The sequence below is a fragment of the Sulfuritalea sp. genome (assembly GCF_031426875.1).
In the GTDB taxonomy this organism is placed as follows: Bacteria; Pseudomonadota; Gammaproteobacteria; order Burkholderiales; family Rhodocyclaceae; genus Sulfuritalea.
The window spans coordinates 111139-167428 of the sequence record NZ_JASJPC010000028.1 but is presented as its reverse complement, the minus strand read 5'-3'; the positions used below and the strand labels follow the sequence as shown (position 1 = coordinate 167428).

The window sequence follows — 56290 nt, the reverse complement described above, 5'->3', positions numbered from 1 at the left end:
GCTGCCGATGTGCTGGGCGACATCCTGTACGCTCTGCCCCTCGTCGAACAGCTGGGGCGGCTCCATGACGATCGAGCAGGAGCGCTTGCCGTAGAGCTCGCGGCGGAACGGACGGGCAAAGCGGTCGATCAGCGAACTCCGCGTGATCATCCCCAGCGGCGTGCCGTTGGCGACCACCGGCACGGTGTTGAGCGCCGGCTGGTGGGCGAAGATGGAATACACCGCGTCGTTGTCGGTATCCGGGGATACCGGCATCACTTCGTGCAGCAGCTGGTCGATACGCGGCATGCGGCGCTCGGCCTGGGGGCGCGAGGGCAGCACCAGGATGTTGTCGTTGGCCGCGACCGGATGGGCATTGCCTTGCGTGGTGGCGATGACGCGGTGCGGCCGGGCGATGCCGAAGCCCTGCAGGTAGGGAATGCCCAGATCGCGCAGCACTTCCAGTTGCTCCTTGGTTTCCACGCCTTCGGCAATCAGGGCGCTGCCGCAGGCGTCGGCGATCTCGTGCATGGCGCGCACGAAATGCAGCTTGAGCGGATCGGAATCGATGCCGGAGACGAAATGGCGGTCGATCTTGACGAATTCCGGCCGCACTTCCGACCACATGCGCAGATTGGAAAAGCCCTCGCCCATGTCGTCCATGGCGATCTGGATGCCGATGTGGCGGAAGTCCTGCAAGGTTTCCTGCAGGTCGGAGAAATCCGTCACCGACTGGTTTTCGGTCAGCTCGATGACGATCCGCGATGGCGGCACGCCCAGGCGCAGCAGATCCTGGCGGATAGCGCCCAGGCGCTGGCGGCTCGCGTGCAGGCAGCCGATGCTCATGTTCACGAACAGGCGTAGCGCGCAGCGCTGTTCCGCAAATTGCAGGATCGCGGTTTCCACCGCGAGCCATTCGAGTTCATGCGTGCACTGCGCCGCGGCGGCTGCCGCGAACAATGCGGCCGGCGTATGCAGCGCGGAATCCTCCGGGCCGCGGATCAGCGCCTCGCAGGCGAAATGGCGCCCCTGACGCAGATCGAGAATGGGTTGGTACACCGCATACAGTCCGCGGTTCTCCATCAATTGCCGCAGCGCGCGATCGTGCGGGTTTGCATCGGCGACGGCTCCGTCGCTGTGGATGTTCATGCTTTCCTGGCCTTTCTTGGGAAGTGGCTGCCGGTCGCTTCGGGTGTTCTAGCCGCGGCGCGGATGGCCGGGATCGTTCCAGCGCGAGCGCAGCAGGGCCAACAACTCGATGGCGCCCCAGAGCAGGGTGCTGCCCAGCGCCAGGGCGGGATGGGTGACGAAGCGGCGCATCGTGTTCTTTCCGGTTCGGTATTGGCAGGCGAAGGATAGTTCGTGCAAGGCTCAAAAGTCGTCGAGCAGCCAGATCACCACCCATTCGTGATCGAACAAGCGGTCGATGTCGCTGAAGAATCTGTCGAGCAGGGCTTGCATGGCGATACCCCCTTGTTTGATGTAGCCGGCTTGCCCACCTTAGCCGCCGTGTGTTGCAGCAAGTTTTCACCTGGATGACAAATTGCGCCAAAGCGCCGCAAGGCTGCAGGCCACGGAATAATTCGCGAAGCCTTGCGCTATCCTGCGGCGATGACCGACGCGGGCGCACACGAACTCGAAGAACTTGAGCAGATCATCGCCGCCGGCGGTTCCGCCATCGAGGCGCGGACCCTGTGCCAGATCGCTTGCGGCGCAAGGCGCCTGCCGCTCCATGCGATCAGTCTGGGCAATCCCGATCCTGCGGTGCCGGCGATCGGCATTTTCGGCGGCGTGCACGGCCTGGAAAGAATCGGCGCCCAGGTCGCGCTTGCCTTCCTGCACAGCGTCGTCAGCCGGCTGCGCTGGGATACCACGCTGCAGCGCCAGCTGGAACACCTGCGCCTGGTCTTCGTGCCGGTCGTCAATCCCGGTGGCATGTGGCGGCGCACGCGCGCCAATCCGCAGGGCGTGGACCTGATGCGCAATGCGCCGCTGGAGGCGCGCGAACGCACCCCCTTCCTCATCGGCGGACATCGCCTCGGCCCGCACCTGCCGTGGTATCGCGGGCCGCTTGCCGGGCCGCTGGAGGTGGAAACGGCGGCTGTATGCCGGTTGGTGGACGACGAACTGCTCAGTCACAGTTTCAGCATGGTCATCGATTGCCATTCCGGCTTCGGCCTCAGCGATCGAATCTGGTTTCCCTACGCCCATACCGTGTTGCCGATTCCCCACCTGGCGGAAATGCACGCGCTGCTGGAAATCCTCGACCAGACGCACAGCCACCACCGCTACGTGTTCGAGCCGCAAAGCCGCCAGTACCTGGCGCACGGCGACCTCTGGGACTACCTCTACCTGCGTGCGCTGGAGCGCAGCGATCGCGTGTTCCTGCCGCTGACGCTGGAGATGGGCTCCTGGCTGTGGGTCAAGAAGAACCCGCGGCAACTCTTTTCGCGGCACGGCATGTTCAATCCGCTGATCGAGCATCGTCGCCAGCGGGTATTGCGACGTCATCTGGCCTGGCTCGATTTCATGACCCGCGCCGCGAGCGGCAATGCACTCTGGCTGCCCCAGGGCGCGGCGCGCGAAGGGCACCGGAAGCTTGCCATGCAGCGCTGGTATGGCGGTTTGCCGGCGTGAGCCGCGCCGCCGCTCCCTGGGTGTTGCTGCGCGGATTGACGCGGGAGGCGCGCCACTGGGGTCGCTTCCCACGACAGTTGGGCGAGGTGTTTCCCGGCGCCGCGGTGATCTGTCTCGATCTTCCCGGCAACGGCAAACTCAACGGCATGGAGAGTCCGCCCAGCGTCGAGGCCATGGCGGACTGGTGTCACTCCGAAATCGCCAGGCTGGCCATCGCTGTGCCCTGCCGCGTGCTGGCGATGTCGCTGGGCGCCATGGTTGCCGTCGCCTGGGCGCAGCGCCATCCCGGCGACGTCGCCACGGCCGTGCTGGTCAACACCAGCCTGCGGCCCTTCAGTCCGTTCCATCAGCGCCTGCGGCCGGCGAACTATCCGCGTCTGTTGCGCCTGTTCGCCCTGCCCGCCAGCGATCGCGAAATAGAGAGTGCGCTTCTGCAGATGACGACACGGCGCGTGTCCGATCCCGACGCAGTAGTCGGGCAATGGCTGCAGTGGCGACACGAAAATCCCGTGTTGCGCCGCAATGCTCTGCGCCAGTTGCTGGCAGCAGCGCTTTACCGGGCGCCGCAGCAGAGCCCGCTGGAGCGCCTGCTGCTGCTGGCAAGCGCGCGCGATGCCCTGGTCGATACGCGCTGCTCCCTGCAACTGGCCGCGCGGTGGGAAGCCGACATCGCGGTTCATCCCGAGGCGGGGCACGACCTGCCGCAGGACGACGAGGCCTGGGTGCTGCAAAGCATCCAGGCCTGGATCAGGCTCGGTGAATGGGAAGGTCCAGGCGCTTGCGCGCATTCATGTAACGGAGTCGCAACGAAAGCGTAACAGGTGGCAAAGATAATTCGGCGGATTCTCAACCCAGCCTATCGGAGTTATCCATGCGCGTCGTCCTCGCCCTTGCTTCCATCCTGCTTCTTGCCGCCTGTGCCAGCCAGAGTGCACCGCCCGAAAAAGTCGCCGTTGCGTCCGCTGCAAGGCATGTGCCGCAATGCTATTCAGGCGACCACGGGCGCTTCTTCAACGTCGAGGAGACGACGACGATTTCCGGCGTTGCCGTGACCTGCAAGCCGACATCGGACGGCAAGGCGGCGTCGTGGATGGGCAGCAAGCACTGAGCGTTTGCGAAAATCTCAACGCATATCGACTCCCGCACTCGTCACCCCGGCGGTCTCGACACACCCGGGATTCCGCTTCGCGGCAGGCGAAGCCGGGGTCCAGTTCGCCCATCCAGAGGTGCGCGCTGGATTCCGGCGTGCGCCGGAATGACGAAAGGGAAGGCTGATGCCGCTCGATTCACAGCCTTTGAGCGGATCGCGCGGCTGGCCTGCGGCAGTTCCACGAGAGTCGGCGCTGATAGAGCAACTGCGCTACAAGGCGGTCGAGCAAAAAGCGCTCTGATGAAGCATCTGCGCAGCACGGCGGTCGAGCAAAGTACGCTCTCCTCGCCGCTGCGGATCCTCGCCGTAGCGGATGGTGATACGGCGGCGTTGCAACAAATATCCAACACGGCTGTCATCGCAGCGTCAAACGCCGCGCCCAGAGTGATGGGCTCGACCGGTCCCGGGGATTTCCAATGAATTTAAACCGTCCATCGTTCTTCGGCAAGTACCGGGCGTTGTTGCTCGCGATCGGCGTGTTTTTCGTCGTTACGGTAAGCGTCTTTTCCTTCAACTACGTCTTGTCCGTCCGGTTGGTCATCGACGGCGCCCGAGTCAAGAATGCCGGCGTCATACGCGGCCTGACTCAGCAGCATGCCAAGGCGATGCTTTCGCTGGCGCATGAGCTTGCCGCCGGCGACCCGATCCAGACCAGCCAGGCGCAGCTTTCGGAAAGCTCACTGGCGCTGGAGGCGGCACTGGCACGCTCGCTTGCCAGCGCGAAAATGGCAAACGTTACGGCAGAGCTGGAACTGCTGGCCAAGTTCGAGAAGTTCTGGCGACCGCTCGCCGACATCAGCAAATCGATTGATCGCCAGGAGCATCCTGAGCTCATCGATGTGCAGGCGGCCCTGATCAAGTCGAACGCCAACAATGTGCGCCTGATGCAGCTGGCCGAGGACTTGACGCAACTGATCGAGACTGCCGCCGCCGAACGCACCAGGAATCTCGGCACGATACAGACGGTGGCCATCGGGCTGGCGCTGGCCAGTTTCCTGTTCATCGTCTTCTACACGCTGCGCAGCTTGCGCCGCAGCGATCGCGTCGCCGAACTGGCGCGCGCCGAAACCGAGCAGATCATGACCACGGTGCGCGAGGGCCTGTTCCTGATCGATCGCAACGGAACCGTCGGCAGCCAGCATTCGAAGCATCTGGAGAAGCTGTTTCCGGGCGCCTTGCCTGCCGGCGCGGATTTCCTGCAGGTGCTCGGATCGCTGGTAGCCGCCGAGACGCTCAAATCGGCCAGGGAATACATCGGCTTGCTGTTCAACAAGCGGGTCAAGGTGGCACTGGTGAAGTCGCTGAATCCCCTGCACCGCGTCGAGATCGTGGCCGACGAGCAACTGGGCAAGCCGGCTGTCCATCTCAGCTTCGATTTCCACCCCGTGTTCGGCGAACGGGAGGATGGCGTCGCGGCGGTGCTGGTCAGCGCCGTCGATATCAGCCAGCAGGTTGCCCTGGAGCAGGAACTGGAACTGGCCGAGGAGCGCTCGCGAACAGGCATGGGCTTGCTGGCGAGCGTTCTGGAAAACGACCCTGCGGTGGTGGCGGCCTTTCTTGCCGGCGCGGAAGCCGGTCTGGGCGAGATCAACGAGGAATTGCGGCTGATCAAGCCGGGACCGGGCAACTACAATCTGCTGATCAACCGTATTTTCCGCATTGTGCATACGAGCAAGGGCGAGGCGGCGGCCCTTGGTCTGAATACGGTCACCCAGCAGGCGCACCGCTTCGAGGATGTGCTGAGCAGCCTGCGCAAGCGCCTGGACTTGCGCGGCGAGGACTTGATTGCCGTGGCGACCGGCACCGGCGAACTGCTCGGGGAACTGTCCAGGGTTCGCGGCATCGTCGACCGGCTGGGCTCCTATGCCGGCGGCAAGGGGGACGAATCCGCGGTCAGGGAAGAGGACGTGCATCACACTTTGCAGCGTATCCAGCGCCTGACGCTGGCCGTCGCCGCGGACCTCGGCAAGAAGGTGCGCGTGGAAACCTCGCTGGCGCCCCTCGATACGCTGCCGGCTGCCTTCCACCGCCTGCTCCGGGAGGGCTTGCCGCAACTGGTGCGCAATGCCGTGGCCCATGGCATCGAACCCGGCCACGAGCGCCTGCAATCGGGAAAGAAGGCCGAAGGCAGCATACGCATCGAAGTGCGTCAGGGCGAGGCCGGCATCCTGGAACTGGAAGTGGCCGACGACGGTCGCGGTATCGATGCCGGGGCTTTGCGGCGCAAGCTGGTGGAGAGCGGGCGCTACCAGGAACACGAAGTCGCCGCCATGGCGGTGCGCGACGTGATTGCGACGATCTTCCAGCCTGGCATGTCCACCTCGGATCACGTCGATGAACACGCGGGCCGGGGTGTCGGGCTCGACGTACTGCACGCCCTGGTCAAGGAAACCGGCGCCCGCATCAAGCTCGTCTCGACGCCATTGAGCTTCACCCGATTCATCCTGCAATGGAGCCCGGCAAGCTGATGTCCAAACTGCTGATCGTCGATGATTCCAGCATCATCCGCAACCATATCGCGCGTCTGATGGCGAATTCGCGACTGCCCAGGATCGATATCGTCGGCCTCGCCGGCGATGGCAGAAAGGCGGTCGAGATGGCGAAAACCGCGCGCCCCGACTACATCACGATGGATCTGACCATGCCGCATATGGACGGCGAAGCCTGCATCGGGGAAATTGCGCAACTGCTGCCCGATGCGCGGATCCTGGTGGTGTCGGCACTGTCGGACAAGGCCACCGCCCTGCGGGCGATTTCGCGGGGCGCGCACGGCTTCGTGCACAAGCCGTTTTCGGACGAAACCATGATTCAGTCACTGCTGGAGTTGATGAGTTGAACTACCGTGCCCTGAATCCGGAAGACATCCAGGTGTTTTCCGAAGCGATTTCGACCTTCTTCGAGCGCATGACGCAGCGTCCGGCCCGCGTGCGCACGGCCTACATGCTCGATCGGCCCGAAACGATCCTGTGGAACGACTTCAACGGCGTGATCCAGGTTTCGGGTGGATTTCGCGGCGCCATCAGTTTTTCGGCCCCGCAGGGACTGCTGACCGAAGTGCTTGCCGCCATGGGCGAGACGGAGCAGTCGCTCGAAAACGTCCTCGATGTGGCGGGCGAGATCGCCAACATCCTGTCGGGCCGCGCCAGGCGACACTTCGGCGAAGCGCTCGACATCGCGACGCCGATATCCTGCGTACGTGAGGGCGCGGTGATACCGAATCTGGCCGCGGGACCGGCCTACGCCATTCCGCACACCTGGGGGCCTTACGAAGCCCATCTGGTGGTGCATCTGGACCTGGTTCAGCGCCGCTGACTGCCCGCAGGAGCGGAGGCGTCCGCCCTGGACCGCTGGCCTCCCGCTTTCGCGGCTACCGCTGCCGGGCCGGCTCCAGGCCGTGTGTCCGATAGATCTGCGTGACGGTCTCGGTCGCAAGAAAATCGAGCAGCGCAGCGCCCCACGCGCCGCCATCGCCAACCAGCCCGCAGTCGGCGCGACCGATCTCCGTCCCGCCATCCTGAACCCAAGCCGCTGGTTGCACGAAATCGAACAGTTCAGGGAAGATGCGCCGGTAACGCAGCGCGAGATGATAGAAGACGACGGCGACGTCGGCTTGATCGTCGGCCAATGCCTGGGGCGCCTCGCGGTGGTGAATCGACTTGCCGTAGATCAACTTGCCGGGATCGGGCTGCCCAAGCGCGTGCACGAGAAAACCCAGCGTCACGCCCTCCACCGTCGCAAGACGGCGCAACGCCCCGAGATAGGTTTCGTAGCTGACTTTTTCGGTGATCGGATTGGACATGAACAGCCTGACATCGTCGCGCAGCAGGTCGGCTGCGCCGAGAACGCTCTTCGGGTTTCCCTTCTTCACCAGCAGAGCCGCACCGCGGCCGCGCATGAACGGACGATAGGCCGCCATGTGCCCGGCGGCCACCGCCTGGTCCAATACCGGCGGTGGGCTGATCATGACGTGAGGCTTGACCGAGAGCCGAAGATTGCCGATGTCGAGATGGCCGGCGCGCAGTAACTGCAGCGCCACGCGCGGCGGCGTGGTGGTGTAAAAGACGTCTTCCACGGCGGGGTTTTCCGCAAGAAAAGCCGCCAGTACTTCGCGCAAGGCCATGTGGTGATTGCCGTCGGACACCACCACCAGGCGCGCGCGCAGCGGGTCACCGTGAAAGTCCAGGCAAACATTCGATCCCGGCTGGACCAAGCGCAGTTCGCCGCCATCGATTGGGCCCGCGGTCTCGTCCGGCCAACTCAGGCTAGCCATTGAAGACGCTCGCGCTCAGGTGAAGGTGGGGAACAGGGCCGAGGTCCATACCTTCGCATCATCGATCTGCCGGCCAAATAAGTAGACCGGGCGATGGCCGTGCGGGCCGTTGTGCGGATCGATGTCGAGCGTGCCGCTGACCTCGCGTGGCGCCGGTGCATCGCTCATGCGCTCGAAAGCGAGGAACATCTCCACGCCCGGCAGGTCGCGCCTCATGCGCGCCGCTTCAAGCAGCTCGGCGCCGGTGATTTCCCACGCAAATGTCGGGCAATGCACGAAGGGATTTCCCTTCAGCGGATCGCCGACCTTCACGTAACCGTCGATGGTGCCTTCGACGCGAATCCTGGCGGTGGCCAGGTGCGACACGTCCAGCTCTATCGCATCGACGTCGCCGTAAGTGTCGCTCCTGAAACCGACCGTGGTGGCCGATTCGCGCCAGCAGGTCTCTTCAATGTGCTCGAAGCCGCGCCCGGCGAAGTCGTTGATGACGGCGTTGGTGATGGTGACCTTGCCCTTCCACGCGGCCCAGCGGTAACGGTCCTTGACCCGCGCGCCGCCCCAGCGGAAGCGGATCTTGCGGTCCGAGTAGCCGAGTTCCTGTTGCAAGTCGCGACGCCAGATTTCGCCCGTGTGGTCGAAGGCCACGATCTCGTCCCAGCCGACATCGCCGAGGAATCGGTAGTCGATGGTAGCCGGCCCCTGGTGCTCGAATTCGTCGCCCATGATGTGCTCGCCGACGCGAATCAGGCCATAGCTGCGTTCTCCGGTCGAAGCGAAGGTGTGGCGCGCCCGCAGCGCCTTGGCGATGGCTTTGCGCGACAACTCCGGCGCGATCACGCCGGACATGCCGCCCTTGGTGCCGAACACCGCCGTACCCGGCACGCCGCCGCCGCAGCGGCCCCGGTGCTCGTCGCCGGCCATCGAGGCGCCGATCTTGTAGCCGCGCACCATCGCTTCCTGATAGAGCCAGCCGAAGTGTCCCCAGCTGGAGCCAATCTCGATCAGTCGCTCCAGCTTGGGATAATGCCAATCGAGAATGCAGCGACGGCCACCCACATGCGGAATGAGCAAATGCCCCTCCGGATCATGGGCGTAGGCGGCCCACAGTTCTTCGAGTGGCCAGGCGCCCGGCTCGACGCCGCCGCCCTTCATCTCTTCGTTCCACTCCACCGAGCGCACGTGCTCGCCGGTCTTGAGATAAGGAAACTCCGGTTCGTCGTCGTGGAGGAAAACCACATTGTGGTCGCCGCCGGCGCAGCTCGACCCGCACCACTCGGTGCCGGGATAGGCGACGAAGCTGCCGTCCTTCGTAATTTCGCGTATCAGTTCGACCGTCTTCTTCCACTTCTCGGTGGTGATGTTGAAGTCGTTGTGGGCGAAGGCAAGGATGTCGAGGCCGGTCACGTCGCGGCCGTAGGTCAGGTTGTAGGTGGTCGAGTTGGTGCCGATGGTGTCCTCCGAATGAACGTGGAGGTCGCAGTAATAAATGCGCGGCATGGCGAGCGTCTGGTCGATGGTGACATAGAAGCTCTGCGCTTTGACCGATGGATGTTCCGGCAGGCTGGCGGTGACGATCAGTTCGCCGGCATTCTTGCTCGGCAGGTCTTCCAGCAGCAGCACCGCCCAGCCTTTTTCCGACAGACGCGTTTCCTTGTCATACACCGGCTTGCCATCCAGCGTGGCCTTGATGCTGACCCTGTCGCCACGGTTCCAGCAGGTGTTGCCCCATTGATCTTCGCTGCGCAGGCGCAGGGGAAACTTCTCGCCGGCGCGCACGATGCGGGAGCCGCCCCACATCAATTGCGCCGGCGCGCCGGCCTTGATGTCGATTACCAGGTCTTCGCCGATGGAGGCAAAGCGCGAGGTTCCGAGCGGATCGACATAGCAGCGGATGCGGAAGAATTCTTCGACAAACGTCTGTACGCGGGTGCCGGCGCCGCCGAAACGGCGGTCGCCGAGGCGGATGATGATGTGGTCGCCGGCCTTCAGATAGCCGTCATAGGTATCGACGATCACCGCCTTCTGGAAGGGCCGCTCATGGCCTTTCTGATCGAAACGCACGCTGAGCTTCTGCACCGTGGCGGGGCTTTGCCCGGGGACGGTCGGCGCGGCGTGATATTCAGCCGAGATATAGTTCGCCCCGGCCGGATCGGCGGTCTGGAACAGCGCCCAGTCGGAATAGAAACGAAAGGTCGCCTTGAACCAGGAGCCGTCGGCCATGCCCGACGCGCCCAGCTCATAGTCGATGATGATTTCCTGCCACGAGCCTGCTTCCATTTGCTCGATGTTGCAACTGACCTTGCCCAGGAAGGGCATGTCCTTGGTGATTTGATAGAGGCTGGGGGGGGCCGTGTAGTCGCCGAGCTTGGTTTGCAATTCGGCATTGGTCATTTTTTTCATGCTGTCTTTCCCGTTTTCAGTATTTCAGTCAAAAAGCAACTCCGAGCCGATCGTGGGATGGATCGGAGTGCATTGCGTCAAGCTTGCCTATGGTTATTTGAACGGCCACGGTGCTGCCGGATCCCATACCGGAATACCCATGAAGGCATACCACGGCGCCATGACGCAGATGCCGTAGGCGATGGCGATCAGTACCGATACCCAGCCGACCTTGGCGTAGTCCGCCATGCTGAAGGTGCCGCTGCTATAGGCGATCACCGCTGCCGTGATCTGCGTCGGCAGGATGTAGGCGAAGGTGTCGGTATCGGACACCAGCATGGTGAAGGCCACCGGGTGCAGGCCGAGCTTGGGTGCCAGCGCGAGGAGTATCGGCGCCAGCATGGTGATGGCCGCCACGTTGGAGAGCATGCCCAGGCGAATGACGTGGGTGCCCAGCATCAGGACCAGCAGGATCATCCACCAGGCATGGCCATGGGCCAGCGGATGAATGATGTCGGACAACCACTGCGCCAAGCCGGTGCTGCCCATGGCCGCGGACATGGACAGCGCACCGGCCAGCAACAGGAAAGTGCCCCAGATGGTGCGATCCTGCAGATCCTTCCACTTGAAGCCGAACAGGCCGGGTGCGAACAGGATCGCCATGCCGATCAGGGCCGCATTGTGCGACTTCACGCCGTGCCAGGACTCCGTCACCCACATCACGGCGATCAGCCCGAACACCGCGAGAATGAGCCATTCCGCCTGATTGGTCTTCGGCAGTTGCTCGTGTTGTTTCTCCACGGCCTCGAATCCGCCGTGGATGCCCACGCTGCGCGTACGGAAGTAGCGCTGTACCCACCACTGCGTAAGAACGAACATGCCGAGATAGGGCCACTGCAGCTTGAACCAGTCGATGTAGGAGAGATTCAGCGCCAGCTCGGTCTCGAACAGGCCCACCAGCACCAGGTTCGGCAAATGCGCGGTCATGATGCACATGCCGCTGATCATCGAACCATAGACCAGGGTCTGGATCACGATGGCCTTTTTGCCGGCGCGTTCTTCCGGCGTGTCGCCGAACATCTCGGTGATGCCGTTCACCACCGGCAGCAGCGTCGCCGCGCGTGCGTTGGCGGCGGGAATGATCAGCGACAACAGCAGGTTCGCCGCGAACATCGCCCAGATCACGCCGTTCACCGTCCTCACCTTGAGCTTGTGCAGCAGGCCGAGGGCGATGCGTCGATCGAGCCCGGCGGCCTGCATGACGGCAGCAAAGATGAATGCCGCCAGGCAGAGAAACACCACCGGCGTGGTGAAGCCGCTGGCCGCCTTGGGAAACTTGTCGATCGCACCGCTCATCACCAGCAGCATCGGGATCAGCAGGCCGGAAATGCCCACCGGAATCGCCTCGGTGATCCACATGATGCAGGCCCACACCACCACTGCCAATGCCGCCTTGCCTGCAACCGTGAGGCCGGCGGGAATCGGCATCAGCCACAGAATGGCGAAGAACGCGACCCACGCCACGACGAAGCCGCAGGCGCACTTGCCCGGCGTGCGGCCCGACTCGCGAATGTTGGTGCCCCAGTTGGTGAGGAAGCCGCTAAGGCTGTACGACATATCCTGGCTCATGAACCGGCCCCTATTTGAGGTTTGCGGCGGTGAGAGAAACCAGCAGCACGCCGATTACCGCGCCGCCATCCTTGACCGGCGCCGCGATCTGCACGGTGTCGATGTTGGTGCTCGGATCCGGCTTGGATTCCGCTTGGTGCCAGACCTTGCCGGCAAATGCCTCGTCGAAGTTCGGTTTGCCCTTGCCGATGTAGATTGCCGGCATCGAAGTGAATGCCACGCGCTGGCTCTTGTCGCCGGAAAGCACGATCTTGTTGATGCCTTTCGCATCGGCATTCATCCACTTGGTGAGCAGTTGGCCGGCAGGATTCGTCACCAGAGATTTGACTGCCGGATCGTCTTCCTTCAGCTCGCGCCACTTGGCATTGCCCATCCCGGCTATCGGTCCGCTGGCATTGGACTCCTTCACCGCCTTCAGGATTTGCGGATCCGCGGCCCATGCGACGGCCTGCTTTTTGTAGGTGTCGATCCGGGGCTGCATTTTTGCCGTTACGTCGCCCGCCCACGCCGCGCTTGCTGCTCCCAGCGCGAAACAACAGGCCGCCACTTGAATTGCCGACCGCGAAATCAATTGAGTCAATGTGCCATGCGCCATCGCTTCCTCCGTTTGTCCGATCCCGTTGTCCGGCAGTAACACGGTTCCTCGTCGCACCACCGTTTGGTCAAGGACGCTGTCTTGCGTTCCCTGGACCACGTGATTAGTGTTCGCGCCAGAGAAGACTGTGTCTGTCGGCCAGCCGACATTCGGCAAACGGGAATGTTTGAGTTTGCTTTAAACCAATGGAGACGGTGTGGAAGCGAATTACGGACAAGGCGACCGCCCATTGTGGCAGACGGATTTTGCGGCAGGCATGCGGCTCATTCGGTGAACATGCAGCACACGCCATCGAAGTTCCTGACCCGTCTCAACGGCGTCGACCGTGCCGCCCTGGCCGCGCTGGCGAAAGCCCGCCGCGTTCCTCGCGGCGAGGCAATATTCAGTGCCGGCGGCCCCGGCAAGCATGTCTATTTTCTGGAATCCGGCAAGATCAAGATATGCCAGCCATCGTCATCGGGCAACGAGATCATTCTGTGGTTCTGCCTGCCGGGCGAAATATTCGGCCTGGCCGAAGTGTCCCACGGCGGCGGGCGGGTGGTCAGCGCGATTGCCTGCGAGGAATCGCTGGTGCTCTCGCTCAGCCAGAAAGATTTCCTCGAATTTCTCACTGCGCATCCCGAGGCGGTCATGCTGTCGATGCAGGCGCTGTCGTCCCGGCTGCGGGTTCTCGGAGAAATGGTGGTCAACCTTGTCTCCGACGACGCCAACACCCGCATCGCCAAGCTGCTGCTGCGCTTGGCGGCGCGCTACGGCAAGCGCGAGGGCAGTATCGTCCATCTCGATGTGCCGCTCACCCATGAAGAAATCGCGAGCATGGTCGGAACCACGCGACAGACGGTCACCACGGCGATCGGCCAGTTCCGGCGGCAGGGCGTCCTCAGTATCGAGAACCGCCGTATTCAGATCGAAAGCGAAGATCTATTGACGGAGATTTCGCAGGCGGCCGCGCAACCGGCGAAACACCGATAAGTCAGGCCGCGGCTCAGGCCAGCCGCGGCAGTTTGAGGCCGCGGATGCGCTCCAGCTTGTTGGGGATGTCGTCGAGCAGGGCGGCGTGGCGCGGTCCGTGCCAACCGCCGATCAGGGTCACGGCTTCGCGCAGATGCGCGTTGCGACCGGCGCAGACCATCAGCAGGGTACCGGCGCTGGCCAGGTCGTTGAGCTGGCCCAGTTCGTCCTGGAGGCCGGCCAGGCGCTTGATGGCGGCGGCGCCGGTTTTCTCCGGCAGCATCGGCCCAAAAAACTCGATGGCATAGCGCAGGCGCTTGATGCCGATGCGCAGCTCGTGCAGCGAGGGCGGATAGTCGACGCGCGCGGCCGCGGCCAGGTCGAGGATATGCTTCAGCAGGCGGCGCAGACGGCGGTCGGCGAACTGCAGCAGGGTCGGCGCCGCAGCTTCATTCTCGGCTGTTTCGACGAAGGGCGCGCGCTGCAGCAGGCTGGCAGCGGTCAGCAGCAACTGGCCGTAGCCGGGTAGCCGCAGGCTGTGACGGATGGCGGCGCGCGCATCGTAAAGTCGGTTGGTGATGGCGCTGGCCAGGTCGGTCAGGCGCGGTTCGTCCGGCAAGGCGGCGGCAACCGGGGCGACGATCTCGGCCATCAGCACGTCAAGGTCGCGGGCCTGGCCCAGCGCGCGCATCAGTTCGCGCATCGGCGGCGCCAGCTGCGCGGCGAAGCCGGCCGGCAGTACCGGGCCGAACATGCGCAGCGCGGCGCGCAGGCGGCGCATCGCGACCCGCATCTGATGCACATACTCGGGGTCGTCGCCATGCACGGCGCCGGCGTGGTTGAGCTGCAGGTGCGACAGGCAATCCAGCGCGATCAGGCGGAAGGCTGCGAGCGGCGTGTCCCTTGCATCGAGCGGCACCGCGCCGGCCTTCACCGGCGCCGGCGGCGTATCGAGAAACAGCCGATAGCCGCGCTCGGCCTTGGACAAGAGTAGCGGCGGCAGCGCCAGATGTTGCGCCAGTTCGAGGGCCAGGGCGTACAGGCTGTCGACGCTGCCCGACAGCAGTTGCAGTTCGAGTTCGGAAATATTTTCGCGGCGGCCGCTGGAGGCAATCCAGCCGCGGTCGAGCTTGACCAAGATGCGGCTGCCGGGCTCCGGGTCGAGTTGCCAGACGGTGCGGCGCAGGTCGCTTTCGAATACGGCGGCAAGGCGGCCGGCGATCTTGTCGCGCTGCAGCCACTCGCGCAGTTCAGCGTCGTCGACGTGCGCGAAATCGAAGTGCTTGCGGTAGGGCGCCTGCCATTCCGGTCGCTGCGTCAGGCCGGCGTCGGACTCGTTCTGGCGCTTGACCGTCTGCTGCCACGCTGTGCCGTGCCGGCGCAAGCGCAGCAGGATGCCGGCGCGGCGCAGGGCCAGGCGCCCGGTGTCATAGTAGATGCTGACCAGATGGTGTTGCTCGCGGCTGCCCGCCCTGGCCAGGGCAGGATGCCGCTGCAGAACGCCGTGGCGATCTGCGGCGACTTCCAGCTTCAATGCGATTTGTTGAGCCATGGACTCGATGCCGGCGGGTAATTGCGTCCGAGTGTAGCTGCCGCAACGTTGAACAATCATTACAGCCGTATTGCGTTTCCGTTACAGGAGGCGGCCGCCTGCGTGAGTTCGTCGAGAGTTGGTGCTGGCGACACGGCGTGCGGCCGCCAGCATTTGGTCTTCATGATAAAAGTCCTTGTCTGCGACCCGGAATTGGCGTGCGGCATGGCTCGCATGGTGAGCCATGATCCGGGTAGACTTGCCATGTCAATTGGAACAGCCACCGCCGGAAGCGGAATGGAGTCGCAACGATGAACAACAAACAACTGCCTACGCTCGGCGCCAACTCGTTTGAGTCGATCAAGCAAACGAACGAGCATGGCGCCGAATACTGGAGCGCCCGCGATCTGCAATTCCTGCTGGGCTACAGCCAGTGGCGGCGCTTCGAGCAGGCAATTGAACGCGCCATAACATCTTGTCGGCAATCAGGAAATAAGCCCGCCTATCATTTTGCCGGCGTCGGCAAAATGATCGAACTCGGCAAGGGTGGCCAACGGGAGGTGGACGACTACCACCTCTCCCGCTTCGCCTGCTACCTCATCGCCCAGAACTGGATCAGCGCGATGCCGATGGGCTGCTGGGCGATGCCGGGGAGAACACAAATGACGATTGAAGTTCGGTAGATGGCGACTTCAAATATACGGGAATCGGTGGGTGAGCTTTGTCGGTGAGACAATGCGTAATCGACGAACAGAAAATCACGCATTCTCAGGGCACGAGTTGCTTCTCCAAAATTGAGGAACACGGGTAGGAAAATGACAAGTGCAGTCACCGGAATTCAGCCGACCGTTTTACGCTGGGCGCGCGAATCTCAAGGGTATTCCCTGGAGGATGTCGCACTCCATCTCAAGCGCGACATTGCCGAGATCGCTGCATGGGAATCCGGCGATGCCGCCCCCACGTATGCCCAGCTTGAGACTCTCGCCTACAGTCTCTACAAGCGGCCTTTGGCCGTCTTCTTCCTGCCCGCGCCGCCGCAGGAGATGAAGGTCAAGCAAGAGTTCCGTACCTTGCCCGACTTCGAGCTCGACCAACTGGCTGCCGATACCCGCTACCAGCTCCGTCTCGCCCATGCACACCAGATTTCGCTGAGGGAACTGAATGATGGCGTGAATCCGGCAACGCACAAGATATTCCGGGACATTCAGCTATCGGAAAAAGGCAATGTTCAAGAAGCGGCCGTCAGTATTCGTCAGTACCTCGGAATTTCGGTGGCGGCGCAAGCTGGCTGGAGTAACAGCGACGAAGCCCTGAAGGTTTGGCGCAACGCCGTGGAGGGCGTCGGAATTTTCATCTTCAAGCATTCCTTCAAGCAGAAATCCATCTCTGGCTTCTGCTTGGCCGAAGAAGAATTTCCGGTCATCTACCTGAACAATAGCACTGCCAAGACTCGCCAAATATTCAGTTTGTTCCATGAGTTGGCCCACCTCTTGTTGAAGGTCAATGCGATCTCGAAGTTCGACGACTCGTACATTCAGTACTTGCCACAGAACGAAAAGCGTATTGAGCAGTTTTGCAATGCACTGGCGGCGGAGTTTCTGATGCCATCGGCAGACTTCTCCGTTCAACTTGAGTCGCTGACCCAAATCAACGATTTGTCCATTCAGGCGTTGGCGCGGCGTTATCACGTCAGCCGCGAGGCCGTCTTGCGCCGGATTCTTGATCGCGGCCTGGTGCAGCAGAAGTACTACGAGGCCAAGGTTAAACAATGGGCAGATGAGTCCGAGAACGGAGGATCGGGTGGTGATTACTACGCTACTCAATCCACCTATCTGGGCGAGCGTTACCTGCAACTTGTCTTCAGCAAGCACTATCAGGGCAGACTGACCTTGGAGCAGGTCGCTGACTATCTGGGAGTCAGGACCAAGAGCGTGGCGGGTCTTGAAGCGATGATGCTGCGGAAGGCGGTGTCGGCATGAAATATGTGTTCGATACGGGCGCCTTCATCGTACTCAAGAACTATTACCCCACCACCTTTACCACCCTTTGGGGGCGTATTGACGCGCTGGCCGTGAATGGAACCATCGTTTCGGTCAGGGAAGTGTTCAACGAGCTGCATAACTACAACGATGTCGATTTCATTCAGGACTGGGCGAAGCAGCACAAGGCTATTTTTGCCAAGCCGTCCAATGACGAACTGCTGGTTGTACAGCAGATTCTTGCCATTCCCCATTTCCAGACATTGATAGGGAACAAGGCCATTTTGAAGGGTACGCCGGTAGCCGACCCATTTGTCGTTGCGGCAGGCAAGGTCATCAAGGATGCCACCGTGGTCACGCAGGAACGGTTGAAGCCCCAGGCGGCCAAGGTACCGAATGTCTGCAAGTACTTTGGCGTTCCTTGCATTGACCTCGAAACATTCATGGAACATCAGGGCTGGACGTTCTAGCATCGAAGAACTCACGAGGATTGGCAGGGATGTGCGGCCGAAGATTGATCCGTGTATTTTCTGGAAATCTTGGCGTGGAGCTATTACGCGAAGCAACAAGTTTGCATTGGCACGGCGATTCGACGTCGGCACTTGAGGCTGCCGAATGGCGGTGGGCAGACAGGCTGATCCAGCCGTTGCTACAGCCGCACGGTTTCCGCGCCGCAGATAATGCCGGTCTGCGGCAGTTCGTCGAGAGTTGGCGCTGGCGACACGGCGTGCGGCTGGGTTTCGGCCGGCAACGCGGCGGCGACGGGCTGCCAGGCGCGCACCAGTTCCAGGCGGCCGTCGTGGTGCTCGACGATGGCGGTGCAGCTATCGACCCAGTCGCCGCAATTGACATAGACCGTGCCGTCGACCGGACGGATCGCCGCGCTGTGGATGTGGCCGCAGATCACGCCGTCCAGGCCGCGCTCGCGCACGGCGTGGATCAGCGCATCCTCGAAGTCGAAGATGAAGGAAACGGCACGCTTGACGCGGGCCTTGGCGTAGCCGGCCAGCGACCAGTAGCCGGGGCGGCGCAACAGGCGGCGCAGCCGCGAGAGCCAGGCGTTGATGCGCACCAGCAGGTTGTAGCCGACGTCGCCGAGCACCGCCAGCCAGCGGTGGTAGCGCGTCACCTGGTCGAATTCGTCGCCGTGCAACAGCAGGTAGCGGCGGCCGTCGGCGGCAAGGTGGATGTGTTCGCAGCGCACCAGGATGTCGCCGAAGGACACGCCATCGTATTCGCGCATGGCTTCGTCGTGGTTGCCGGGAATCAGCATCACCTGCTCGCCGTGGCGGGCGCGGCGCAGGATTTTCTGTACCACGGTGTTCTGCGCCGGGGTCCAGTGGATGCCGCGGTTCATGGCCCAGAAGTCGATGATGTCGCCGATCAGGAACAGGTTCTCGCTCTCGTAGTCGCGCAGGAAGTCGAGCAGGCGTTCGGCCTGGCAGCCGCGGGTGCCGAGATGGACGTCGGAGATGAAAATGGAGCGGACCTTCATGGTTCGGCGATGAAGCGGTAGGCCGCTTCCCTGGCCGGCGGCGACACCGGCCGAGCGATGGCTTCGCGCAGCACGGCCAGCAGTTGTTCGTGGATGCGCTCCCAGTCGAGTGCGACGACGCTGCGGGGCGCCGCCAAGGCGGCACGGTGGCGGGCGCCGGGGCGCGTCACGAGGTCGAGCGCGGCGCGCACGAACTGGTCGCTGGCGCCGGGTTCGGCCAGCATGCCGTTGTCGCCGTGGCGTATCAGTTCGGCGGCGGCCGCCATGCGGTAGGCCACCACCGGCAGGCCGCTGGCCAGCGCTTCGAGGGTGACGTTGCCCCAGGTGTCGGTCATGCTCGGAAACAGGAACAGGTCGGCCGAGGCATAGTGCGCGGCGAGGTCTTCGCCGTGGCGCATGCCGGCATGGATGTAATCGGGATGGTCCCGCAGCAGCCGTGCCCGCGCCGGGCCGTCGCCGACCAGCAGCAGGCGCGACGTCGGGGCGTGGCGGCGGATTGCGGCGAAGCTGCTGAGCACCAGCGGCAGATTCTTTTCCGGCGCCAGGCGACCGACATGGGCCACCACCAGATCCTGGTCGCCGACCTGCCAGGCGGCGCGCAGGGCGGCGCTGCGGCGCGCCGGATTGAACAGGGCGGTATCGACGCCGCGGGCGACCACGCGGAGGTTGCGATAGCCGCGGCGCTGCAGATCGAGGCCGAGCCGGCGCGAGGGCACCAGGGTCATGCGGCTGCGATTGTGCAGGCGCTGCAGATGCTCGGCGATCAGGTCTTCCAGCCAGGCCAGGCCGTAATGCCGGCTGTAGCTGTGGAAGTTGGTGTGGAATTCCGAGACCACCGGGATGCCGAGTTCGCGCGCCGCGGCGATCGCCGAGCTGCCCAGCGGACCTTCGGTGACGACCTGGACCACGTCCGGCGGGTCGGCGCGCCACTGCCGGCGCAGCAGGCGCGGCGCCGGCAGGCCGAACTTGAGGCCGGCGTAACCGGGAATCGGCAGGCCGCGCACCAGCGTCGTGGTCAGCCCCGGGGCGACTGGCGGCGCGTCGCCGGCGTGCTGGCGCGGTCGCGTCAGGCTGACGCGATGGCCGCGCGCCAGCAGGCCCTGCACCATGCGGCCCAGCGTCATGGCCACGCCATTGACCTCGGGCGGGTAGGTTTCCGTGACCACGGCAACGTGGAGCGGGTCTGTCACTGGACTACCCTCCCCCCAGCCCCCTCGCCAAGCGAGGGGGTGACTATGGTTCGCCGCAGTGCGGCTCCGTGTGATGGCTGGCGCCCCTTCGGGCGGCCGTGCGGGGCGCTCACGCCAGCAGCACCAGCGACCACGTCGTCACCACGTTGATCAGCGCGATCAGCACGGCCGCGCTGCCGATGTCCTTGGCGCGCTTGGAGAGCCGGTGCCGATCCAGCGAAATGCGGTCGATGGCGGCTTCGACCGCCGAGTTGAGCAGCTCGACGATGAGCACCAGCAGGACGCTGCCGATCATCAGCGCCTTGCCGAAGCCGGGCACCGACATGAACAGTGCGAGCGGGATCAGCAGCGTCGCCAGCAGGCTTTCCTGGCGGAAGGCATCTTCGTTGCGATAAGCCGCGCGCAGCCCCGACAGCGAGTAGCTGAAGGCGTTCCAGATGCGGCGCAGCCCGGTCTGGCCCTTGAACGGGCTCTCTTCAATGGCGGGTTCTGTATTCATCGGCCGGTGGACACGGGCTGCTGGCAGTCGACGGCGCGCGGCGTGCGCAGCAGTTGGCGATACAGCGTGGCGAGCCGGGCGCCTTGCGCCGTGGCATCCCACTCGCGGGCGAAGGCGATGCCCTCGCCACTCATCGCGGCCAGTTGGGCCGGACGTCCGAGCAGGTCGACCAGTTGTGCGGCAAAGGCCTCGGGCGTGTCGGCGGCGGCGATCGCGCCGCGCCGGGGCAGGATGATTTCGGCGGCGCCCAGGGCCGCAATGGCCAGTACCGGCAGGCCGGCCGCCATGGCTTCGAGCAGCACCAGGCCCTGGGTTTCGGTGTGCGAGGCGAAGGTGAATACGTCGGCGGCGGCGTAGCAGTCGCGCAGGCCGCCCTCGCGCGGCAGGTAGCCGACGAAACGCACATGGTCCGCGATCCCCAGCGCCGCGGCCTGGCGACGCAAGGCCGGCAATGCCGGTCCTTCGCCGGCGATCACCAGCATCAGTGCGGGCCGCTGGCGGCGTGCGACGGCCAGCATTTCAAGCAGGAAGCCGATGTTCTTCTCATGCGCGGCGCGACCGACGAAGAGCGCAATCTCGCATTCCGGCCCTATGCCCCAGGTCTGGCGAAAGCGTTTGCCATCGCCGCGCAGGAACTGGGATTCCGGCAAGCCGGTGGGAATCACATGCAGCGGCGCGGCAACGCCATAGTCGCGCAGGGTGGCGGCCATCGGTTGCGAGGGCACGACGATGGCATCGAGCGCATTGCACTGATGGCGAGCCAGGCAGCGCGCCGCGTAACGCAGCGCGCTGCGCGGCAGGAAGCGGATGTAATGGAACAGATATTCCTCGAAGTGCGTGTGATAGGTCGCGATGCATGGAATACCCCGCGCCCGGGCCAGGCGCAGTCCGGCGTAGTGCGCGGCGAAGGGCGTCTGCACATGCACCAGATCGACGTCGCAAGAGTAGGCGTTGGCGAGACGGCGATCGAGTTGCGCGAGGTGGCTCCAGCGCATGAGGCGGTCTTCCGGATCCAGCGGCACGGCGCGCGACGGCAGGCGCTGAATGTCCTCATCGGCATCGGCTTCGCTATTCGTCCCCGGGTAGTCGGGCGCCACGATGGTGACCCGCACGCCGAGGCGCGCCAGAGTGGTACGGAAGGTCTGGATCGAGGTCGAGACCCCGTTGATGCGCGGAAAATAGACGTCGCTGATCATCAACACATGCATGCGGCGGCTTTCGCGCGCTGCTGCGAAAATCCCGCCCAGACTCATTGACCTTCCCCCCATCCCCCTTCCCAGGGAAGGGGGTGACTCAGGTTCATCCCGCAACAGGCGCCGGGATTCCACATTGTTGGCTGCGCCCGCCTTGGGGCGGCCCGGCGGCGGGCGTTCATGCCGCCGGCTTGACGAAGTGGCGCATGTAACGCGGGTTCATGCGCGACATCGGCAACAACAGGAGCAGGTCGGCGGTGTTGAAGTCGGGATCCCAGGCCGGCTCACCGCAGACCCAGGCGCCGAGGCGCAGGTAACCCTTGATCAGCGGCGGTACCAGGGCCGGCTGGCCATTCCAGAGCCGTTCGAAGGGCAGCCCGTGCTGGGGAAACACGCGGTATTCCGCCGGCGCCATGTAGTCGGGTGCGATCTGCATGAACAGGTTGGCGGCATTGTGTCCGCCGTCGGCCATGCCGATCGAGGCGCAGCCGATCAGGTAGTCGTAGTTGTTGCTCACCATGTAGTTGGCCAGACCGGCCCAGAGCAGGGTGATCGCCGCGCCGCTGCGATGCTCGGGGTGGATGCAGGAACGGCCGACTTCCACCATGCGGCCGCGCAGGTTCTGCAGCCGGTTGATGTAGAACTCGTTCTCCGAGTAGTAGTTGCCGATCCGGCGCGCGGCCGTCGGCGACAGGATGCGGTAGGTACCGACGATGCGGTCGGCCTGGCTTTCGCGCACGATCAGGTGTTCGCAGAACGGGTCGTAGTGATCGATGTCGTGGTGGGGCAGGCGCGAGTGGATGCGGGCGCCGAGTTCCTCGACGAATACTTTGTAGCGCAGGCGCTGCGCCTCGCGGACTTCCTCTTCGCTGTGCGCCAGCGCAACCGTGTAAGCGGGGTGCTGGCCGGCTGCGGTGCCGGTTTCGATGCCTTGTTTTTGCATGGCGTTCTCCTGTTTTTGTTTCGGGGTCGCCAGCATTGTCGGGAGCCTGGGTTACCGCTTGATTGCCGCTTCGTTACGCGGGGATTGCACGGCATTCGCGGTGCCGGGGCGCGCCAGCGCAGCCGCCACCGCCTGGTGGGCGCGGTGCGCGAGATGGCGGCGATCGGCCAGCGGCGGGGCGAAGCTGGCCGCCAGCGCGACATGCACGACCAGGCCGCCGGCCTCAAGCACGCTGATCAGGCAGCTCATCAGGCTGATGTCGTCGATGTAGGCCGGCGCCGCGGAGCGCAGGCCATCGGCCCCGTGGTAGCTGAGCGCGAGCACGTGCAGCGGCACGGCGGCGTCGATCGCGCTTTGGAACAGGGCGGCGTGGAAGGGCAGCAGGCGCTCGCCGGCAGTGGTGGTGCCTTCCGGAAAGACCACCAGGCGCGTGCCGGCGCTCAATGCCGCTTGCATGTTGCGCCGGGTGTCGTGCGCCGCCTTGCGGCTGCCGCGTTCGATGAACACCGTGTCGTTGCGGCGGCTGAGCCAGCCGATCAGCGGCCATTGCGCGATATCGCTCTTGGCGACGAAGCCCGACGGCAGCAGGGCGTTGAGGACGAAGATATCGATGAAGGAAACGTGGTTGCAGACCAGCAGGCCGTTCTCGATGCGGTCCAGGCCGCCGCCAGCCGCTTCGATGCGGATGCCAAGCAGCGCCAGCAGTTGCCGCGACCAGGCGCGTTTCAGGCGCTGCCGCACGGCGCTGCCGGCCAAGGGAAACAGCAGGCCGACCTGGAGCGCGGCGGAGACCAGGTGAAGTCCGATCAGCAGCAGGCGCAGGCTTGGAAACAGGGGAAAGGGCCGCATCGGTCGAGGATAGGATGGCCCGGTTACAGGGGCATGACTTCCAGGCGCAGGGAAACAATTTCCCTTCAGGCTGAAACGATTTCACGGCGCTGTAACATTCGCTGCCTAGACTGCGGGCTTCCATTTCGCAAGCACAAAGGAGTCTATTAATGAAATCCCTGAAAATTGCTGCCGTCGTCGCCGGTGTCTTCGCCACCGCTGCCGTTCATGCCCAGGCGCTGATCAAGATCGACGGCTCCTCGACCGTGTTTCCCGTTACCGAGGCGGTGGCCGAGGATTTCCAGAAGGCCAAGAAGGGCAGCGTCCGCGTTACCGTCGGCATTTCCGGCACGGGCGGCGGCTTCAAGAAGTTCTGCCGCGGCGAGACCGACATCTCCGACGCTTCGCGCCCGATCCTGAAGAAGGAAATGGAAGACTGCGCCAAGGCCGGCATCAAGTACATCGAATTGCCGGTGGCCTTCGACGCGTTGACCGTCGTGGTGAATCCGAAGAACACCTTCATCAGCCAGCTCACGGTCGCCGAACTCAAGAAGATGTGGGAGCCGGCCGCCCAGGGCAAGGTCCTGAAGTGGAAGGACGTCAACCCGGCCTGGCCCGATGCCCCGCTCAAGCTCTTCGGCCCCGGCGCCGATTCCGGCACCTTCGACTACTTCACCGAAGCCATCAACGGCAAGTCGAAGTCCAGCCGCGGCGACTTCACCGCCTCGGAAGACGACAACGTGCTGGTGCAGGGCGTCTCGCGCGACAACAATGCGCTGGGCTTCTTCGGCTTCGCCTACTACGACGAAAACAAGGGCAAGCTGAAGGCGGTGCAGATCGTCAATCCCAAGGGCAAGGCCGTCACGCCCTCGCTGGAGGCCGTGATGGCCGGCGAATACGAGCCGCTGGCGCGCCCGATTTTCATCTATGTCAGCGCCAAGTCCATGGATCGCCCCGAGATCAAGGAATTCGTCGAGTTCTACCTCAAGCATGGCGCCAAACTGGCCAAGGAAGTCAAGTACGTGCCGCTGGGCGCTGCCGATTACAAGCATGCGCTGGACAACTTCAGCAAGAAGAAGACCGGCACCGGGTTCGGCGGCGAGGCCGAGGTCGGGGTCAAGGTGGCCGACCTGTTGAAGCGCAATCCCAAGGAGTAAGCTTCCGCGACCGGTCTGGGCGGACGTTGCCGGCAAGGCGGCGTCCGCCTTGATCGATGCGCGCCTTTATAATCGCGCACAGCCCTGAATCGAACCCTCCCGGAATCCAGTAATGACCGCCAGCGCAGTCCTGCCTTCTCACCACGGGGCGCCGTCCACGTCGATCGGGAACGGCGTCAGCGACCGGCTGCGCAAGAAGGCCTCGCGTCACGTCAAGGAACGCATCATCGAGGCCCTGCTGTTCAGCGCCGCGGCTTTCTCGGTGTTCGTCACGGTGGCCATCGTGTACGTGCTGGTCAAGGAATCCTGGGTGTTCTTTCAGACCGTGCCGCTGTCGGATTTTCTCTTCGACACGCAATGGACGCCGCTGTTCGACGACGCCCACTACGGCATCATGGTGCTGCTCTCGGGCACCCTGACCAGTTCCGGCGTGGCCCTGCTGGTGGCGATTCCGCTGGGCACCATCATTGCGATCTACCTGTCCGAGTTCGCCGGCTTCAAGCTGCGCGAGATCGCCAAGCCTTTCCTCGAACTGCTGGGCGGCGTACCGACCATCGTCTATGGCTACTTCGCGCTGACCTTCCTGACGCCGATCCTGCAAAAGATCTACCCCGACCTGCCGGGTTTCAACCTGCTGTCGGCCGGCCTCGTCATGGGCATCATGATCATTCCCTACGTCGCCTCGCTGTCGGAAGACGCCATGCGCGCGGTGCCGATGGCGCTGCGCGAAGGCTCCTACGCCATGGGCGCGACGCGGCTGCAGACCGCGCTCTGGGTGGTGACGCCGGCGGCGACCTCGGGCATCGCCTCGGCCTACATCCTCGGCATTTCGCGTGCGGTCGGCGAAACCATGATCCTCGCCGTGGCGGCCGGCATGCAACCGAACCTGACCTTCAACCCTACCGAGCCGGGTGCGACCATCACCTCCTACATCGTGCAGGTGGCGTTGGGCGACCTGCCGCACGGTTCGATCGGCTACCAGACCATCTTCGCCGCCGGCCTCACCCTGCTGCTGATGACGCTGGCCTTCAACCTGCTCGGCTACTGGCTGCGCAAGCGTTTCCGCGAGGTGTATTGAGATGGTCAATGCCGCCGATCCCAACGCCATTCGCGCCGTTCGCGTCATCATCGCGCGGGCCAAGCGCTGGGATATGTTCTTCGCCATGCTCGGCATACTTTCCCTGATGGTGGGCGTGCTGACCTTCAGCGTGCTGTTCCTCGACATGGCGATCCAGGGCGTGCCGCGCCTGGATCTGGAATTCTTCACCTCCTTTCCCTCGCGCCGCGCGGCCAATGCCGGCATCCTCTCGGCCTGGGTCGGCACCGTGCTGGTGATGCTGGTGACGGCGCTGGCCGCCGTGCCGCTGGGCGTCGCGGCTGGCGTCTATCTGGAGGAATACGCGCCGAAGAACTGGATCACCGACATCATCGAAATCAACATCAGCAACCTGGCCGGCATTCCTTCCATCGTCTATGGCCTGCTGGCCCTGGGGCTGTTCGTGTATTACTTCGGCTTCGGCCAGAGCATCCTCTCCGCCGGCCTGACGCTGGCGCTGTTGATCCTGCCGGTGATCATCGTCGCCACGCGCGAAGCCATCCGCGCCATTCCGCAATCGATCCACGAAGGGTCCTACGCCTGCGGCGCGACCACCTGGCAAACGGTGCGCGACCACATCCTGCCGTATTCCTCGGCCGGGATACTCACCGGCGTGATCATCGGCATGGCGCGCGCCATCGGCGAGACGGCGCCCATCATCACCATCGGCGCGCTGACCTTCATCGCCTTCCTGCCCACGGCGCCCTTCACCGGCGAGCCGCCAGCCGGCCTGTTCGACTGGATCTTCGCGCCCTTCACGGTGATGCCGATCCAGATGTTCAACTGGACCTCGCGGCCCGAGGCGGCCTTCACGGTCAATGCCGCGGCGGCCGGCTTCGTCCTCGTCTTCATGACCCTGGCCATGAACGGCCTGGCGATCTACGTGCGCTATCGTCTGCGCAAGAACATCAAGTGGTAAATACCATGCAAATACCCGTTGGACTCGAAGCCGGTGTCGAGGGCGCCGTGCTCAAGGCGGATGTCCGCGAACTGGACTTCTATTACGGCGCCTTCCATGCGCTGAAACGGGTCTCGATGCCGATCCACGACCATATGGTCACCTCGCTGATCGGCCCCTCCGGTTGCGGCAAGTCGACGCTGCTGCGCTGCTTCAATCGCATGCACGACCTGTATCCGGGCAACCGCTATGCCGGCGGCGGCATCGTGCTGTATCCGGACAACACCAACCTGCTGGCGCCCGAGGTCGATCCGATCGAAGTGCGCATGCGCATCAGCATGGTGTTCCAGAAGCCGAACCCCTTCCCCAAGTCGATCTACGAGAACGTCGCCTACAGCCTGCGCGTGCGCGGCATGCGCAACAAGAACGAACTCGACGACCGCGTCGAATCGGCGCTGAAGGGCGCTGCGCTGTGGAACGAAGTCAGCAACCGGCTCAAGGAACTCGGCGCCAACCTCTCCGGCGGCCAGCAGCAGCGCCTGTGCATCGCGCGCGCCCTGGCCTCCGACCCCGAGATCATCCTGTTCGACGAACCGACCTCGGCCCTCGATCCGATCGCCACCGCGAGCATCGAGGAGCTGATCATCGAACTGAAGGAAAAGGTCACCATCCTCATCGTCACCCACAACATGCAGCAGGCCGCGCGCATCTCCGATTTCACCGCCTACATGTATCTAGGCGAGATGGTCGAATTCGGCGTCACCGACCAGTTGTTCATCAAGCCGCAGAAGAAGGCGACCGAGGACTACATCACGGGAAGGTTCGGCTGAAGCTTCCCGCGATGTAGCGGCGCAGGCTAACGCGAGCGTAGCGAGGGTTACGGCGCGAAACGCCGGCCGGAGCCACTACCGGGAAGGCAGGTTCGGCTAGCCCTGTGCTGGCGAAATAGCCGTTCCCTTTTGGGGCAGGGTGGGCGGCCTGTAGGGCGGACCGTAGGGCGGACTTCAGTCCGCCATCCACTCCGGCTGGCTGAAGCCAGCCCCACAGTGTTGCGAAGCAAACCACCAAGAGTTGGCGCTGGCGGTACGGCGGATATTCGGCCGCGGCAGCCGTGGGTGATGTGTGGGATGGCCTGCCGTTTTGTGCCCGAATGAGACTGATGACATGTTCATGGGCGATGGCGGCTTACCAGCCATCAAACGGCCGCTCACCACAATCTTGCTTTCAGCGGGAGTTTGGCCTTTGCCGCCGGCGGCACTCGACTTTCCCTACGTCAGCAACACGACAGTGAGTTGACTTTGATCAAATCAGCAAGTCGAGCGTCAGTTTCCCTGGGCAACGAACGCGTACTCGTGACCCGGAGCAGTCACGCACCAATTGGGAATCGACATCTGCATTCGCCCATGCATCAGACCCGCATGCTGGTTTGATGCCTCACTGCAAAACAATATGCCGCATCAGCGGCGAGTCCCTCTGGCAACGGCTTTGATTCCAGTGTTTACGGCGCCCATATACATGGAGTGATTTTGTCCAGCCTTTATCACATATAACTTTCGGTCAATAGACAGTTCTATCGCAATACTTCATCATAGTCATATTGGGCGGCCCCGTGTCTCTGTGATTATTGCGCGCGATCCGTTGTTCCCATAACCAGAGGGGGATGGTGATATGGCGGTAATTGAAGCCACTGTCGATCAACGTATCGAGACGGTGAAACAGGACACTTCGCCGTTCATATCGACTGTGCGTCCCAGCCGTCACGAAAAGCGCCTGGCATACGTCATCGTGCTGGGATCGATGCTGGCCTTTCTTGGCACCGCGCCGTTTGCCCAAGTGCCGCTCACGCCGATTCCGGCCTTCCTTCCCATCTATCAGTCCGCGATAATCATCGGGGACGTCATTACGTTCATCCTTCTGCTGGGACAGTACGACATCCTGCGCTCGCGAGGACTGTTGGTCATTGCCTGCGGCTATCTTTTCAATGCTGCGATGGCCATCTTCCATGCGTTGAGTTTTCCTGGATTGTTTGCACCATCCGGTCTTCTGAACTCAGGACCGCAAACTACTGCCTGGCTGTATTTCCTCTGGCATGGCTCTTTTCCGCTATTCGTCATCGCCTATGCGGTCCTGAAAGGCAAAGCGGTGACGCCGATCGAGCGACGCATTCCACTGGCTTGGGCGATGTGGATCGCGGTGATCATCGCATCGGCCCTTGCCTCGGCGTTCATGCTGCTCGCCACGAGCGGCGCCTGGCTGCTCCCGCAAATCATGAGCGGCAACATGGATGCCAGCGCGAAAATATTCGTCGCCATCGCCGTCTGGGTGCTCAGCCTTGCGGCATTGGCGCTGCTCTGGCGGCGCAAGCCGCATTCGCTGCTCGACATGTGGCTGATGGTCATCATGCTCATCTGGATACTCGACGTCGCGCTGGCCGCGGTACTTAACCACGGTCGTTACGACGTTGGCTGGTATATGGGGCGCGTCTATGGCTTGATGGCCGCGAGCTGCGTGCTGATCGCGTTGCTGCTGGAAAACGGCAAGCTCTACGTGCAGCTCGCATCTGCCAGCGCCAGGGAAAGAGCCTATATGAGCAATCTTCACGATCCGGTCGTGACGATTGACGCTCAGGGCATGGTCTGTAACAGCAACCCGGCCGTCGAGCGCGTGCTCGGCTATTCAGCCGCGGAGTTGCTTGGGCGCAATGTATCCGTGCTGATGCCGGAGCCGCAGCGGAGCGAGCACGATGGCTACATTCAGCGCTACATGCAAACCGGGAGGGCGCGCATCATCGGCACATCCCGCGAAGTGACGGGGCAACACAAGAACGGGGATCTCGTTCCACTGGAACTCTCGATCAGCGAGTTCTCGCACGATGGGGAAAGACTTTTCATCGGCACCTTGCATGATCTCCGCGACCGCAAACGCCAAATCGACGAGCTAACGAAGGCGCGCGCCGACGCCGAGCAGGCAAACCAGGCAAAGTCCGCCTTCCTCGCCACCATGAGCCACGAGATTCGCACCCCGCTTACAGGCATGCTCGGGATGCTGGAATTGCTCTCCCTGACGCAACTCGATCAGGAGCAGCACAAAACCCTGGACGCCGCCTGGGATTCCGGCCGGGGGCTGCTGCGTATCGTCAGCGACATCCTCGATTGGTCGAAGATCGAAGAAGGCAAACTCGAAATCTCGCCCCGTCCCACCTCGATCCCCTACTTGCTGCAGGATGTAGTCAACACCTATTCGCGCGTGGCCAGCGCAAAGTCCCTGACGCTTTGGCAGCACGTCGATGCGCGGCTGACTGCGGCCTATATCGTCGATCCGCTGCGCCTGTCGCAGGTGCTGAACAATTTCGTCAGCAATGCGATCAAGTTCACGCAACAGGGAGAGATAGAGCTGCGCGCGGAACTGCTGGATCACCTCGACAGCGGCGATCGCGTACGCTTCTCGGTCAAGGACACGGGAATGGGCATCGCCGCGGATGTCCAGGAACGACTGTTTCAGCGTTACCGGCAGGAAAGCGCCGATACCGCCCGCATGTATGGCGGCACCGGCCTGGGTCTGGCAATCTGCCGGCGCCTGGCGGAATTGCTGGACGGACAGATCGAATTGCAAAGCGAGCACGGGCGCGGCTCGGTATTCAGCATCACGCTGATCCTGCCGATTTCCGGTGCGCCGGGCGAACTGGTGGAAGGCATGCACCCGGAAGTGAAGCAGCGCGAGGTCAAGCCGCTGATCATCGGCGACAGCGCGGCACCGCTGGTGCTGGCGGTGGACGACCATCCAATCAATCGCGACCTGCTGGCGCGGCAAATCAGGCTGCTCGGCCTGCGCGCCGAAACCGCGGAGAACGGCGAGGCCGCCTTGTCGATGTGGCGGGAGGGGCGCTTTGCGCTGGTCATCACCGATTGCCACATGCCGGAAATGGATGGTTACGAGTTCTCCCGGAAAGTCCGCCGGATCGAAGCCGAGGAGTCGCGTCCGCGCACGCCCATCGTCGCCTGGACGGCGAATGCGCTCGCCGAGGAAGCGGGGCGTTGCGAAGCGGCCGGCATGGACGCCCTCCTGGTCAAGCCGGCCACTCTGGCGCATCTCAGAACGACATTGGCGAAATGGCTGTCCATCACCGCGGCTGACGAGGAATTGTCCGCGATTTCGCCGGCAGAGGGCAGCGCGCCTATCGATCATGCGGTGCTGAACAAGGTCGTTGCGGACAGCGCCGCGCATCCCCAGGTGTTGAAAGATTTTCTGTCGCATATACGTGCCGACCACTTGAAGCTGTCGGCAATGCTTGCACAAGGTGACCGGGCCGGTCTGGAGAGCACCGCACATCGCATGAAGGGGGCCGGCCGAATGGTCGGCGCAAAGTCCCTGGCGGCAAGCTGCGAAGCGATCGAGCATGCGGCACGGAATGACGATATGGCCAAGGCAAGGTCCGCCAAGGCAGCATTGGATGAAGCGCTCGACGAGCTGGCGACCTATCTCGCGGCCGCAAACAAGCCAGGAGGCAAGCGATGAAGATCACCGATCTGAACGTGATGGTTCTGGAAGACGACGACTTCCAGCGCGATATGCTCGTCGGCATGCTGGGCTCGCTGGGCGTCACCTCGATCCTCAGCGCAAGCAATGGAAAACAGGCGCTCGAAATCATTCACGGCCCGAAATCCGAATCGATCGACGTGGCGCTTTGCGACTTGAACATGCCGGAAATGGATGGCATGGAATTCCTCCGCCATCTGGGCGCAGGGAGTCGGAACATTGCCGTCATTCTGATCAGTGCGCTGGACGCCAAGCTGCTCGCTTCGGTCGGCCGCATGACCCGGCTGTACGGCGTGCACCTGCTGGGCGTGATCGAAAAGCCCGTGCTGCCGGAAGTCCTCAGGGAACATCTGCTGAACTACCGTCTGACGACCCGCAAAGTACAGCAAGCCCCCGCACGCAGTTTTGCGCTGGACGAGATCCTGGAGGGAATACGCGCCGACCAGTTCGTGCCTTTCTTCCAGCCCAAGGTGGATATGAAAACCGGGCGGCTGACGGGGGCGGAGGCACTGGCGCGCTGGATGCATCCGGATCATGGCGTGATCGGCCCCTATGCTTTCATCCCCGCGCTGGAGCAGGCCGGAAACATCGACGATCTGACTTTCCGCATGCTCGGAAAGTCCGCCGCGGCGCTGCGCAGCTTCCACGACAAAGGCCACCGGTTCACGGTCTCGGTCAATCTGTCGCTGGTTTCCCTCGACGACACTACGCTGGCCGACAGGATCACCCAGGTGGTATGCGGGCTCGGTGTGGACCCGAAATTCATGGTGCTGGAGATCACCGAGTCCGCCGCCATGACCAATGTCGCGGCGGCACTGGAAAATCTGGCGCGTCTGTGCATGAACGGCTTCGCGCTGTCGATCGACGATTACGGCACCGGCTCGTCCAACATCCAGCAACTGACGCGCATCGCATTCAGCGAGCTGAAGATCGACCAGTCCTTCGTCAAGGATTTTGCCGACAACAAGGCATTGCGCATCGTGGTCGAGTCGAGCATCGACATGGCGCGCAAGTTGCTGGTCAGGAGCGTGGCGGAGGGCGTGGAAACGCAGCGGGACTGGGACGGGTTGAAGGTCATTGGATGCGACACGGTGCAGGGCTACTTCGTCGCCCGGCCGATGGACGCGATGGCGTTCCAGAAGTTTGTTGCTGACTTTGCGCCAATCTGAAACCATCTCTATCCGGTTCCAGAGCCTATCTGGAATCCCGGCTGCGACCGGAATGGCAGGGATTCGTCACCGCTACTTGCGCCTTCGATATGGCGTGAAAGGCGCTGCCGGATATTTTCGGCTATGTCTGCTCATACGCTGATAACACTCACTCAATACCTCGGTATTTGTTTTTGCCGAATGGCATTTCCTGTTAAGGAAATCCTCGACCGCCTGCTCCGACCGAACAACAGCCGTGCCGCCAGCGCCAACTCTTGCATCGGTCCGAGCAAGGACTTCCGCGCCTGATACCGCGCGCGGCTTTCCGCCCCAGTAGTCAGTCAACAAGGAAAAGGCGCAAGGAAAAGGCGCATTCCCTGTAGGAGCGAGCTTGCTCGCGATAAGCCGTTGTCGCGAGCAAGCTCGCTCCTACATCCATCGGTTCCAACATGTCTTCGTCCTAGCCGATTTCCCAGCGCACCCTGGCCGTCAGCACGTAGCCCGCGCCGTACACGGTCTTGATCAGACGCGGCGACTGGGTGTCGTCGTCGAGGCGCTTGCGCAGGCGCGAGACGCGGACGTCGATGCTGCGGTCGAGCGGCGACAGGTCGGAGTTGCCGGCCAGTTGTTCGCGGCTCAGCACGCGGTTGGGCTTTTCGAGGAAGCATTGCAGCAGGCGCGCTTCCGCCGCGCCGAGGATTTCCTCGGCGCCGTCGGCGGCAGCCAGGGTTAGGCTGGCCGGGTCGTAGCGCCAGGTGTCGAACCTGGCCAGGCGCCGGTCCTTGCCGGTCGCGGCGGACGGGCCGCGGCGGCGCAGGATGCTGCGGATGCGCGCGACCAGTTCGCGCGGCTCGAAGGGCTTGACCACGTAGTCGTCGGCGCCGAGTTCGAGGCCCAGCACGCGCTCGGAAAGGATGTCGCGCCCGGTCAGGATCAGCACGCCGCAATCGGCGCTCTGGCGCAGTTCGCGCACCACGTCCATGCCGTCGCGATCGGGCAGGCCGAGATCGACGATGGCCAGTTGCGGCGGCTGGCGCGCCACGGCGGCCAGCAGTTCGCCGGCGGTGCGGAACCAGCGCGTGGCGTAGCCGTATTCCTCCAGCACGCGGGCGACGGTGGCGGCGACCAGCGGGTCGTCTTCGAGGATGTGGATTTCGTCGCGGGTGCTCACTGGACAACCCTCCCCCCAGCCCCCTCGCCAAGCGAGGGGGTGACTATGGTTCGCCGCTGCGCGGCTCCGTGTGATGACTGGCGCCCCTTCGGGCGGCCGTGCGGAGCGCTCATGGACTACCCTCTTCCCTGCCTCCTCCCCGCGGGAGGAGGTGACCACAGTTCGCCGCTGCGCGGCTCCGGGTGGTGGCTTGCACCGCCTTCGGGCGGCCGTGCGGGGTGCTCATGGCCGGCAGGATTCCAGCGCCGCCGCCAGCTCGCGGCTGGAGAAGGGCTTGGCCAGCAGCGGCACGTCTCCTGTTGCAACGTCGGGGCCGCCGGCATAGCCGCTCATCAGCAGGACGCCGACGCCCGGCCGGCGCGCGCGCACTTCGCGCGCCAGGCTCAGGCCGTCCACGCCGCCGGGCATCACCACGTCGGAGAGCACCAGCGCGATCTGCTCGATCTGTTCGAGCAGCGCCAGCGCCTCGGCGCCGTTGGCCGCTTCGATCACCGGATAGCCGAGCCCGGTGAGCTGCATGCGCACCACGCGCCGCACCTCGGCGTCGTCTTCGACCAGCAGCACCAGGTCGTGCCCTGCGGCGGCGGCCAGCATGCCGATGCCGTCGGGCTCGGGCTGCGGGGCCGGCGCACAGCGCGGCAGGTGCAGGCGCGCGGCCGTGCCGGCGCCCGGCGCGCTGGCCAGATGCAGGCCGCCGCCCGACTGTTTGGCGAAGCCATAGACCATCGACAGCCCCAGGCCGCTGCCGGCGGCATAGCCCTTGGTGGTGAAGAAGGGCTCCAGCGCGCGCGCCAGCACCGCCGCGCTCATGCCCTGGCCGCTGTCCTGCACGGCGATTTCGATGTAGTCGCCGGGCGCCAGGTCGAGGTCGGCGGCCGCCGTGCCGGCCAGCGCGCGGGCGCCGACGGCGATGTCGAGCCGGCCGCCGCCGGGCATGGCGTCGCGGGCGTTGAAGGCGAGATTGAGCAGCGCGTTTTCGAGCTGGTGCGGATCGGTCATGGCGAACAGCGCGGCCTCGGGCAGATCGGTGTCGACGACGATGCTCTCCGGCAGCGAGCGGCGCAGCAGCGGCAGCAGTTCGCCGAGCAGGCGGGCGACATCCACCGGACGCGGTTCCAGCGATTGCTGGCGGGCAAACGACAACAGGCGGCGGATCAGATCCACGCCGCGGCGCGCCGCGGTCAGCGCCGGGTCGAGGCAATCGGCCAGCGCCGCGTCGTCGGGGCGGCGCTCCTTCAACGCGGCGAGGTTGCCGATCACCACCGTCAGCATGTTGTTGAAGTCGTGCGCGAGACCGCCCGCCAACTGGCCGACGGCTTCCATCTTGCGCGCCTGAAGCAGGGCGGCCTGGGTGTTCTTCTGCTCGGTGACGTCGGCCGACAGCACGTAGGCGCCGCGCACTTCGCCGCCGGGGCCGAACTCGGGCACCAGGGTGCTGCTGGCGTGGCGCAGGCTGCCGTCGCCGCGCCGCAGCGCGTATTCGTAGCTGACGCCGCGGCCTTCCAGCACGGCGTCGAGATGCGGCCGCAGTTCCGCCGCGAGCCGGCTGCCGATGACTTCCTCGATGTCGCGGCCGGGCACGTCCTCCTTGCGCCGGCCAAACCATTCGGCATAGCCGCGGTTGGCGAAACGATAGACGCGGTTGCAATCGAAGTAGGCGATCAGCGCCGGGATCGCGTCGGTGATCAGGCGCAACCGCTCCTCGCTGCGGCTCAGCGCCTCGGTGCGTTCGGCGACGCGGCGCTCCAGCTCGTTGTTCTGCTCGCGGATCAGGCGCTCGCTGTTGCGCTGTTCGGTGATGTCGGTGTATAGCGTGACGAAGCCGCGGCCCGGCACCGGTTCGCCGCTGATGGCGATGATGCGGCCGTTGGGGCGCACGCGCTCGAAGTAGTGCGGGGCGAAGGCGCGTGCCGCATTGACCCGTTCCGCGACCAGCTCCTCGACCGGGCCCGGTCCGTATTCGCCGCGCTCGGCGTTGTAGCGCATGAAGGTTTCGAAGGGCGTGCCGAAGCGGCCGAATTCGGGCGGGAACTCCAGCATTTCAATGAAGCTGCGGTTCCAGGCCACCAGCCGCAGATTTGAATCGATGATGGTGAAGCCCTGGTTCACCATGTCCAGCCCGGCCTGCATCAGGTCGAGGCGGGCGGCGGTGTCGGTGGCGGCTATGGGCGGAAACAGGGGCCGGGGCATGGCGGGATTGTAGGCCCGCGGCGCGGGCGTTTCGCCGCCGATACGATTCGATACATTCGGCCAACAGTGGCGCAAACATCGCCGCGCATGATCGCTTCCCGAGGAGAAGTAACCATGACGACCTGCCCCCCAGCCCCTATCCCACGGTCGGCTCTGCATAGCCGACCGGCTACGGCAGCGCGGAGCAGTGCTCCACGAAACCCTGCCTTCGCCCCGAGGAAGGGGGTGATTGTTGATCGCTTTGCTCACAAATTCATGGCCGTTTCCCCTCGGGGCGGCCCTGCGGAGAAACCATGAGCAATCCCTACACAACCGGACTGGCCCGCAACCCGGCCAACTACGTGCCGCTGTCGCCGCTGAGTTTCATCGAGCGCACGGCGCTGGTCTATCCGCAGCGCGCCAGCGTGATCCACGGCGCGCGCCGCTTCACCTGGGGCGAGACCTATGCGCGCTGCCGCCGCCTGGCCTCCGCCCTGGCGGCACTGAAAGTTGGCGCTGGCGACACGGTGGCGGTGATGCTGCCCAACGTGCCGGCGATGGTCGAGGCGCATTTCGGCGTGCCCATGTGCGGCGCCGTGCTCAACACGCTGAACACCCGGCTCGACGCCGAGGCCATCGCCTTCATGCTCGGCCACGGCGAGGCCAAGGTGCTGCTCACCGATCCCGAATTCTCGCCCGTGGTCGAGCAGGCGCTGGCCCTGCTCGACGGCGAGCGGCCGATCGTCATCGATGTACTCGATGCGCTCTACGAGGGCGGGCGGCGGCTTGGCGCGATCGAGTACGAGGACTTGCTGACCGGCGGCGACGCGGACTACGCCTGGGCCCTGCCGGCCGACGAGTGGGACGCGATCTGCCTCAACTACACCTCGGGCACCACCGGCAACCCCAAGGGCGTCGTCTATCACCATCGCGGCGCCTACCTCAATGCCGCCAGCAACATCATTTCCTGGCCGATGCCGGCGCATGCCGTGTATCTGTGGACGCTGCCGATGTTCCACTGCAACGGCTGGTGTTTTCCGTGGACCGTGGCGGCCAATGCCGGCACCCACGTCTGCCTGCGCCGGGTCGAGCCGCAGGCGATCTTCGAACTGGTCCGCCGCCATGCGGTGACCCATCTGTGCGGCGCGCCCATCGTCTATGGCGCGCTGATCAACGCCCCGGCGGCGCTGCGCGAGGGCATCGCCTGGAAGCTGCACGGCCTGATCGCCGGCGCCGCGCCGCCTCTGGCCATCATCGAAGGCGCCGAGAAGATCGGCATCGAGCTGACCCACGTCTATGGCCTGACCGAGGTCTATGGCCCGGCCGCGGTCTGCGCCAAGCAGGAGGGCTGGGACAGCCTGCCGCTGGAGGAGCGGGCGCGGCTCAACGGTCGCCAGGGCGTGCCTTACCACATGCAGCAGGCGATCGCCGTGCTCGATCCGGACACGCTGCTGCCGGTTCCGTGGGACGGCGAAACCATGGGCGAGATCTTCTTTCGCGGCAACATCACCATGAAGGGCTACCTGAAGAACCCGCTGGCGACCGAGCAGGCCTTCGCCGGCGGCTGGTTCCACACCGGCGACCTGGCGGTGATGCAGGCTGACGGCTACGTCAAGATCAAGGACCGCAGCAAGGACATCATCATTTCCGGCGGCGAGAACATTTCCTCGGTGGAAGTCGAGGACGTGCTCTACAAGCACCCGGCGGTGCTCACCGCGGCGGTGGTGGCGCGGCCCGACGCCAAGTGGGGCGAAGTGCCCTGCGCCTTCGTCGAACTCAAGGACGGCGCCAGCGCCAGCGAAGCGGAAATCGTCGACTGGTGCCGCGGCCACATGGCGCGCTTCAAGGTGCCCAAGCAAGTGGTGTTCGGCACCGTGCCGAAGACTTCGACCGGCAAGATCCAGAAGTTCGTCCTGCGCCAGCAGATGAAGTCGGCGGCGGCGATCGAATGAGCGCTCAGTTGCCAGACTACATCCTCGAAACCGCCGGCCTGGTCAAGGAGTTCAAAGGCTTCGTCGCCGTCAATGGCGTGGACCTCAAGGTTCGCCGCGGCGAGATCCATGCCCTGATCGGCCCCAACGGCGCCGGCAAGACCACCTGCTTCAACCTGCTGACCAAGTTTCTCGAACCGACGCGCGGCAGCATCCATTTCAATGGCATCGACATCACCGGCGAGGCGCCGCAGAAGATCGCCCGCCGCGGCATCGTGCGCTCCTTCCAGATCAGTGCGGTGTTTCCCCACCTGACGGTGCAGGACAACATCCGCATCGCGCTGCAGCGCAATCTCGGCACCAGCTTCCATTTCTGGAAGTCCGAGCGCAGCCTGAACCGGCTCAACGACCGCGCCATGGAACTATTGACCGCCGTCGGGCTGGAGGCCTATGCCGCCATGGTCACCGTGGAAATGCCCTACGGCCGCAAGCGTGCGCTGGAAATCGCCACCACGCTGGCGCTCGACCCTGAACTGATGCTGCTCGACGAACCGACCCAGGGCATGGGACACGAGGACGTCGACCGCGTGATGCAACTGATCAAGCAGGTCTCGGCCAATCGCACCATCCTGATGGTCGAGCACAACATGAAAGTGGTCGCCGGCATCTCCGACAGCATCACCGTGCTGGCGCGCGGCGCGGTACTGGCCGCGGGCGATTACGCGACGGTCGCGGCCGATCCCCAAGTCATTGAAGCCTACATGGGAACTGAAGCCAGTGGCCTGGCTTCAATTCCCGATATTGACGACCATCCCCCCGACCCCCTTCCCGGGGAAGGGGGTGACCGCGGCTCGCTGCGCTCGAAAGCGGGAGCCGCAGTATGACTGCCGGCACCGAATACCTGCGCGTCTCCGACCTGCACAGCTTCTACGGCGAATCGCACATCCTGCACGGCATGGACTTCACGGTGCGGCGCGGCGAATGCATCAGCCTGCTCGGCCGGAACGGCGCCGGGCGCAGCACCACGCTGCGCGCGATCATGGGCCTGACCGGAAAACGCAGCGGCTCGATCATGGTGAACGGCCGTGAGGTGATCGGCATGGCGCCGCACCGCATCGCCCGGCTCGGCGTCGGCTACTGTCCCGAGGAACGCGGCATCTACGCCAGCCTGAGTTGCGAGGAGAACCTGCTGCTGCCGCCGCAGGCGGGCAGCAGCGGCATGAGCGTGGACGAGTTGTACGCGATGTTTCCCAATCTCGCGGAACGCCGGCACAGCCAGGGCACGCGGCTTTCCGGCGGCGAACAGCAGATGCTGGCGCTGGCGCGCGTGCTGCGCACGGGGGCGCGACTGCTGCTGCTCGACGAAATCTCGGAAGGCCTGGCACCGGTGATCGTGCAGCAACTGGGCGAGATCATCCGCCAGCTCAAAGAACGCGACTACACCATCGTCCTGGTCGAGCAGAACTTCCGCTTCGCCGCGCCGCTGGCCGACCGCATGTTCGTCGTCGAGCACGGCCAGGTCGCCGGCGAGGTCAGGCAACACGAATTGAACGACAAGCTCGGCTATCTGCAGGAAATGCTGGGCGTTTGATTTTTCACAGGAGGAACCACCATGAAGCTCAGATGCATTGCACTCGCCGCCAGTGTCACCTTGGCCGCCATTCCGGCCCTGTCCCAGGCCCAGGTTTCCGATAACGCCGTGAAAATCGGCGTGCTCACTGACATGTCGGGCGCCTATTCCGACCTTTCCGGCGCGGGCGCCGTGGAAGCCGCGAAGATGGCCATCGAGGATTTCAAGGCCAGGGAAAAGCCCGCCTTCGCCGTCGAGATCGTCGCCGCCGACCACCAGAACAAGGCCGACCTGTCGTCCAACAAGGCGCGCGAATGGTTCGACCGCGACAAGGTCGACGTCATCACCGAGCTGGTCACCACCTCGACGGCGCTGGCGGTGATGAAGGTCGCCAAGGAAAAGAACAAGCTGGCGCTGATTTCCGGCGCGGCCTCGACCCGCATCACCAACGAGGACTGCAACGACGTCACGGTGCACTGGACTTACGATACCTACGCGGTGGCCAACGGCACGGCCAAGGCCGTGGTGCAGCAGGGCGGCAAGTCCTGGTACTTCATCACCGCCGACTACGCCTTCGGCCATTCGCTGGAGAAGGATTCCTCCGGCGTGGTGCAGGCCAACGGCGGCAAGGTGCTGGGCGCCGTGCGCCATCCCTTCCCCGGCAGCGATTTCTCGTCCTTCCTGCTCAAGGCGCAGAGCTCGGGCGCACAGGTGATCGGCCTGGCCAATGCCGGCACCGACACCATGAACTCGATCAAGCAGGCGGCCGAATTCGGCATCACGCCGAAGCAGTCGCTGGCGGGCCTCCTGATGTTCATCACCGACATTCACGCACTGGGGCTCAAGGCCACGCAGAACATGTACCTGACCGAGGGCTTCTACTGGGATTTCAACGCCGAGACGCGGGCCTGGTCGAAGCGCTATTTCGACCGCATGAAGAAGATGCCGACCATGATCCAGGCCGGCATGTACTCGGCGGTGAGCCACTACCTGAAGGCGGTCAAGGCGATCAACTCGGACGATACGCAGAAAGTCATGGCGCAGATGAAGAAGACGCCGATCAACGACTTCTTCGCCAGGAACGGCAAGATCCGCGACGACGGCCGCATGGTCCATGACATGTACCTGATGCACGTGAAGAAGCCCGAGGAATCGAAGTACGCCTGGGACTACTACACGGTGAAGCAGACCATCCCGGCGGCCGAGGCCTTCCAGCCGCTGTCGGCCTCGCGCTGCCCGCTGATCGGGAAGACCGCCTCGTAGTACGCAGACATGTTGAAACCGATGGATGTAGGAGCGAGCTTGCTCGTGACAACGGCTTATCGCGAGCAAGCTCGCTCCTACAGCGAATGCGCCTTTTCCTTGTTGACTGACTACTACGGCGCGTTGCCCCTCGCGGCGGAACGGGCTGCGGCCTGTTCCGCCCATTTTTCGGACAGGAATCCATGACTGACTTTTTCGGCATTCCGCTGCCTGCGCTCTTCGGCCAACTGGTGCTGGGCCTGGTCAACGGCTGCTTCTATGCCGTGCTGAGCCTGGGGCTTGCCGTGATCTTCGGCATGCTGAACATCATCAATTTCGCTCACGGCGCCCTCTACATGGTCGGCGCCATGCTGGCCTGGATGATTCTCGAATACCTGGGGCTGGGCTACTGGTGGGCGCTGATCCTTGCGCCGCTGGCGGTTGGCCTGGCCGGCATCATTATCGAGCGCCTGCTGCTGCGCCGGCTCTACCGGCTCGACCATCTTTACGGCTTGCTGCTGACCTTCGGCCTGGCGTTGATGATCGAGGGCCTGTTCCGCGATCTGTACGGGGTGGCGGGCCAGCCGTATTCGATTCCGGATGAATTGTCAGGCGCCTTCAACCTCGGCTTCATGTTCCTGCCGAAGTACCGCGCCTGGGTGATCGTCGCTTCGCTGGCGGTGTGTCTGCTGACCTGGTACATGATCGAGAAGACGCGGCTTGGGGCCTACCTGCGCGCCGCCACGGAAAATCCAAAGCTGACGCAAGCCTTCGGCATCAACGTGCCGCTGATGGTGATGCTGACCTACGGCTTCGGCGTCGGCCTCGCCGGATTTGCCGGCGTGCTGGCGGCACCGACATCGCAAGTGGGAGCGCTGATGGGTTCCAACCTGATCATCACGGTGTTCGCCGTCGTCGTGATCGGCGGCATGGGCTCGATCCTCGGCTCGGTGCTGACCGGCCTCGGGCTGGGCCTGATCGAGGGACTGACCAAGCTCATCTACCCGGAGGCCAGCGCGACCGTGGTCTTTATGGTCATGGCCATCGTCCTCATGGTTCGGCCGGCCGGCTTGTTCGGAAGGGAGAAATAATGAAATTCGGATTTTCCGCCGGCGCGCTCGGCAATCTTGCCGGCCTTGTCCTGCTGCTGCTGGCGCCGATGTTCATCTATCCGATCCTGGTCATGAAGGTGTTGTGCTTCGCGCTGTTCGCCTGCGCCTTCAACCTGCTGCTGGGCTATACCGGCCTGTTGTCCTTCGGCCACGCGGTGTTTCTCGGTAGCGCGGGTTATGTCACGGGCCATGCGCTGAAGGTCTGGGAACTGCCGACCCTGGTGGGCCTCTTGGCCGGCACGGTCGCCGCGGCGGGACTGGGCTGGGTGATCGGCAGCCTGGCCATCCGCCGCCAGGGCATCTACTTCGCCATGGTGACGCTGGCGCTGGCGCAGATGGTGTTCTTCTTCTTCCTCCAGGCGCCCTTCACCGGCGGCGAGGACGGCCTGCAGGGCGTGCCGCGCGGCACGCTGTTCGGCCTCGACCTGGCCGACGACATCAACCTCTACTACCTCGTCGTGGCAATCTTCGCCGGCTCCTTCTGGCTGATCCAGCGCACCATCCATTCGCCCTTCGGCCAGATCCTCAAGGCCATCCGCGAAAACGAACCGCGCGCGATCTCCCTGGGCTATGACGTTGCCAAATACAAGCTGCTGGCCTTCGTGCTCTCGGCCGGGTTGGCCGGACTGGCCGGTGCCACCAAGACCCTGGTGTTCAAGTTCGCCACGCTGACCGATGCCCACTGGCACACCTCGGGCGAGGTGGTGCTGATGACGCTCCTGGGCGGCATGGGCACGGTATTCGGCCCGGTGGTCGGGGCGACGGTGATCGTCACCTTGCAGAACGAACTGGCCGACAAGGTCGGTTCGCTGGTCACGGTGATCATGGGCGCGATCTTCGTGATCTGCGTGCTGGCCTTTCGCCGCGGCATCGTCGGCGAATCGCTGGCGCTGTATCGGCGTGTGATCGGGCCAAAGGCAGGCTAAAAGTTTCACACAACGCGGCGCGCCGACCGGAATCGCCGTGCCGCCATCCGCAGCGGCGAGGATCCGCAGCGGCGAGGAGAGCGTATTTTGCTCGACCGCCTTGCTGCGCAGGGGCTTCATCAGCGCCGACTTGCTTTGAGGCAAGCCGCAAAGATGCGGCTGTGTGCGGTCGGTTCCTTTCAGATTTGCTTCTGTCGTCTTCCTGCGGAAAATTGCCGGAGGCGAACAGCCGCCTGCCGTTTCAAGACAGCCCCGCAGGACCATTCATCTTAGAGTTTGTCCCGCCTGTGTGACGTCATGGGCGCCGCAATGCAGGTTGAATCGATTGCGCCCGCTACGAGGAGACAAGAGATGAACCACGACAAATTCAAGAAGGCGGCCGATCAGGCTTTGCTGCAGACGGTGAATCGGCATGGCGGCGTGCCCGGCGTGGTGGCCATGGCGACCGACCGCCAGGGCAATTTCTACGAAGGCGCGGTGGGTAGCCGCGAACTGGGCAAGGATGCGCCGATGACCACCGATTCGGTGTTCGCCATTTTTTCCACCACCAAGGCGCTGACCGCGACCTGCCTGATGCAGTTGGTCGAGGAGGGCCGCATCAGCCTCTCCGATCCAGCCAGGAAATATGCCCCCGAGATTGGCGAACTGCAAGTGCTCGAAGGCTTCGACGCCGCCGGCCAGCCGCGGACCCGGCCGCCCAAGCGCGACATCACGATCAACGACCTGATGCTGCACATCTCAGGCCTGTGCTACGAGTTTTTCAGCGACGACGACCTCAAGTACCGCACGGCCAAGGGTATTCCGACCGTGGTTTCGTGCGCCTTCGACTCGATCCGCACCGTGCTGCTGCATGATCCCGGCGAGCGCTGGACCTACGGCGTCAACCTCGACTGGATCGGCCGCATCGTCGAGAAGCTGCGCGGCCAGCGGCTGGGCGAGGTGATGCGGGAGCGCATCTTCGCGCCGCTGGAGATGCATGACACTGGATTCACGATGTCCGATTCGATGCGGGCGCGCCGCGTCACCATCCACGATCGCGCCGCCGACGGCCGGCTCACGCCGGTGCCCGATCTGGTCCTGCCGCAGCCGCCGGAAATGGATTGCGGTGGCCACGGCCTGTATGCGACGGTCGGCGACTACATGAAGTTCATCCGCATGCTGCTCAACGATGGCGCCGGTCCCGCAGGGCGCGTGCTCAAGGCCGAGACGGTAGCCATGATGTCGCGCGACGGACTCGGCACGCTGAACTGCACCGGCTGGATCACGTCCATCCCGTCGCTGTCGAACAGCGGCGAGTTCTTTCCGGGTCTCGACAAGGGCTGGGCCTACAGCTTTATGACCAACCGCGAGGACACGCCCAGCGGCCGCCCGGCCGGATCCTTGATGTGGACCGGGCTGGCCAACAGCTACTACTGGGTCGATCGCCGGAGCGGCATCGGCGGCTACTGGGCTTCGCAGATCCTGCCCTTCCAGGATTGCGCCGCCTATCCCGGATTTGTCGAATTCGAAACCGCCGTTTACCATCACCACAAGTAAAACATAGGTGCTCGCGCCGACGGCTGAAACCCGGCGGCGCGAGTTCATCGGCTCGGCGGGAGGCAGGTGCGATGGACGCGATCAGGAATGTATTGGTGACCGATGCGCAGGGCAGGCCGAGCCAACGCCACAGGCTGGTGGCGAGCAGCGACTGGGACCAGATCCGCCTCTGGTCGGACAAGGTCTACATGCCTTACAGCGTCTCGCCGCTCGGAAAGGCGCGCACTCCCGACTCGCTGCTCGATGCCACCAGCATCGGGCACTTCACCCTCAGCCGCTTCAAGTATGGCATCCCGGTGAACATCAAGGATTTCTCGCCGGCGGCCGGCACCGGCATGATCCTCACCACGCTGCGCGGCTCGGCGCGGCACTGGTCCGAAGCCAATCGCTTCGCCGACACCGGGATCGGCGACGCCTTCGTCGTCGACAACTCGCGCACCCACTACTGGGTGGACTTCGACGAGAACCATCTCCAGGTCAATCTGACTTTCGCCCACGACGCGCTGGCCGCGCTGCACGAGCGCTGGTTCGGGCGGCCCGCCGACGAGCGCCAGTGGGTTTGCAAGTTTCGTTTCGGCGGCGCCGGCTCCAGTTGGATCGCCTTGCTGGAATACGTCTGCAAGTGCCTGACCGACATGCCGGAAGCGGTGCGTGACGGCCCGCTGGGCCGGCATCTGGAAGAAATGATAGGCATCCATTTGCTGACCCAGTGGCGAGCACAACTCGATCAACCCAGTCAGGCGACGCAGCATCGCATGGCGCCGCGCCATGTGCTCGCCGCGGAGCGCTACATGCGCGAGAACGCGCAGGCCGCGCCCACCCTCAGCGAACTGGCGAGCGTCGCGCGGGTCAGCGTGCGCACCCTGAGCGCGGCGTTTCGCGAGTACCGCGGCTGCACGCCGATGGCGGCCTTGCGCGAGCAGCGCCTACAAAGCGTGCGTGGCGAACTCCTGCTGGCCGGCCCCGGCGCCACCGTCCGTGCCGTGGCGGAACTGTGGGGCTATGCCAACTTCGGCCTGTTTGCCGCCAACTACAAGAAGCGTTTCGGCGAATTGCCGTCGGCCACGCTTTCCCGACGCCGCTGAGAATTCGCGCCGGGCGCCAAGTTTCCGGTTGCAGGAGCGCAAGCCTCGCGCTCGCGAATCGCCGTGCCGCCAGTGCCGACTTTTGAACTGTCGAGCAGGGTACCCGCGTTTCCCGGCAATGCGGCAGAATCGGCTTCTATCCTGAAACAGCGAAAGCCAGCCATGAACAATCCAGAACTCCTGGGCAATGCTTGCCTGATCGACGGCGAATGGTTGGCGGCGGAGCGGGAGTGCGTCGAGTGAGCACCGGGCAAGCCGTTGCTCCGCTGCAATCATTGATCGGCAGCCGTATCGTCGTGCTACGCGAGCAGCGCGTGATGCTTGACAGCGACCTCGCCGAACTCTACGGCGTGGAAACCCGCATCCTGGTACAGGCCGTCAAACGCAACCTCGATCGCTTCCCGAGCGACTTCATGTTCCAGATGGAGAATCAAGATCTTGCGGCTTTGAGATCACAAATTGTGACCTCAAACACTGGGCGCGGCGGTCGTCGTACCGCACCCTATGCCTTCACCGAGCAAGGCGTCGCCATGCTCTCGTCGGTACTCAATAGCCCGCGCGCCATCGTCGTCAATATCGAGATCATGCGCACCTTCGTGCGCGTGCGCGAACTGGCGGCCACCCACGGCGATCTGGCCGCGCGCTTGAACGAGCTTGAAGAGAAGACCGAGGCGCTGTCGATGCAGCACGATGCCTTTGCGCACAACACCCGTGCGCAGTTGAAGCAGGTATTCGAGGCCATCCGCCAACTCATGATCCCACCCGATCCGCCAAAGCGGCCGATTGGATTTGTGACGGAAGACAAGGGCAGCAAGGGCAAAGCGGCCAAGGGCAAGAGATGAGTGCGTAAGCTTCGCCGTGTCGCCATCCCATGGGCTACAGGTATCTGGGCGAGATGGTCGAATTCGGCGTCACCGACCAGATTTTCATCAAGCCGCAGAAGAAGGCGACGGAAGACTACATCACTGGAAGGTTCGGTTGAAAGTCGGCTCTGGCGCTACGGCGGCGCTCGGCGCCGAGGCACGCTGCAAGCCGCAACCGCGGGGGGCACGGCCGGTGCCGGCGGCGCTTCGCGCGGCGACAGAGATTCCAGAAACGCCACCAGGTCGGCGCTCTCGGCCTCGCTCAGCTTGAGCGGCTTAAGAATGCGTTCGCCATCGGCGTGCAGCCGGTCTTCGTCGAGTTCCGAGTAGTGCTTCACCACCTCGCGCAGCGTGGCAAAGCTGCCGTTATGCATGTAGGGTGCGGTCAGCCTCAGGTTGCGCAGGCTGGGCACCTTGAACTCGCCGAAGTTGCGATGTTCGGGTCGCAGGTGTTTGGTTCCCGTGGCGTTGTCGCGCGTGGCGTCGTCGTTGTGGGCGCCGAGCAGGTTGTAGGGGTTGGCCAGCAGGAGTTTGATGCCGCCCTGGCGGCCGGGATCGACACCGTTTGGTTTGACGAAGAAGGGCAGGCCGGTGTCGCCGAATTCGCCATTGCTGAACAGTGGCCCGGCGTGGCAGGTGGCGCACTGGCCGCGGTCGAGGAAGATGCGCAGGCCGCGCTGCGCGGTCGCCGGATAGGCCGCGGCCGCCTGGGCATCCTGGCGTGCCAGCGCAGCGCGGAATTCGTCGAAGGGCGTGGCCGGCGAGACCAGCGTCTCCAGCCAGGAGGCGATGGCCTTGGCGACGTTGACCAGCAGCTCCGGATCGCTCGCAGCGGGCCGTTTGCCGAAGGCCTCGGTGTAGTGGCAATCGAGAGTCGACTTGCTGCGCAGGGCGCGTGCCACGCGCGAGGCCTTACCGCCCATTTCGCGCGGGTCGAGAATCGGGCGCAGGCTCGCCGACCACAGGTTGTCATGGCCGCCGTCCCAGCCGAACCAGCGCTGCTGGCGCAGGTTGAACAGGCCGGGCGTGTTGCGCGTGCCCGTCACCAGGCCGCGCCCCGTGCGGCGGCCGTCCTGAAATCCCTTGACCGGGTCGTGGCAGGAAGCGCAGGCCACGCGCCGGTTGGCCGACAGGCGTGGGTCGAAGAACAAATCGTGGCCGAGGCGGATCGCGGCGGCATTGCCCGAGACGCGATTGCCGGGGTCCACGGTCCATGGCAAGGGCCACGGACCGTGGGCGGCGATGCGGCCGAGTTCGGCGGCGGTCAACGCCGGCTTGTCCGCGCCGGCGAAGGCCGTCGCAGCGAAGCCGAGCAGGGCGGCGAGGCCGAGGCGTTTCAGCATGCGTTCAATCGATCTGCACGTCATGGCTGAGCCGCAGCTTCTCCTTGCCGGCCTGCACTTCGAAGACGAGCTGCCAACGCCCTGCCATGTGCAACATCATGCCCTCGACGCGAAAGCGCCCGCCACCCATTGGCGTGATCAGCGGGCGATAGTTCATGCCGTGGCGGTGCTCGGGCATCGTCGCATCGGCCTTGTGCAGGCGTGCCGCGGAGACACCATCCTTGTCGCACAGTTGCACTTCCAGCGCGAAATGCTGCGCCATCGGTATCCGCTCGGTCTTGCCCGCCAGCCGGTAGGCTAGAAGCAGATCGCCCTTCCTCACCACCGTGCCGTCCGCCGCATCGGGCGGACAGGCGGCGTTTGCTGCTGCAGCCAGGCCAAGGATCGACGCCGCCAGCACGCCGCGCCAGCAATCGCCGCGTCGGACTCTGTCCGCCGGGGATTCCGCTTCGCGGGCCGGCGAGCGCCAACTCACTGCTGTTTCGCCATCATCGAGGCGAACAGGGTTTCGCCATTGCGCCAGCCGATGCGCTCGGCGACGTCGCGCGGCAGGTCGGCCAGCCAGGCGCGCGACCAGTCGGCGTGCTCGACGATGTAGTGCCAGCGCTCGGGCGTGAAGGTGTCGGTGCCGACCAGGAAGCGATCGGGGAATTCGAGGAAGGCTTCGCGCCAGGCGGGATCGACCTTGCCGCCGCTGGCGTGGTCATTGCGGAAGGCCAGGTCGGCGTAGAGCTTGGGATGCTTGCGCAGCATCGCGCGCACCGCTTCGGGCCGGTCGAAGCCCGCATGCGCCCAGAGGATGCGCGTCTCGGGGTCCTGCGCCAGCACCCGCTCGATGGCGTCGCTGTCGCCGTGCAGGTGCAGCCACAGTTTGTACTGCTTCGCCAGTTGCACCGTGCGCCGCACCACCGGCAGGTCGGCGTCGCTGCCATAGACGTGGAACTCACCGATCGCCGCGTAGCGATAGCGTTTGAGGCGGTCTTCGAGATGGGGAATCACCGTCTCGTCGCGCACCCAGGTCGATATTTCGCCGCGCTTGCGATAGGGGCGCAGCGATGGCACCACCAGGTCGGGCGCCTCGGCGTAAAGCTTCTGCGTGCCCTCGTCGCTGGAGCTCGACACCATCGCGCGCTTGAGTCCCGCCTTGCGCAGGATGGCGATGGCCGCCTTGGGCGGCGTGCTCTCCCAGGCGTCATGGCTGTAATGCACGTGGGCGTCGAAGATCGGTATTTTGGACTCGGCGGCGGTGGCCGGAGGCAAGGTCGATAGTGCGCCAAGCAAGACGATCAGACAGGCCGGCAAGCGCGCTGACGACGGCAAGCTATTGGGCAGCCATGCTGGGAGTGCTGCAATCCGGATAGGCGGTTTCATGAGCCACTCCTTGTAGAGATGCACTGGAATGATTGAAAGATCAACGATACCGACCTTGCTGTCAAGCGCGAAGACGGCGCTTTCAGCCGGCTGGACTGGCTTTTCAAGGGCAAGTCACCTCGCATATTCAAAGCCTTCAACGAAGCCATCGGGTCGGTGGCTTGATCGTCTTCCTGGCAAGTGGTATAAACCATGGTATATACCATTCAGCAAGGAGCATCACCATGCGAACTGCCAAACTGTTCAAGAACGGTCGTAGCCAGGCTGTGCGCCTGCCTGCCGAATTCCGGTTCGACGGTGACGAGGTGTTGATTCGCCGCGATCCGGTTTCCGGCGATGTCATCCTGAGCCCGCGCAACAGGAAGTTTGAAGAATGGCTCAAGCTGCGCGACAAGCTGATCGCCGAAGCGCCAGCGGAGTTCGAGAACTTCGATATACCGCGCGACCCCGGATTACCGGTCGAGCGGGACTGGCCGTGAAAGGCGCCCGTCGCTACATGTTGGATACCAACGCTGCGTCCGCATTGATTCGGGGGCGGGTTGGCGGGGCATTGCAAAGTCTGCTGGTGGAGCGAGATGCGTGCATCTCGGTCATAACCGAGGCCGAGTTGCGCTTCGGCGTGGCGCGCCGACCGGAAGCTACCCGGCTGGCTAAAGCCGTCGAAGTCTTCCTGTTGGATATTCCCATCCTGCCGTGGACGTCCGCCACGGCACAGGCCTATGCCGAGTTGCGCACCAGCTTGGAAACCCGGGGTATCGGACTGTCGGCCATGGAGTTGCTCATCGCTACCCATGCCTTCGTCGAAGACTGCATTCTTATCAGCGCCGATCGCGCTTTTGCGCAGGTCCCCGGCCTGCGTTTGCTTGACTGGTCCGCAAGCAGCGTTTCAGCGCCCGTCAGCGAACCTCCACCGCCAATACGCGCCTCGCTGGCCCGCGCCGGAATTACATCGAGCGATGCTAACGCTGCCACCGCTCATGCGCGAACCTCCGTGGGGCGAACGGCGTCGAAAAAGAAACCTGCGAGAAAACCCAAGTAGGCGTTCCGTCGCGTGCCATGCACTGAATAGGAGCCCGTGCCAGCGATCAGCACGGAAAGGCAGGCGTGGTCAATCCTTTTGCTCCCGCGCGACAGGCGCGGCTGGCCGAAACGCCGTCGCCGCGATTTCGGAGGCCAGCGGTCGCGCGACGCGGGTCATGACGTTGAGCAATTCCTGCGCGATCAGTTCGCGCAGCGGCACCAGCGGCATGGGCAGGCGCACCGAGCGGCTCAGCGAACGGGTTTCCTCGGCGTAGAGGCGGAACAACTCATAAAGCAGCTGCGCGAATTCCTCGCGCACGTATGTTGCGTGCATGGCGCCGCGCAGGCGCCGCATGCCGTCGCGCGCGGCCAGGATCTTTGCTGCGGCATCGTAGAGCAGTTTGATGCGCAGGGCGCGGATCGGCGCGATCTCCTCGTAGCGGATCACGATTTCGACCGGGAAGCGGCCGACGCGGGCGAGAAACCTGCGGTCGATTTCCTGGGTCGCCTGCAGCAGCTGCGGCAGCACCGCGTTCCAGTCCGATGTGGCCGCGCCTGCCAGCTCGCGGGCGCGCAGGATCACCAGCCTGTCCTTCTCGACTTCCTTCTCGACGTTGAGCGCCAGCACCGGCTCCAGGTGCGGCAGGGCCAGGCGCAGCGGCAGGGCGGCGCGCAGCGCGGTGGTGGTGCGCCGGCTGTAGGTGGCGAGGATCCGGCCGTTGAGCCTGGCCAGCGAACGCGCCTGCTTCACGCCGCGCCTAGTCCGGCAGGGCCTGAGTCGCCGGTACCGGCTTCGTCGCGCGGTGGAAACCCAGCATGCCGTGGAACACGGTATCCACCTTGACTTCGATGTAGCCCAGTTCGCGCAGCAGGATCGACAGCTCCTCGGCGGTGTAGAACAGCTCCAGCGCGTCGAGGAAATACTGCTTGGCCTTGACCGCGGCCGGGCCGCTGCCGACGATCATGCCGGTGATGCCGAGGCAGCCGCGCAGGTAGGTGTAATAGAGGTTCTTCACGATCGGGTTGCGCGGCCGCAGCATGTCGGAATGATGGAAGTGGCCGCCGGGCTTGAGCACGCGCAATATCTCGGTGAACACCTCGCGCACGCGCAGATGGCGCGAGGCGAACTGCAGCGTGACGACGTCGAAGTGACTGTCGGGGAAGGGCAGCGTGTGCACATCGCCGATGGTGCTCTTGATCTGGAAGCCCTGGGCGGCGGCGCGCTGCTGGCCGACGGTCTGCATGGCTACGCTGCGGTCCATGGCGTGCACGTCCAGCGTCGGTTCGCGCTTGAGCAGGGCGATGCCGATGGCGTTGGTGCCGGCGCAGACGTCGAGCACCTTCTGCTTCGGCTGCAAATCGACCAGCTGCATGAAGCGCCGCAGGAAATTGCCGAACTGCCCGAGCGCGGCGATGTTGTTGGCACGGTCGTAATAGGGGGCGACGTCGGCAAAGACGTCGTTCAGTTCATTGCTCCAGACGTCGCCGAGACGTTCCTCGCGAACAGCTTCCCGCGAGGCCAGTGGGGGTGGTGCCATTGGTCTTGTTCTTTCCCTGAGAAGTAATTGATTGGCCTAGATGCGTGCCAGGAACACCGCCGAAGCAATGCTGCCGAATATCGCCGCGGCATAGAGGACGGTCGCCGCCAGCGTATCGGCGCGCAGGCCGAAGTCGTAGCAGGTACAGCGCAGCCGATGCGCCGAGCTCCACAGCGACAGGGCCACTACGCCGAAGATGATCAGCTTGCCGAGGCCGCTGCGGGCGAAGACATGCATGTTCTGATAGTCGAGTCCGGCCGGGGCATGGCCCAGCGCGGCGAGGAGGGTCAGCAGGACGATCACCGGCATGCAGAATGCGATCACCGTGCCGCCGGCGGCGAAGGGGAACCAGACCACGGGTTTATTCGACTTGGCCATCTCAGAACACTCCCGCAAGATAGAGCACGACGAAGGACAGCACCGCCCATGCCGCATAGTGCGCGCCCGAAATCAGGTTGCCGGGCACGAAGTCTTCGCCGATCTGCAGCGGCATGGCCTTCTGCGTGGCGTTGAACCAGGTGGCGGCGTGATACACCGCAGCGACCAGGGCGAGGATTTGAAACACGATCGATGCCGGGCTTTGCAGTGCCAGCAGGAAGCCTTCCCAGGCCGTCGGGCCGTCGGCCAGGCGTTGCAGGCCGACCACCAGCAGCACGCAGTAGGCGCCGACGAAGATGCTGGTGATCTCGCGCGACATGTAGCGCATGTAGCGCGGCTGGCGGAAATACCAGGAGGTCGGCGGGACCTCGCGAACCAGGGGTTTGCGGCTCATGATTTGTCTCCTGCGTCCTCGCGGGAGACGCTATCCCCTGCGGATTTTCCTCCCGGAATCAGGTGCTCGACGATCCAGTCGAGCGAACTGGTGATCTTCATCTGTTGCAGTGCGCTGGCCGGGTCCACGTGGGCCGGGCAGACCTCGGAGCAGGCGCCGACGAAGGTGCATTCCCAGACGCCTTCGTGGGTGGCGACCACTTCCTGCCGCTCCGCTCGTCCGCCGTCGCGCGAGTCCTGGTTGTAGCGATGGGCCAGGGTCAGCGCCGCCGGGCCGATGAAGCTCGGCGTCAATCCGTATTGCGGGCAGGCGGCATAGCAGAGCATGCAGTTGATGCACATCGAATACTGGCGGAACTTCATGAGTTGCGCCGGCGTTTGCTTGTACTCGCCCTCGCTGATCGGCTTCTTTTCCTTCGGGATGATGTAAGGCTTGACGCGCTTGAGCTTTTCCATGAAGTCGTCGGGCGCAGTCACCAGATCGCGCTCAACGGGAAAATGCGCCAGCGGCTCGACCCGGATCACGCCTTCGTAATCGCGCAGGAAGGCATGGCACGACAGTTTCGGTTCGCCGTTGATCATCATGCCGCAACTGCCGCAGACCGCCATGTGGCAGGACCAGCGATAGTTGAGTGTGGGGTCGATGTCGGCCTTGACCTTGTTGAGGGCATCGAGGACGACCCATTCTTCCTGGCAGACCACTTCGTAGCGCTGGAAGTGGGCCTCGGTATCGGTGTCCGGGTTGTAGCGCAGGACTTCGAGCTGAACGGTGCGCTCGCTGCTTCCGCCGGGCCGTCCCAAGGAAGCAGCCGCCCCCCCCGGGGGGGCAGCGAGCGGGGGTTGCGAGCGTGGGGGGCTATTGCTCATTTGTGGTCTCCCGAGTAATCGCGCACGCCCGGCGGCGATTTGGTGATCACCACGTCGAGGTAATCGACGCGGGGAACGTCCAGCCCCTGGTGGTAGACCATGGTGTGGCGCAGGTAATTCTTGTCGTCGCGCTCGACGTAATCGAGGCGCTGGTGCGCGCCGCGTGATTCCTTGCGCGCCAGTGCGCCGACCGTCACGGCTTCGGCGCAGTCGAGCATGGAGCCGAGTTCGAGCGCCTGGAACAGGTCGGTGTTGAAGACGCTGGACTTGTCGGTGAGCTTGACGCGGCAGTAGCGCTGGCGCAGCTCGTGAATCTTGTTGACGCCCTCCTGCAGGCCTTCTTCAGTCCGGTAGATGCCGACGTTCTTTTCCATCGTCTCCTGCATCTCCTTGCGCAGGCCGGACATCGATTCGGCGCCGTCGGTGCGCGAGAAGAGTTCGCCGATGCGCTGCTGGGTCTTTTCGGCCTGCGCATTCAGCGCCCTGGTATCGGGTGCCGGCTGGCCCTGCGCGTGCTCGGCGGCGGAGAGCGCAGCGCGGCGGCCGAACACCAGCAGCTCGACCAGTGAGTTGGAACCCAGCCGGTTGGCGCCGTTCAAGCTGACGCAGGCACACTCGCCGGCGGCGAACAGGCCGGGCAGGGGCGTGGCGGCAGCGGTATTGGTGGAAATGCCGCCCATCATGTAATGCACCACGGGGCGGATCGGCACCGCCTCCTTGACTATGTCGACGCCGAGATAGGCCTCGGCCAGTTCGCGCACCAGGGGCAGGCGTTCGTTGATTTTCTTTTCGCCGAGGTGGCGCATGTCGAGCAGCACGCATTCGCCCCACTGCGTGGTGACGGTATTGCCTTTCTGCAGCTCGTGCCAGTAGGCCTGGCTGACGCGGTCGCGCGGACCCAGTTCCATGGTCTTGAGTTGCGGCTGGCCCACCGGCGTTTCCGGGCCCATGCCGTAGTCCGCCAGGTAGCGGCGTCCGTGCTTGTTGACCAGGATGCCGCCTTCGCCGCGGCAGGCTTCGGTCAGCAGGCTGCCGGTGTTGGGCAGTCCGGTCGGGTGGTACTGGACGAACTCCATGTCCTTCAGCGGTGCGCCGGCGCGGTAGGCCATGGCCATGCCGTCGCCGGTCTTGATCGCGCCGTTGGTGGAGAAGGGGAACATGCGGCCGGCGCCGCCGCCGGCGATGATCACGGCCTTGGCGTGGAACTGGCGCAGCTCGCCGCTGCGCATTTCCATGGCGGTGACGCCCTGGCAACGGCCGTCATCGACCAGCAGGTCGAGCGCGTAATACTCGTCATAGCGGCTGATCGAGGGGAATTGCAGCGAGGTCTGGAACAGGGTGTGCAGGATATGAAAACCGGACTTGTCGGCGGCGAACCAGGTGCGTTGCTTCTTCATGCCGCCGAAGGGCCGCACCGCCACCGAGCCGTCGGCCTCGCGGTTCCAGGGGCAGCCCCAGTGCTCCAGTTGCATCAATTCCTTGGGGGCTTCGTGGATGAAGTATTCGACGCAGTCCTGATCGGAGAGCCAGTCGCCGCCGCCCACGGTATCGTCGAAGTGCATGTCGAAACTGTCGTCGGGTTTGATCACGCCGGCGGCGCCGCCCTCGGCGGCACAGGTATGGCTGCGCATCGGATACACCTTGGAGATCAGTGCGATGCGCAGTTTCGGGTCAGTTTCGGCGAGGGCGATCGCGGCACGCAGCCCGGCGCCTCCTGCACCTATGATTACAACATCGGTCGATATGGTTTCCATTGGGCCACCTGCGGGGGATTCGTTGTTCTTGGGGCGATAGTATCGACTCTTTGTCCTTGACGCGGTTGACTTGTGTCAACCAGTCCCGGCTGGACTTGGGCTCACCGTATCGTCCGGCTGTCGCGCGGCCATGCCCGCGTTCGGAAGCTGTTCCCGGTCTGGCATTCGCACCGCGCAGCCGTTATAATCGCGGGCTTCGTGTAGCCCCAATCTTGTCATCATGCGCACCAAACTCGTTGCCGGAAACTGGAAAATGCATGGCAGTCTCGCCACCAATGCGGGCCTGCTGCAAGCTGTACGCGACGGCGCCAAAGGCCGCGCCGAGGTGGCTGTCTGCGTGCCTTACCCCTATCTGGCCCAGGCACAAGCCGCGCTCGCCGGCAGCAGCGTGGCCTGGGGCGCCCAGGATGTCTCCGAACATGCCCAGGGAGCCTGGACGGGCGAAGTGAGCGGGGCGATGCTGGCGGATTTTGCCTGCCGCTATGTCCTCGTCGGCCATTCCGAACGCCGCTCGTTTTTCGGCGACACCGATGCCGTCGTTGCGGCCAAGTTTGCCGCAGCGCTCAAGGCCGGGCTGATGCCGGTGCTGTGCGTCGGCGAATCGCTGGCGGAGCGCGAGGCGGGCATCACCGGCGAGGTGGTGACGCGGCAGATCGACGCAGTTCTTGAAACGAATGGCATTGACGCCTTTGCCCGCGCCGTCGTCGCCTATGAGCCGGTATGGGCGATCGGCACCGGGCGCACCGCGTCCCCGGAGCAGGCGCAGGAGGTTCACGCCCAGATTCGCGCACGCTTCGCGCGCGACAGCAAGGATGTCGCCGCCGGTCTGCGCATCCTCTATGGCGGTAGCGTCAAGGCCAACAATGCGGTCGAGCTCTTCGGCCAGGCCGATATCGATGGCGGTCTCATCGGCGGCGCTTCCCTGGTGGCAGCGGATTTCCTTGCCATTTGCGCCGCTGCCTGAACGTAATTTAGAGATTTGAAGAGGTTCTCATGGACTTGATGCATACCGTGATTCTGACCGTGCATATCATCGCCGGTCTGAGTGTCATCGGCTTCGTGTTGCTGCAGCACGGCAAGGGCGCCGACATGGGCGCGGCTTTCGGCAGCGGCGCCTCGGGTAGCCTGTTCGGCGCCACGGGGTCGGCGAATTTTCTGTCGCGCGTGACCGCGGCACTTGCGGTGGTGTTCTTCCTGACCAGCCTTGCACTTTCCTACATCGCCACCTCGCGCCCGGCGGCCTCGGGTAGCGTGATGGATTCGGCGCCCGCCGCACAAACCGCTCCCGCGACTCCGGCGCAGACGCCGGCGGCGCCGGAGTCGAAGGCGAAGGACATTCCGAAATAAGCTTCAGGCCTCAACCGCCATAGATTTTTTTGTTGCGGCGCACGAACGAGTCAATGGCTTGTTATATAATTCGCGCCGCTCCCGCAGTAACGATATTGCCGACGTGGTGAAATTGGTAGACACGCTATCTTGAGGGGGTAGTGGCGCAAGCTGTGTGAGTTCGAGTCTCACCGTCGGCACCAGTAAAAAAGCAGCAAGCAAGGCAGCAAAAAGGTAGTCGTGTGTCGGTTCACCTGCGAAGGATTGCAGGTTGGCCGGCCGAAACCAACAAGTGAAGTGGCCGTCCCAACAAAATGCTGGATAATTACTTCCCGATTTTTGTCTTTATCTTGGTGGGCCTCGCTTTCGGTTGCGCACCCATCTTCCTCGGTTGGCTGATCGCACCCAATCGTCCGGACAGCGAGAAGCTTTCCGCCTTCGAATGCGGTTTCGCTCCCTTCGAAGATGCGCGCATGAAGTTCGATGTGCGCTACTACCTGATCGCCATTCTCTTCATCCTGTTCGATCTCGAAATCGCCTTCCTGTTCCCGTGGGCAACGATCTTCAAGGAGATCGTCAACACCGACGCGGTGAAGCTGTTCGGATTCGTCG

The 56290-nt window shown here is 64.1% G+C and carries 54 protein-coding genes, 1 tRNA gene and 2 pseudogenes (2 of these 57 running past the window's edge); 33 read left to right on the top strand and 24 right to left on the bottom strand.

What is annotated here, in order from left to right; all coding sequences use genetic code 11:
• Positions 1–1128, bottom strand: partial view of a GGDEF domain-containing protein gene (locus RMO95_RS13655; protein WP_310451183.1) — the 5' portion only. It extends 753 nt beyond the left edge of the window; the window shows 1128 of its 1881 coding nt (coding positions 1–1128); it begins with the start codon at positions 1126–1128; its stop codon lies off the left edge, out of view.
• 48 nt (positions 1129–1176) lie between these two features.
• Entirely contained in the window at positions 1177–1299 is a 123-nt protein-coding gene (locus tag RMO95_RS13650) for a hypothetical protein (RefSeq protein ID WP_310451182.1), read from the bottom strand.
• A gap of 273 nt (positions 1300–1572) precedes the next feature.
• On the opposite strand from RMO95_RS13650, the gene RMO95_RS13645 reads away from it, so the two are divergent.
• The 7 genes from RMO95_RS13645 to RMO95_RS13615 all read left to right on the top strand — a co-directional run bounded on the left by RMO95_RS13645 (position 1573) and on the right by RMO95_RS13615 (position 7078).
• The gene (locus tag RMO95_RS13645) at positions 1573–2616 is read left to right on the top strand and encodes a M14 family zinc carboxypeptidase (RefSeq protein ID WP_310451181.1); all 1044 of its coding nucleotides are present in this window, start codon (positions 1573–1575) and stop codon (positions 2614–2616) included.
• Positions 2613–3434, top strand: a complete 822-nt coding sequence (locus RMO95_RS13640; RefSeq protein ID WP_310451180.1) for an alpha/beta hydrolase — start codon at positions 2613–2615, stop codon at positions 3432–3434. The genes RMO95_RS13645 and RMO95_RS13640 overlap by 4 nt, the downstream gene beginning before the upstream one ends.
• 53 nt (positions 3435–3487) lie before the next feature.
• Positions 3488–3724 (top strand): hypothetical protein, encoded by a 237-nt coding sequence (locus tag RMO95_RS13635; protein ID WP_310451179.1) that lies wholly within the window; start codon positions 3488–3490, stop codon positions 3722–3724.
• Between the two features lie 282 nt (positions 3725–4006).
• Positions 4007–4186, top strand: coding sequence for a hypothetical protein (locus RMO95_RS13630; RefSeq protein WP_310451178.1), 180 nt, complete (start codon positions 4007–4009; stop codon positions 4184–4186).
• On the top strand, positions 4183–6234 hold the full coding sequence (locus RMO95_RS13625) for an ATP-binding protein (protein ID WP_310451177.1): 2052 nt from the start codon (positions 4183–4185) through the stop codon (positions 6232–6234). The genes RMO95_RS13630 and RMO95_RS13625 overlap by 4 nt, the downstream gene beginning before the upstream one ends.
• Positions 6234–6602 (top strand): response regulator, encoded by a 369-nt coding sequence (locus tag RMO95_RS13620; protein WP_310451176.1) that lies wholly within the window; start codon positions 6234–6236, stop codon positions 6600–6602. The genes RMO95_RS13625 and RMO95_RS13620 overlap by 1 nt, the downstream gene beginning before the upstream one ends.
• Positions 6599–7078, top strand: a complete 480-nt coding sequence (locus RMO95_RS13615; protein ID WP_310451175.1) for a chemotaxis protein CheX — start codon at positions 6599–6601, stop codon at positions 7076–7078. Before RMO95_RS13620 ends, RMO95_RS13615 begins: the two co-directional genes overlap by 4 nt.
• Positions 7079–7133: 55 nt before the next feature.
• Here RMO95_RS13615 and RMO95_RS13610 read toward each other — a convergent pair whose 3' ends face one another.
• The 4 genes from RMO95_RS13610 to RMO95_RS13595 form a co-directional block, all read right to left on the bottom strand.
• Positions 7134–8036, bottom strand: a complete 903-nt coding sequence (locus RMO95_RS13610) for a substrate-binding domain-containing protein (protein ID WP_310451174.1) — start codon at positions 8034–8036, stop codon at positions 7134–7136.
• A 15-nt stretch (positions 8037–8051) separates the two neighbouring features.
• Positions 8052–10436, bottom strand: coding sequence for a hypothetical protein (locus tag RMO95_RS13605; protein WP_310451173.1), 2385 nt, complete (start codon positions 10434–10436; stop codon positions 8052–8054).
• Between the two features lie 93 nt (positions 10437–10529).
• Positions 10530–12032, bottom strand: a complete 1503-nt coding sequence (locus RMO95_RS13600; RefSeq protein WP_310451172.1) for a DASS family sodium-coupled anion symporter — start codon at positions 12030–12032, stop codon at positions 10530–10532.
• A 22-nt stretch (positions 12033–12054) separates the two neighbouring features.
• On the bottom strand, positions 12055–12681 hold the full coding sequence (locus RMO95_RS13595; protein WP_310451171.1) for a hypothetical protein: 627 nt from the start codon (positions 12679–12681) through the stop codon (positions 12055–12057).
• Positions 12682–12915: 234 nt separating this feature from the next.
• On the opposite strand from RMO95_RS13595, the gene RMO95_RS13590 reads away from it, so the two are divergent.
• Complete coding sequence (locus RMO95_RS13590; protein WP_310451223.1) at positions 12916–13611, top strand: Crp/Fnr family transcriptional regulator; 696 nt, start codon at positions 12916–12918, stop codon at positions 13609–13611.
• A gap of 13 nt (positions 13612–13624) precedes the next feature.
• Here the strand turns inward: RMO95_RS13590 and RMO95_RS13585 are convergent, their stop codons facing one another.
• A complete protein-coding gene (locus RMO95_RS13585) occupies positions 13625–15142 on the bottom strand; it encodes a CYTH and CHAD domain-containing protein (RefSeq protein ID WP_310451170.1) in 1518 nt (505 codons plus the stop codon).
• Positions 15143–15432: 290 nt separating this feature from the next.
• Here RMO95_RS13585 and RMO95_RS13580 point away from each other — a divergent pair, with 290 nt between their 5' ends.
• From RMO95_RS13580 to RMO95_RS13570, 3 genes are all read left to right on the top strand, one after another.
• Complete coding sequence (locus tag RMO95_RS13580; RefSeq protein ID WP_310451169.1) at positions 15433–15804, top strand: BRO family protein; 372 nt, start codon at positions 15433–15435, stop codon at positions 15802–15804.
• Between the two features lie 132 nt (positions 15805–15936).
• Entirely contained in the window at positions 15937–17100 is a 1164-nt protein-coding gene (locus RMO95_RS13575) for an ImmA/IrrE family metallo-endopeptidase (protein WP_310451168.1), read from the top strand.
• Entirely contained in the window at positions 17097–17570 is a 474-nt protein-coding gene (locus tag RMO95_RS13570) for a PIN domain-containing protein (protein ID WP_310451167.1), read from the top strand. Before RMO95_RS13575 ends, RMO95_RS13570 begins: the two co-directional genes overlap by 4 nt.
• A gap of 179 nt (positions 17571–17749) precedes the next feature.
• Here RMO95_RS13570 and RMO95_RS13565 read toward each other — a convergent pair whose 3' ends face one another.
• The 6 genes from RMO95_RS13565 to RMO95_RS13540 form a co-directional block, all read right to left on the bottom strand.
• On the bottom strand, positions 17750–18595 hold the full coding sequence (locus RMO95_RS13565) for a UDP-2,3-diacylglucosamine diphosphatase (RefSeq protein ID WP_310451166.1): 846 nt from the start codon (positions 18593–18595) through the stop codon (positions 17750–17752).
• A complete protein-coding gene (locus RMO95_RS13560; protein ID WP_310451165.1) occupies positions 18592–19785 on the bottom strand; it encodes a glycosyltransferase family 1 protein in 1194 nt (397 codons plus the stop codon). The genes RMO95_RS13565 and RMO95_RS13560 overlap by 4 nt, the downstream gene beginning before the upstream one ends.
• Before the next feature lie 109 nt (positions 19786–19894).
• On the bottom strand, positions 19895–20284 hold the full coding sequence (locus RMO95_RS13555; protein ID WP_310451164.1) for a diacylglycerol kinase: 390 nt from the start codon (positions 20282–20284) through the stop codon (positions 19895–19897).
• Positions 20281–21537, bottom strand: a complete 1257-nt coding sequence (locus RMO95_RS13550) for a glycosyltransferase (protein ID WP_310451163.1) — start codon at positions 21535–21537, stop codon at positions 20281–20283. Before RMO95_RS13550 ends, RMO95_RS13555 begins: the two co-directional genes overlap by 4 nt.
• Before the next feature lie 118 nt (positions 21538–21655).
• Positions 21656–22420 (bottom strand): GNAT family N-acetyltransferase, encoded by a 765-nt coding sequence (locus RMO95_RS13545; protein ID WP_310451162.1) that lies wholly within the window; start codon positions 22418–22420, stop codon positions 21656–21658.
• 51 nt (positions 22421–22471) lie between these two features.
• Entirely contained in the window at positions 22472–23269 is a 798-nt protein-coding gene (locus RMO95_RS13540) for a lysophospholipid acyltransferase family protein (protein WP_310451161.1), read from the bottom strand.
• A gap of 149 nt (positions 23270–23418) precedes the next feature.
• Between RMO95_RS13540 and RMO95_RS13535 the strand changes: the two genes are divergently transcribed.
• The 6 genes from RMO95_RS13535 (at position 23419) to RMO95_RS13510 (ending at position 32104) form a co-directional block, all read left to right on the top strand.
• Complete coding sequence (locus RMO95_RS13535) at positions 23419–24405, top strand: PstS family phosphate ABC transporter substrate-binding protein (RefSeq protein WP_310451160.1); 987 nt, start codon at positions 23419–23421, stop codon at positions 24403–24405.
• A 112-nt stretch (positions 24406–24517) separates the two neighbouring features.
• Positions 24518–25483, top strand: a complete 966-nt coding sequence (gene pstC, locus RMO95_RS13530) for a phosphate ABC transporter permease subunit PstC (protein ID WP_310451159.1) — start codon at positions 24518–24520, stop codon at positions 25481–25483.
• Between the two features lies 1 nt (position 25484).
• Complete coding sequence (gene pstA, locus RMO95_RS13525; RefSeq protein ID WP_310451158.1) at positions 25485–26420, top strand: phosphate ABC transporter permease PstA; 936 nt, start codon at positions 25485–25487, stop codon at positions 26418–26420.
• A gap of 5 nt (positions 26421–26425) precedes the next feature.
• Entirely contained in the window at positions 26426–27229 is an 804-nt protein-coding gene (pstB, locus tag RMO95_RS13520; RefSeq protein WP_310451157.1) for a phosphate ABC transporter ATP-binding protein PstB, read from the top strand.
• An 838-nt stretch (positions 27230–28067) separates the two neighbouring features.
• Positions 28068–30914 (top strand): MASE4 domain-containing protein, encoded by a 2847-nt coding sequence (locus tag RMO95_RS13515; RefSeq protein ID WP_310451156.1) that lies wholly within the window; start codon positions 28068–28070, stop codon positions 30912–30914.
• Positions 30911–32104: an EAL domain-containing response regulator gene (locus RMO95_RS13510; protein WP_310451155.1), complete on the top strand. Its 1194-nt coding sequence runs from the start codon at positions 30911–30913 to the stop codon at positions 32102–32104. Before RMO95_RS13515 ends, RMO95_RS13510 begins: the two co-directional genes overlap by 4 nt.
• Positions 32105–32543: 439 nt before the next feature.
• Here RMO95_RS13510 and RMO95_RS13505 read toward each other — a convergent pair whose 3' ends face one another.
• On the bottom strand, positions 32544–33254 hold the full coding sequence (locus tag RMO95_RS13505) for a response regulator transcription factor (protein WP_310451154.1): 711 nt from the start codon (positions 33252–33254) through the stop codon (positions 32544–32546).
• Positions 33255–33476: 222 nt separating this feature from the next.
• Positions 33477–35444: a PAS-domain containing protein gene (locus RMO95_RS13500; RefSeq protein WP_310451153.1), complete on the bottom strand. Its 1968-nt coding sequence runs from the start codon at positions 35442–35444 to the stop codon at positions 33477–33479.
• A gap of 293 nt (positions 35445–35737) precedes the next feature.
• On the opposite strand from RMO95_RS13500, the gene RMO95_RS13495 reads away from it, so the two are divergent.
• From RMO95_RS13495 to RMO95_RS13450, 10 genes and pseudogenes are all read left to right on the top strand, one after another.
• Positions 35738–37375 (top strand): acyl-CoA synthetase, encoded by a 1638-nt coding sequence (locus RMO95_RS13495; protein ID WP_310451152.1) that lies wholly within the window; start codon positions 35738–35740, stop codon positions 37373–37375.
• A pseudogene (locus RMO95_RS13490) lies at positions 37372–38142 on the top strand (ABC transporter ATP-binding protein); the annotation flags it as partial. The gene RMO95_RS13495 and the pseudogene RMO95_RS13490, both read left to right, overlap by 4 nt.
• Positions 38143–38234: 92 nt before the next feature.
• Positions 38235–38945 (top strand): ABC transporter ATP-binding protein, encoded by a 711-nt coding sequence (locus tag RMO95_RS13485; protein WP_310451150.1) that lies wholly within the window; start codon positions 38235–38237, stop codon positions 38943–38945.
• Between the two features lie 21 nt (positions 38946–38966).
• Positions 38967–40187: an ABC transporter substrate-binding protein gene (locus RMO95_RS13480; protein ID WP_310451149.1), complete on the top strand. Its 1221-nt coding sequence runs from the start codon at positions 38967–38969 to the stop codon at positions 40185–40187.
• 182 nt (positions 40188–40369) lie between these two features.
• On the top strand, positions 40370–41257 hold the full coding sequence (locus RMO95_RS13475) for a branched-chain amino acid ABC transporter permease (RefSeq protein WP_310451148.1): 888 nt from the start codon (positions 40370–40372) through the stop codon (positions 41255–41257).
• A complete protein-coding gene (locus tag RMO95_RS13470; protein WP_310451147.1) occupies positions 41257–42204 on the top strand; it encodes a branched-chain amino acid ABC transporter permease in 948 nt (315 codons plus the stop codon). The genes RMO95_RS13475 and RMO95_RS13470 overlap by 1 nt, the downstream gene beginning before the upstream one ends.
• 351 nt (positions 42205–42555) lie before the next feature.
• Positions 42556–43740, top strand: a complete 1185-nt coding sequence (locus RMO95_RS13465) for a serine hydrolase domain-containing protein (RefSeq protein ID WP_310451146.1) — start codon at positions 42556–42558, stop codon at positions 43738–43740.
• A gap of 71 nt (positions 43741–43811) precedes the next feature.
• The gene (locus RMO95_RS13460; protein WP_310451145.1) at positions 43812–44825 is read left to right on the top strand and encodes a helix-turn-helix transcriptional regulator; all 1014 of its coding nucleotides are present in this window, start codon (positions 43812–43814) and stop codon (positions 44823–44825) included.
• 209 nt (positions 44826–45034) lie between these two features.
• On the top strand, positions 45035–45667 hold the full coding sequence (locus RMO95_RS13455) for an ORF6N domain-containing protein (RefSeq protein ID WP_310451144.1): 633 nt from the start codon (positions 45035–45037) through the stop codon (positions 45665–45667).
• 35 nt (positions 45668–45702) lie between these two features.
• Positions 45703–45807: pseudogene (locus RMO95_RS13450) on the top strand (phosphate ABC transporter ATP-binding protein); the annotation flags it as partial.
• Between the two features lie 15 nt (positions 45808–45822).
• On the opposite strand, the gene RMO95_RS13445 reads toward RMO95_RS13450, so the two are convergent.
• From RMO95_RS13445 to RMO95_RS13435, 3 genes are read right to left on the bottom strand one after another with little or no spacing between them, the layout of a single operon-like run.
• Positions 45823–47031: a cytochrome c peroxidase gene (locus RMO95_RS13445; RefSeq protein WP_310451143.1), complete on the bottom strand. Its 1209-nt coding sequence runs from the start codon at positions 47029–47031 to the stop codon at positions 45823–45825.
• 4 nt (positions 47032–47035) lie between these two features.
• Positions 47036–47506 carry a hypothetical protein gene (locus RMO95_RS13440; protein ID WP_310451142.1) on the bottom strand — a complete coding sequence of 157 codons (471 nt, stop codon included), beginning with the start codon at positions 47504–47506 and terminating at the stop codon, positions 47036–47038.
• Positions 47503–48402 (bottom strand): amidohydrolase family protein, encoded by a 900-nt coding sequence (locus tag RMO95_RS13435; protein ID WP_310451141.1) that lies wholly within the window; start codon positions 48400–48402, stop codon positions 47503–47505. Before RMO95_RS13435 ends, RMO95_RS13440 begins: the two co-directional genes overlap by 4 nt.
• Before the next feature lie 224 nt (positions 48403–48626).
• Between RMO95_RS13435 and RMO95_RS13430 the strand changes: the two genes are divergently transcribed.
• Both RMO95_RS13430 and RMO95_RS13425 read left to right on the top strand, forming a co-directional pair.
• The gene (locus RMO95_RS13430; RefSeq protein WP_310451140.1) at positions 48627–48881 is read left to right on the top strand and encodes an antitoxin; all 255 of its coding nucleotides are present in this window, start codon (positions 48627–48629) and stop codon (positions 48879–48881) included.
• A 17-nt stretch (positions 48882–48898) separates the two neighbouring features.
• Positions 48899–49441 (top strand): type II toxin-antitoxin system VapC family toxin, encoded by a 543-nt coding sequence (locus tag RMO95_RS13425; protein WP_310451139.1) that lies wholly within the window; start codon positions 48899–48901, stop codon positions 49439–49441.
• Positions 49442–49510: 69 nt separating this feature from the next.
• Here the strand turns inward: RMO95_RS13425 and RMO95_RS13420 are convergent, their stop codons facing one another.
• The 6 genes from RMO95_RS13420 to frdA all read right to left on the bottom strand — a co-directional run bounded on the left by RMO95_RS13420 (position 49511) and on the right by frdA (position 54352).
• Entirely contained in the window at positions 49511–50173 is a 663-nt protein-coding gene (locus RMO95_RS13420) for a hypothetical protein (RefSeq protein WP_310451138.1), read from the bottom strand.
• 7 nt (positions 50174–50180) lie between these two features.
• Positions 50181–50960, bottom strand: coding sequence for a class I SAM-dependent methyltransferase (locus RMO95_RS13415; RefSeq protein WP_310451137.1), 780 nt, complete (start codon positions 50958–50960; stop codon positions 50181–50183).
• Between the two features lie 36 nt (positions 50961–50996).
• Complete coding sequence (gene frdD / locus RMO95_RS13410) at positions 50997–51338, bottom strand: fumarate reductase subunit FrdD (RefSeq protein ID WP_310451136.1); 342 nt, start codon at positions 51336–51338, stop codon at positions 50997–50999.
• A gap of 1 nt (position 51339) precedes the next feature.
• Positions 51340–51732 (bottom strand): hypothetical protein, encoded by a 393-nt coding sequence (locus RMO95_RS13405; protein ID WP_310451135.1) that lies wholly within the window; start codon positions 51730–51732, stop codon positions 51340–51342.
• On the bottom strand, positions 51729–52532 hold the full coding sequence (locus tag RMO95_RS13400) for a succinate dehydrogenase/fumarate reductase iron-sulfur subunit (protein ID WP_310451134.1): 804 nt from the start codon (positions 52530–52532) through the stop codon (positions 51729–51731). Before RMO95_RS13400 ends, RMO95_RS13405 begins: the two co-directional genes overlap by 4 nt.
• Before the next feature lie 62 nt (positions 52533–52594).
• The gene (gene frdA, locus RMO95_RS13395; protein ID WP_310451133.1) at positions 52595–54352 is read right to left on the bottom strand and encodes a fumarate reductase (quinol) flavoprotein subunit; all 1758 of its coding nucleotides are present in this window, start codon (positions 54350–54352) and stop codon (positions 52595–52597) included.
• 220 nt (positions 54353–54572) lie between these two features.
• On the opposite strand from frdA, the gene tpiA reads away from it, so the two are divergent.
• The 4 genes from tpiA to RMO95_RS13375 all read left to right on the top strand — a co-directional run.
• The gene (gene tpiA / locus RMO95_RS13390; RefSeq protein WP_310451132.1) at positions 54573–55316 is read left to right on the top strand and encodes a triose-phosphate isomerase; all 744 of its coding nucleotides are present in this window, start codon (positions 54573–54575) and stop codon (positions 55314–55316) included.
• Between the two features lie 29 nt (positions 55317–55345).
• Positions 55346–55699: a preprotein translocase subunit SecG gene (secG, locus tag RMO95_RS13385; RefSeq protein WP_310451131.1), complete on the top strand. Its 354-nt coding sequence runs from the start codon at positions 55346–55348 to the stop codon at positions 55697–55699.
• Between the two features lie 97 nt (positions 55700–55796).
• Positions 55797–55881, top strand: a tRNA-Leu gene (locus RMO95_RS13380).
• Positions 55882–55992: 111 nt separating this feature from the next.
• Positions 55993–56290, top strand: partial view of an NADH-quinone oxidoreductase subunit A gene (locus tag RMO95_RS13375; protein WP_310451130.1) — the 5' portion only. The gene runs 77 nt beyond the window's last position; 298 of the gene's 375 nt are visible here — the first part of the coding sequence; its start codon is at positions 55993–55995; its stop codon lies off the right edge, out of view.

Bases quoted from the DNA above. Each gene is read 5' to 3' on its own strand.
- RMO95_RS13650 (WP_310451182.1), bottom strand. From the start codon at position 1,299: ATGCGCCGCTTCGTCACCCATCCCGCCCTGGCGCTGGGCAGCACCCTG.
- RMO95_RS13535 (WP_310451160.1), top strand. From the start codon at position 23,419: ATGAAATCCCTGAAAATTGCTGCCGTCGTCGCCGGTGTCTTCGCCACC.
- RMO95_RS13500 (WP_310451153.1), bottom strand. From the start codon at position 35,444: ATGCCCCGGCCCCTGTTTCCGCCCATAGCCGCCACCGACACCGCCGCC.
- RMO95_RS13585 (WP_310451170.1), bottom strand. From the start codon at position 15,142: ATGGCTCAACAAATCGCATTGAAGCTGGAAGTCGCCGCAGATCGCCAC.
- RMO95_RS13465 (WP_310451146.1), top strand. From the start codon at position 42,556: ATGAACCACGACAAATTCAAGAAGGCGGCCGATCAGGCTTTGCTGCAG.
- RMO95_RS13455 (WP_310451144.1), top strand. From the start codon at position 45,035: ATGGTTGGCGGCGGAGCGGGAGTGCGTCGAGTGAGCACCGGGCAAGCC.
- RMO95_RS13430 (WP_310451140.1), top strand. From the start codon at position 48,627: ATGCGAACTGCCAAACTGTTCAAGAACGGTCGTAGCCAGGCTGTGCGC.
- RMO95_RS13460 (WP_310451145.1), top strand. From the start codon at position 43,812: ATGGACGCGATCAGGAATGTATTGGTGACCGATGCGCAGGGCAGGCCG.
- RMO95_RS13570 (WP_310451167.1), top strand. From the start codon at position 17,097: ATGAAATATGTGTTCGATACGGGCGCCTTCATCGTACTCAAGAACTAT.
- tpiA (WP_310451132.1), top strand. From the start codon at position 54,573: ATGCGCACCAAACTCGTTGCCGGAAACTGGAAAATGCATGGCAGTCTC.
- RMO95_RS13405 (WP_310451135.1), bottom strand. From the start codon at position 51,732: ATGAGCCGCAAACCCCTGGTTCGCGAGGTCCCGCCGACCTCCTGGTAT.
- RMO95_RS13545 (WP_310451162.1), bottom strand. From the start codon at position 22,420: ATGCAAAAACAAGGCATCGAAACCGGCACCGCAGCCGGCCAGCACCCC.
- RMO95_RS13610 (WP_310451174.1), bottom strand. From the start codon at position 8,036: ATGGCTAGCCTGAGTTGGCCGGACGAGACCGCGGGCCCAATCGATGGC.
- RMO95_RS13475 (WP_310451148.1), top strand. From the start codon at position 40,370: ATGACTGACTTTTTCGGCATTCCGCTGCCTGCGCTCTTCGGCCAACTG.
- frdD (WP_310451136.1), bottom strand. From the start codon at position 51,338: ATGGCCAAGTCGAATAAACCCGTGGTCTGGTTCCCCTTCGCCGCCGGC.
- RMO95_RS13485 (WP_310451150.1), top strand. From the start codon at position 38,235: ATGACTGCCGGCACCGAATACCTGCGCGTCTCCGACCTGCACAGCTTC.
- RMO95_RS13510 (WP_310451155.1), top strand. From the start codon at position 30,911: ATGAAGATCACCGATCTGAACGTGATGGTTCTGGAAGACGACGACTTC.
- RMO95_RS13635 (WP_310451179.1), top strand. From the start codon at position 3,488: ATGCGCGTCGTCCTCGCCCTTGCTTCCATCCTGCTTCTTGCCGCCTGT.
- RMO95_RS13425 (WP_310451139.1), top strand. From the start codon at position 48,899: ATGTTGGATACCAACGCTGCGTCCGCATTGATTCGGGGGCGGGTTGGC.
- RMO95_RS13620 (WP_310451176.1), top strand. From the start codon at position 6,234: ATGTCCAAACTGCTGATCGTCGATGATTCCAGCATCATCCGCAACCAT.
- RMO95_RS13575 (WP_310451168.1), top strand. From the start codon at position 15,937: ATGACAAGTGCAGTCACCGGAATTCAGCCGACCGTTTTACGCTGGGCG.
- RMO95_RS13550 (WP_310451163.1), bottom strand. From the start codon at position 21,537: ATGAGTCTGGGCGGGATTTTCGCAGCAGCGCGCGAAAGCCGCCGCATG.
- RMO95_RS13515 (WP_310451156.1), top strand. From the start codon at position 28,068: ATGGCGGTAATTGAAGCCACTGTCGATCAACGTATCGAGACGGTGAAA.
- RMO95_RS13600 (WP_310451172.1), bottom strand. From the start codon at position 12,032: ATGTCGTACAGCCTTAGCGGCTTCCTCACCAACTGGGGCACCAACATT.
- RMO95_RS13435 (WP_310451141.1), bottom strand. From the start codon at position 48,402: ATGAAACCGCCTATCCGGATTGCAGCACTCCCAGCATGGCTGCCCAAT.
- RMO95_RS13540 (WP_310451161.1), bottom strand. From the start codon at position 23,269: ATGCGGCCCTTTCCCCTGTTTCCAAGCCTGCGCCTGCTGCTGATCGGA.
- pstB (WP_310451157.1), top strand. From the start codon at position 26,426: ATGCAAATACCCGTTGGACTCGAAGCCGGTGTCGAGGGCGCCGTGCTC.
- RMO95_RS13625 (WP_310451177.1), top strand. From the start codon at position 4,183: ATGAATTTAAACCGTCCATCGTTCTTCGGCAAGTACCGGGCGTTGTTG.
- RMO95_RS13415 (WP_310451137.1), bottom strand. From the start codon at position 50,960: ATGGCACCACCCCCACTGGCCTCGCGGGAAGCTGTTCGCGAGGAACGT.
- RMO95_RS13480 (WP_310451149.1), top strand. From the start codon at position 38,967: ATGAAGCTCAGATGCATTGCACTCGCCGCCAGTGTCACCTTGGCCGCC.
- RMO95_RS13565 (WP_310451166.1), bottom strand. From the start codon at position 18,595: ATGAAGGTCCGCTCCATTTTCATCTCCGACGTCCATCTCGGCACCCGC.
- frdA (WP_310451133.1), bottom strand. From the start codon at position 54,352: ATGGAAACCATATCGACCGATGTTGTAATCATAGGTGCAGGAGGCGCC.
- pstC (WP_310451159.1), top strand. From the start codon at position 24,518: ATGACCGCCAGCGCAGTCCTGCCTTCTCACCACGGGGCGCCGTCCACG.
- RMO95_RS13555 (WP_310451164.1), bottom strand. From the start codon at position 20,284: ATGAATACAGAACCCGCCATTGAAGAGAGCCCGTTCAAGGGCCAGACC.
- RMO95_RS13445 (WP_310451143.1), bottom strand. From the start codon at position 47,031: ATGCTGAAACGCCTCGGCCTCGCCGCCCTGCTCGGCTTCGCTGCGACG.
- RMO95_RS13605 (WP_310451173.1), bottom strand. From the start codon at position 10,436: ATGAAAAAAATGACCAATGCCGAATTGCAAACCAAGCTCGGCGACTAC.
- RMO95_RS13580 (WP_310451169.1), top strand. From the start codon at position 15,433: ATGAACAACAAACAACTGCCTACGCTCGGCGCCAACTCGTTTGAGTCG.
- pstA (WP_310451158.1), top strand. From the start codon at position 25,485: ATGGTCAATGCCGCCGATCCCAACGCCATTCGCGCCGTTCGCGTCATC.
- RMO95_RS13630 (WP_310451178.1), top strand. From the start codon at position 4,007: ATGAAGCATCTGCGCAGCACGGCGGTCGAGCAAAGTACGCTCTCCTCG.
- RMO95_RS13590 (WP_310451223.1), top strand. From the start codon at position 12,916: ATGCAGCACACGCCATCGAAGTTCCTGACCCGTCTCAACGGCGTCGAC.
- RMO95_RS13495 (WP_310451152.1), top strand. From the start codon at position 35,738: ATGAGCAATCCCTACACAACCGGACTGGCCCGCAACCCGGCCAACTAC.
- secG (WP_310451131.1), top strand. From the start codon at position 55,346: ATGGACTTGATGCATACCGTGATTCTGACCGTGCATATCATCGCCGGT.
- RMO95_RS13470 (WP_310451147.1), top strand. From the start codon at position 41,257: ATGAAATTCGGATTTTCCGCCGGCGCGCTCGGCAATCTTGCCGGCCTT.